Origin of the sequence: Pseudomonas oryzihabitans, assembly GCF_007665395.1 — a bacterium.
GTDB lineage: Bacteria > Pseudomonadota > Gammaproteobacteria > Pseudomonadales > Pseudomonadaceae > Chryseomonas > Chryseomonas psychrotolerans_C.
Map to the genome: position 1 here is coordinate 1 of NZ_VDND01000017.1, position 56,939 is coordinate 56,939.

The window sequence follows — 56,939 nt, forward strand, 5'->3', positions numbered from 1 at the left end:
GTGTTGGTCGCGCTTCCAGAATTCCGGGAATGCCCCGGATGAACAACCTACTGAGAGATCACACCTAGCCCACCTTCCGGCTTAAGCGCTTTTGCTCCTGCACCAGGGTCTCGAGCTGCTCCGGATCGATCATCTCCTCGAGCAGAGCGTCGACCTGGTGTAGCAGCTCGCGGGCCTGATGAGTCCCCGGCTCGTCGAGGGCCATGGTTTCCAGCGTCTGCTGCTGGACGCGTGCGGCGCTGGCCAGCAGGCGCAGCGCTAGCAGGGTCGGAATGTCGTACATACGGCTGCCTCAGAATTCACAGCAGAAGATAGTGGCATAGTCGTTTTCGCCGATGGCGATGTTGGGCGTGGTCGCCCACCGCTGCCTACTGCCGCCCGTGTCCCAGCCCACCTTGGTACCGACGGGGCAGGCGTAGGTCGTCACGTCGTTGGTGGAGTAACCGGGAATGGTATAGGCGTGGCAGGTAGGCGTCTTGCCGGCCTGGCGCTTCCACAGTCCGCTCTGGCAGGACAGCAAGGCACCACCACCGTCGCGGCTGACCAAGCCATTGGTGGCGCACCCCGCGTTTTCCGTTGCCGAGCCGATCAGCTGGATGTACTCACCGACATAGGTCCTGCCATCGGAGAAGAGGCTGTTCCCGCGCATTTGGCCGGACGTATACACGTTCTTGCCGGCGTAGGCCCGTACCCAGTCGCTGTCGGTCATGTGCCAGCCGCCGCCCCATTTCTCGCTGTACCAGCCAGTGTCTCCGCGAGTCCTGAACCAACCCTCGGTGTACGTCTCCCCAGACATGCTGGCGGTAACGCCCTGGACGTTGCCCCGGGCGTACATCGAGCCGGTGGTGGTATCGCCAGAGACCGCAACGTTGCCGCCGACCGTGGCGGTGCCGTTCATGGTGGCATTGCCCTGCAGGTAGAGAGAGCCTGCCCGGACATCGCCGCCCGCATTGACGGTGCCGTTCAGGGTGGCATTGCCGTTGAGGTAGATCGATCCGGCATGCACGTCGCCGCCGGCATTGACCGTGCCATTGAGATTCACGTTGCCGGTGGCATTGATGGTCGCGGCATTGTTGATGTCATTGCCGCCCATGTTGAGGGCGGTGTTCATCCGGTTCAGCTCGGGCTTGCCGGCCACGGCATTGCGGTAGAGATAGTCGTTGGCCAGGGTGCCGTCCTGCAGGAAGAGCGCGCTGGCGGTGTGACCCGCACCAGGGCTGACCCCGTAATTGCTCAGGGTCAACGACCAGCCGCCGCGCACGCCCTGGATGATGCCAGTATTGGCCACCGGCACGAAGCCGCCCGGAGCGCCGAGGTTCTCGGCGATCTCGCGGGTGCCCATCTCATCGATGGCCTGGCCACCGGTGGTGAGCACGATGGATTCGAGCTGGTTGGTCGCCACCCGCCGTGCCAGCACCACAAAGGTCTGGCCGAAGGCATTGGCGTCCGTGAACCCCGCGGGAAGGTAGTTGGTGTTGCGCAGCATCGCCGGGGTGATCTGCGCCGGCGTCGTGGTGCCGGCCGCGGCGTAGACGGTGGCGAAGTTGTCCTTGAGGTACTTGGCAGCGGCGTCGGCAACCTGCTTTTGCTGGTCGGCTGCGATCTGATAATTCTGCGAGTCCATCTGATTGGCCACCAGGACCGCGGTACCGGTCATTACGGCAGCGAAGACGATCAGGCCAAAGAGCATGTCCAGGGCGATGAAGCCCCGCTGTGAGGCATAGCCGCGTGAGGTATTCATCCCCAGAGGTCTCGTTTGAGTTGGTTGTCGATGTCCTGGTCGAGCTGCGCGATGTGCCCTGCTCGAATCTTCTCGCGGATGCTGGGCCCGTCTTCGCCGGTGACCAGAAGGCTGCGCACCTTGAGGATGCGGCGGTCATTGCGGGTTTCCAGCGTCTGAGCCACCACCGCTACCAGCCCCTGAGCCAGGATCTCGCGAGCGTTCTTGATCTCATTGCTGGCCAGAGCCAGCACCCGCTCAAGCGCCTGGGTGGGGTTGCCGGCATGGAAGGTGGTGGCGACGAAGACGCCATTGATGGCGGCGCGTACCGCTTGAACAGCGGTTGGGATGTCACGAATCTCGCCGATGAGAATCATGTCGGCGCCGGTGCGCAAGGCGCGCAGCAGGGCCTCCTCGTAGCCACCCGTGCGGCGGGACACCGCAGCGCCCCTCGCCATGCAGACCGTTGAGGTTCGTCTCGGCCGGATCTTCGATGGCCAGCGCTGTACCGCCGCAGGCCTGTAGGCGTGCGGCGATCAGCGAGGCGGCGCTGCTGGTCTTGCCGGTACCCATCTCGCCGCAGAAGATGACTAGGCCGCGCACCTGGTCACTGAGCATGGCGTTGGCCAGCGCCTCCGGAAAGCCCAGCATGTGGAAGGGCCGAATCTGGGCATTGGATTTGCGGATGATGAAGACGTCTTCCGAAAAGGCATCCTTGATCTGCGTCACCCGCAGCACGATACCGTCCTGGACCAGCGAGAATTCCGGATCGCCGAACTCAATCGACTTGGCTTGGCACTGCTCGCGCAGCGCCTGCAGCTCAGTGCCCCAGGCAGCCGGCGCGGATTCCCGCCGGCTACCGGAACCGTCGAGGCCCTTCACGTCCGAGAAGTCCGGGCCCAGGAAGAGGTCGACGAAATTGGCTTGCGTGATCAGGCTCATGCGGACTCAGTAGACCGTCCAGGTCACGACGTTGCTGTCCTTGCTGCAGCCGCTGGTAGCGGTGCCGGGATCCACTTCGCCGGTGACCGCGGTTCCGCCGTTGATGGCGGTAGTGACCTTGGTGCCGCGGCTGATCTTGGTGGCCAGGGTGACGCAGGCATCCTGAGGCAGCGCGTTTTCGGTGATGGTGAAGGTCATACCGCTCGACACCACGGTGACCGAGCCACCCCAGGCGTTGTACAGGTTGCTGCCATTGACGCTCATGTTGGGCAGGCCCTTGCTGGCCACCAGCTGCGAGACGAGGCTGGTGCCGGACGTCCCGTAGCCGCTACTGGCCTTGAGCTTGCGGGTATTGGCGATGAGAGTGCCGATGTTGGACTGCTCGTTGGTCACGTCCTGGGAGCCCATGAGGCTGCCGCCGTTGTAGATGATGTAGCCCAGGGCGACGACGGCGATGATCAGGACAAACATCATTTCCAGGCTGAAGACGCCGCGCTGGCGGTGTCGTGGCGGCAGACGAAAGGGCGTGGTTTCTGCAGCGTGGTGCGACGTATCAACGTCGAGGGTCACCGGGGAGAGAGTGGGGCTGATGCAGGGTTTGCTCATGACGGTTCCTTGGGTAGTGGATCTAGTGGTGAAGGCTGGCAACGTTGCTCTGCAGGCTGAAGGCGCCGCTGACCACCAGGAGCATCAAGAGCCCCATGGCGATGGTCGAGAAGGTGAGGAACGCCTTGGTGTAGCGCTCCACCTGCTTGAGCGTCTGCTCGATCCAGCGGTTGCTGAAGCGGTGGATGGCTTCGGAGAAGCCCTTGCGGGTCGCCAGCACGCAGAGGAACTGGACGGCGGTCTTATCGGGAAACTCGTGCCCAGCTAAGCGCAGGGCCTCACCGAAGTTCTTGCCCTGATTGACGCCGTAGACGGCCGCGATCAACCGCTCGCGCAGCCAGGGGTTAGCGCCGCGCTGTAGCGACTGCAAGGCCTCGATCTGGTTAATGTTGGCCTTGAGCATCACCGAGATGTTGAGCAGGAAGGTGGAGCCGTGGAGGGCTTTGTAGATCGACCAAGGCGGCAGGCGATCGAGCCTGACGCGCAGTGGTCCGGTCAGGTAGGGCAGCGACCCCATGGCCAGCACGATGACGCTCAGCACCACGATTAGGGTCAGCAGGCCCCAGTTGTTGACGTAGCTGGAGACCTGGTAGAGCAGGTAGGGGATGCCGGTCCAGCCTTCGGGGTTGGAGACCCGGGTCATGGCCGGGACCATGCGCGAGGCGATGACGTGCAGCAGATAGGCCATCATGGCCCAGAGCATGATGGGGTAGACGGTCACGGACAGGATCAGAGACAAGATCCGACCGCGGGCCTCGATCATCTGCACGCAGTCCAAGAAAGCCTGTACCAAGGCGCCCGAACGTTCGCCGGCGGCGATGATTGCGGTCTCCTGGTAGGGCATCCAACGCTGACAGGCATCGCCCAGCGACTTGCCGTTTCGCACAGATTGACTGATGCCAGCGGTGGCCAGTGCGGTCGGGTCCCGCCGTTTTTTGCCGCCATCGCTGAAGATTGCGCGTAACTCTTCCAGGGCATCGTCGATGCCGACGCCGTTCTCGAGGAGCGCGCAGAGGCTCTCGTAGAACTGGATGCGCTCCTTGCTACCGAACTGCTTGGCGTACCAGGCATCGGCAAAGGTCGTCCAACTGTCCAGAAGCCGACTAAGCATTGGGCTGCTCCAGGATGAAAAGCTCAAGGTCCAGCGGCCCGATGATGGTCTCGGCCATCCGGGGGTCGATGAGTCCAGCAGCGACCTTGCCAATGGTGTGCTGGATCTTGGTGATCCCGCCCATGTCCCTGACCCAGTAGGTTTTCGCCGCGCTGGCTCCTTGTTCGCGGAAGATCTGCATGAAGCGATGGTTGGGGATCAGCACCTCGGCGACGACCGTTCGCGAGGAGACACCCATGTTTCGGCAATGCGCGCACCCCGGACCCTGCAGCCTGACCTTCGTGATATCCATGACCCGTTCCAACCGCTCGACGAGGGCCGGGTTCAGCTGCTCGCGTTGGCTGGATAGGGGCTGGGCGCAATGCGTGCATAGCACTGGCAGTAGTGACTGGTTGATGAGGCCCGACATGAGCGCGGGGTCTGTCACCAGGCTCGGGTCGGCGCCCATGTCGATGAGCCGCTGCAGGCTCGCTACCGCGTTGTTGGTGTGCAGGGTCGAGAAGACCAGGTGACCGGTCATGCCGCCGCGAAACGCCGCCTGGGCCGTGGCTAGGTCACGCACCTCGCCGTACATGAGGATGTCCGGATCCAGACGCATGGTGTTGGTGATGGCGCCGTCCCACGTCTCGGCATGCCCGAGCGGCGACTGGTTGGCCATGATGGGATATTCGGGCGGATCCTCGACCGAAAGGATGTGGCGGGTGCCCTCGGTCTCGCTGTGCAGCTGATTCAGCGTGACCTGCAGGGTCTTCGACTTGCCAGAGCCGGTGGGCCCGGTGATGAGGATGACGCCGTACGGCAATCTGCGCAGCCGATCGAGCAGGGCGATCTGTTCGGCGAGAAACCCCAGTTCACTCAGGGATTGCTTGGATTTCTCGTCATAGAGCAGCCGCAGAACCATGAGCGGTCCTTCAACCAATGGCCGTGACGCCACCCGCGCGCCGAAGAGGCCGAGCTGAGCCACGAACGCATGCTTGACCCGGGCGTCCTGGCTGATCTCCGGCTGATAATGCTCTTCGGCCACGTCGCACATGGAGTTGTACAGCGCCGAGCAGAGTTCGCGGCCCATACGGCTCTGGATCTGGCCGTATTCGGTCAGCAGTCCATGGATGCGAAAGAGGATGTGTGTGATCTCGCGGCCGACCACGAAGTGCACGTCCGACGCGCCACGGCTGTGAGCTTCGCCAAGCAGACGGATGACTTCCTGCTGGCGAGAGGTACTGTCGAGACCACTGGTGCTGGTGCTGCGGGTCGTATCGACCTGATACAGCGCCTGGATCTCGCTCAGGGTGCTGGGCACCACGCGGTAGTCCAGATCCGCACGATCCAGCTCACCCATGAAGGCCATGACGAAGGGGTCGCGCAGATGCTGACCTGACACCAACAACTGAGCATGATCGGTAGGGCGTATGCCTTCCACCAGAGCCAGGAGCTGACGCAGTTCCGGCTTCACCGAGCCCCACTGGGCGCCTTCGGCAGTGAGGACGCGACGTGGCTGGAGCGGAAGTAGCTCGTTTACCAGCTCCCCCGCCAACCGTTGGCTAATAGCCTTGACGTCACCTTCCGGCTCATCCGAAGTGGACTCAATGTGATTGCTCGAACTCATCAAGATGACCTCAGGGTTGGTTTGCGGTAGGGGCAGAGCCCGGAAGGGCAATGGGGGTTGGAGCGGGTACCGGCACCGGTGCTACCGGATTCATCGGCGTGACGGTCACGGGCAGTACCGGGGCTTGGCTGGTAGCTACCGAAGCCACCGGAAAGCTCGGGGCGCGATTGGAGAACCCCAGCGGATAACGTTTGCTGCCGCGGCTCAGCACGACGCTGTCCAGGCTCAAGCTGGCCACGCGATAGCCGCCGGGCAGGTCGGTGGATGCGAGAGAGGCATCGATCTCGAACCCACCGGTGTAGAGCAGCGTCGCGCGAAGGGCTTTGCCGGACCCGTAGATCAGCTTGACCACGGGCAACTGGTCTACCGTGCCAGCATGCTCAACGCTGCCGCCCACCGCGCTGCTGGACATCGCGACAGGCTGTGGAAGGTAATTGGGCTGGGGCGGCACCTTGGCTTGAGTGCCGCCATCGTTAAGCTCTCGCAGCGCCTTGGCGCGTTCGCCCTGGGCCTTGTAGAGGATGGTTTCGCTCTGCACCCGGGAGAGCTCGCCAACGGTGATGCCATCTGGATCACCTGATTTGGAGGTATCGGCCCAGGCCGGGACGGCCAGCGTCAGCATCAGGGCGCCGATCATGGCGAAGGAAAGGTCATTTGACATAGAGGTCACCGGTCACCGACCAGGCCAGCTGATCGCTCTGCAGAAGGGTCTTGATCTCGCGCAGTCGCAGGCCTTGGTGGGGCACGTCCTTGAGGACGATGTCCGGCGGCAGCGCGGTGTTGAATGTCAGCTCGAAGTGCTTGAAGTCCGGCGGCGGCGGAGCGGGGGGCGCCGGCTGGCCAGGCATGGCCTGAGGTGTCGGAATGACCACCGGGACTTCTTTGATGGTCGGTGCCAGGCCTTGGCCATGCAGCCAGGAGGTCAGATCGGCCAGCGCCGGCGTGGCCTGCAGCAGCTCATCGTCGCCCGCTAAGGGTGGCTCGAAGGTGAGCTTGAGGGCGGCGCCATTGCCTTCATCGAAGAAGGCCGGCTCATCAGCGAAGTGACCACGCGTGGCCGCGACAAAGGCCGACGCCGTGCTGTTGCCGTCGCGCTTGTAATTGGTCGACAAGAGCACCCCGTCGCACTGGGCCGAGGTGAAGAGCCAACCGGCAATGGATAGTGGGAGCCGGTCGATAGCGCCGTTGCAGGTCAGGAGAAAGTCCGGCACACCCGGCCGCTTCGCCCAAGAATGCTCCAGGGCCTGAATGGTCTGTTGCTCCTTGGAGCGTTCGTTGATCGCTTGTAGCTCGGCCTGGCGCGCGGCCTCGGCCGCGACGGCGGCAAGTCGCTTCTGCTCGCGCTTGTGCGCCTCCCACTGGCTATAGCCGATGACGCCGGCCGCCACGACAAGTCCAATGACTCCCACGCGGATCCACTCGCCCTTGCTCATCCCGAAGGCAAGGGGCTTGAGGGCGTAGTCCCGTTTCAGGTTGCCCGGCTGTAGCAACTCGTCGATGTCGAGCGGCTTGCCACCTAAGCTGAACTCTGTTGGCAGATAGGTCTCATCGAAGGTCAGGGCGCGGCTTTCGAGCTGGGCGACCTTGCGCTGGATTTCGGTCTGCGAGCCCACCAGGTCGTAGCCCGGGATGACGGCGCCGTCGATCACTGCGACCAGTGCATAGCGAGGCTCATCGCCAGGCACCTGCCAAGCGGCCAGCCAGGATTGGCCCAACTGTCCGGCCAGCGCCGCAGCCAGCGAGTACATACCCTTCATGGCGCCGGCGCTGCGAGCGACGAAACCGGCCTGGATGACATTGGGCGTGCGGCGGATGGCGACGATGTCCATCTTGTGCAGGCGGCCGTACTCCCGGGCTTCCTTCATGTACCCGGTCAGACTGCCTAGCGGATGCCATTGCAGGCCCGACACGAAGCTCTTGCCGTGGTAGGTCAGGATCTGGGCGGTTTGCGCCGGCGCGACCGGTGGGGTAGTGGCGAGGGCCATGTCGTCAACCCGTCACGATCGGCGTGATCAGCACCACCAGGACGCTGTGCCCGGAGGTCCGGGTACGGCTACCGCCGAGGCCAAAGAAGCTGGGATCACCGACCCCGGTCTTCGTCGCGTTCTCGTTGAGCTCTTCGAAACCGGACAAGATCAGGGTTTGGCCACTGCGTAGCTTGACCTTGGGCGACAGCGACTTGGCGTCATAGTCGGGTAGCTGAACGCTGGAGCCGTTGCTCGTGAAGGTCTGGAAGGACGGCTTGCTGCTCATGTTGATCGATACCATGAGCAGCATCTCGTCGTGATCGAGCACGCGCGGCAGCAGCGTCATGTTGAAACCGCTGGTGATGGTGCCGGGAGTCAGCGAAGTGCTCGATCCCACCGAGGCGGTGGTGGTCGTCGAGCTGGATGCGAGGTAACCCTGGACGTTGCCGATCTGCAGCGGTGCCGGCTGCAGGTTCAGGGTGGTGACCGAGGGCGACCTGACGTTGGAAACGCGTCCTTGTTCGGCTAGCGCCTGGACGATGGCGTTGGAGCCCGCCCAGGCGGAGTTGGCGGTGTCGACGATGCCGACGGAAGCCGAGGTGGCGCTGGTGCTGATGCCGGAGACGGTATTGGAAAGCGACAGGCCCCACTTGGTATTCAGGGACTTGTAGACCGCCGCCCAGTTGAGGCCGAGCTGGTCCGTGTCGGTCAGCGTGACCTCGAAGACCTTGACGTTGAACAGCACCTGCTGGGTGATAGCGCGGTTGGTGGTGTTGAGGTAGGCCTCGATCCGCGAGATCACCTCAGGGCGGTCCGTGACGGTCAGGGTCCCGGTGGAGGGGGCCAGATACATACGTCCGGCCGGGGCGACGCTGAGCATCGCCTTCACGTTGTTCTGGATGTCCTGCAGGATCGAGGACTCCAGGGTGACCGTGGTGCTCTGGTTGCTACCCGAGTCGCCCGAGACGCCGGAACTGGTGCTCGATCCGCCCGAGTTACTGCCGCTGGTGCCGGCGGCGGTGGCCATCCCGGATTTCACGGTGCTGGCGATGACCTGCTTGTCGCCAAAGGACCAGACATCGAAGACCCGCGTCTCGAAATAGCTGATCCGCACGGCGCGCTCGACGGGCGAATAGCGCCACCCCAGACCTAGGCGCGCCGTCACCTCATCGAGCAGGCCGGAGGCCTTGCCGCTGTATTTGAGGCCGCTGACCTGGCTCCCGCTGCCCAGGCTGGTGAAGTCGGACGCGCGATACCCGGAACCAGTAGAGCTTGCCGCGGCGCCCATCGTCGCCGGGTTGGTGATGACGCCTGCAGGCAGCAGGCCTGCCAGGCTATCCGGGCTGGGGTTGCCGATCGGCGCCGGTGCGGTGCTGGTGGGTTGTGCGCTGGGCGCGGCGGCATTGGGGTTCAGTGCATCGGGCGAGACCAGCACGGCGATACCGCACTGGCTGGTGATGTACTGGGCAATCTCGGTAATGCCGACGCTGCCGGACGGGCGATAGCTGAGTTCGCAATCCAGGGCCGAGGGCATGCCACGTTTGGCCACCACCGGTTGCGTGGAGACCCAGGGCTTGTCGCTGAATACGACGGTCTCGCGCTTGGGCTGTTGCTGCTGATTACGCAGCCGGGCCGCGTATTGGCTAGCCATGGCGGCGTCGTTCTCAGCGCGCTGGGCCGATTCGTCCACCCGCTGCACCGAGCAGCTGGCGAGCAGGAGCGCCGCAGCCAGGGCGCTCAGGCGAAGGGGACGGGTCATGACTTCTTCCTCTCGGAAACATGAACGATGCGCTGGCTGGAGTTGCCATCGACGATGAAGGAGCGGCGAGCGCCGTCGTAGAGCGGGAAAACCTGGGCAACGGCTTCGGCGAAGGTGCCGCGGAAGTGCAGGGCGGCCTCGATGGGGTAGTCCAGGTCATCGGGCTCCCAGACCACCTGCCAGCCTGCGCGCTTGGCCCATGCCTCGACGGACTGCCGCAGGGTGCTTCCGATGGGCGCATCCCAGGTTTGCGTCATAGCCGAAGCCGGTTCGGTTAGGCGAACCGAAGGCAGGGAATAGGCGCTCGCGGCAGCGGCTGCCGCTGTAGTTGACGGCTTGGCGCTGGGGACGGCGTCGGAAGAAGCTGACTTGGCAGGAGCCGAAGCCGCTACAGCAGCAGGTTTGGCAGAGGTGCCCTTCGCCAGGGAAGCATTTGGAGATTGCCCGACATGCAATGACTTCCCAGGCGCGTTGACCGGCGCGGATGTCAGCGCCGCGCCGGCGGGCAGGGGTGTGACTGCCGGTGTGGCGGCTACGTTCGCGGTTGGCTTGGCCGGATCGGGGTGCGATTCCAGCGGCTTGGCAGCAGGTACAGGGACAATGGTCACCCCCGAATTGTTGGCAGTAGATACAGGCTTGGCGGCAGCCGTGATCGGGGTAGCCACGGGCGCAGCGGCGTAGCGCTGGCCCTCCGGCAGCTGATAGCCCGGGCGGAGCACGAAGCACACCGACCGCATGACTTCGTCGACCTTCACCTGCCAGGCGGGGCCGGCCAGCACCTGCAGGGTATTGCGCAGACTCATGGGCCCGAGCTTGTACTGTGCAGCCGGAAGCGGCCGGGTGAAGAGGATGTTGACGTGCCCTTGCTCAGGGCCACACAGGCTGTAACCGGAGCGGTTGACCACGTACTGCATGGCGTCGCGAACCGTCGGCTTCATGTTGGCCGGGATATTCACGTCGATGATCTGGGCCATCAGGTCCCGCTGCTCGGTCTCGGGCGCGGTGTTGACCAGGGTGTAGCGGCCGTACCGGACCTGAGGCTCTGACACAGCACCCTTCGGATAGAGATCGGGCTGTAGCAGCTCCGGATTGCGCGAGCTGTCGGGGCCGGGTGCGCTGGGCGTAGGCTCCTGCTGGGCACAGCCTGCCAGTGCAATGGCGAAGGCGAGCGGCGAGAGGGTGTTGAGCTTCCAGATCATGTGCGGTGAGGCCCCATTTCGTAGTGGGGCTCACGGTGCCAGTCACCTACCTGGAAAGCAGGAGATAACCGTATCTGGAGCGAAAGAGGTTAGCCGCAGGCAAAAAAAATCCCCCGCTCCAAGCGGGGGATAACTCAGTTCGAAGCCACCAGAATTGCAAATCTGGAGGGGGTGGTCTGGCGCACCCACAACGAATGACCTACCGATGTGAGGGTAGTTCAGCTACGAGGCAGCTGTTCACGGACCAACTGCAGCAGCATCCCAATATACCTGGCATCACGCAGTCGTCGAGCATCAATCTGCAGGGTGACGGTCACAACCGAGTGCTTCTGCATGACGCTCAACGCAGCGCCTCCATCGAGGCAGATTGCACTCATTAGGCAATTGCACTCAGGAAACTCATGCTGTAGTCGTGAAAGAAACCACTCGACGTTGCGTGCGTCATTCAAGGGCATAGCTCTCTGGCGAGTCGCTCCTGGGCTTGGTTGATCGCATCAGGCTCGATCAGGTCCTGGGCGATCCGCCGCTTATCTTGCAGCATCTGCCACAGCTGCAAGTCGATGCTGTTCTCAACTAAGAGGATTTTCATCACCACCATCCGGCGCTGGCCGTTGCGATAGGCCCGATCCTCGGCCTGGTCCTGCAGGCCGGGCGTCCAGGGTAGGCCCAGGAAGAACACGTAGTTGGCAGCGGTCAGGTTGTTGCCGGTGCCCGCGGCGGACGTCGTGCCGATGAAGACGCGGCAGTCGGGCTCCTCCTGGAAACGATCGATTGCCTTCTGCCGCTTCGTGAGGCTGTCAGTGCCCACCAGGGTCACGCATCCAAGTCCTGCAGCCTCGCACAGCTGCTGCAGCGTGGTGACCGTCTCCTTGTACTCGCAAAAGAGGATCACCTTGTCCTCGGGATCCAGCTCGCCGAGCAGCTCCATCACCACCGGCACCTTCACGCGCTCCAGGAGCTGGCGAAGCCGACCCAACCGCGCGAATACCGGCTGATCGGCATTACGGATGCCGTTGTATTCGGTCTGCTGCGCCTGATCGAGCACCACCGGCACGGTCTGCCGCTGCTTGCCCTTGAGGTCGGGCAGCACGTCCTTGCGCCGGCGTAGCATCCAGTCGCCGATCTCGGCACGCAGCCCCTGGCGAAATTCGGAGCTGCCGGCGAAGCGCTCGCAGAAGTCCTTGAGCGGCAGCTGCCCGATGGGATGGCCCGACAGGCGCAGCAGGGTATGGAGCTCCGACTCCCGGTTGAGTACCGGCGTCCCGGTCAGCAGGTAGCGATTGGGCACCTTGGCGGCGATGTCGAAGCCGTTTCGCGTCCAGGCGGCCGTGGGCTCCTTCAACCGGTGCGCCTCATCGATGATCATCACCGCGAACTGATCGGCGATCGCCACGAAGTCGCCCAGGCGCTCGTAATTGACGATCACCCACTGGGCATCCGCCTGATAGCGCTGCCGGGCGATACGCGCGTCTGGGTAGACCGCCTGGATTTCCCGCTCCCAATTGATGACCAGGCTGGCCAGCACCACCACCAGGATCTGGTGGCCTGCGGATTGGATACCGGCGGCGATCACCGCCTGGCGACTCTTGCCCAACCCCATGTCATCGGCCAGCAGCGCGCTGGTGCGCTGCAGCAGGTGGCGGATTCCGGCAGGCTGGTGGGACATCAGCGAATACGGCTTGAGCTCGGCTTCAATTGCCTGCAGCGTCCAGCTGGTCTTGGCGATGTCGGGCACCGCGGCCAGGTAGACGTCTGCCGCACTGTCCTCGTCGGCTGAGGAGGCGCTTCGCTCCTGGGGCGGTCCTCCAATCGACATCGCGGTGACGTCACGGGCGGCGCTGACCGAGCCATCCGACAGCAGCTCCTGGAGCACGTCGAGCATCTCGAACTGCTCCTCGAGCAGCCCTAGCTCTAGGATGAGGTTGCTGCGCAGCAGCTCGGCCGAAGCTGGCACCCGCCAGGCGCGACTGGTGGAGAGGAAGAGGCCGTGCATGCGTTTGGCCACGGCGACGCAGCCTGGGTGATAGTCACCGGAGAGCACTACGCCGCCACCGGACAGCGGCGCGATCCGCAGACGCATCCCCCAGATGAAGAGGTCCCGCCGAGCATCGGCCTGGGCGTCAGAGATCTTGCGGCTAAAGGCCGACCAATCCAGGACGATCCGACCATCGGCCAGTTCGCCCAGCTGGTGAAAGAGCACCTCCAGGTCCTCCAGCAGCCGCCGCTGGGGCAGCCGCCAATACCCGGACAACGGATGCTCGCCGCGGCGAATGAAGGAGCCGCCCCGGCTCGTCAGCAGGCGATTGGCCCCTTCGAGGTAGGGCATCTTCAGGCCGAAGTCGTACCCATCGAATACGGCGCGCTGCAGCAGCTGGAGCGGGCCTGAGGCGTTGCGTAGTGATGGCCTAGCCACCGTTCACACCCCGAGCGAACATCGCGTAGACCTGCGGGAAACTGAAGGAAGGTCTAGGGTCGCGATGGACAGGTATTCGGGTAAAGACGAAACCCTATCCAGGCCCGCATAGGTTGAGGCAGATCTTTTCGCGGTCTCAAACGCCGCAGCGTTGTAATTCAGCCGATCATTAGCGCTATCAAACGCTGGTGTTCACTGAGGTACCACTGGTGCTCGAACCAGATTCGCTGAGGGCTTGGCTGTAGGCAGCATAGGCACTGGCCAGCGCGGCGCTCGCGGAGGCTACCCGCGCCTGCGCGGCCTGCTGCTCGGTCTGTTTGGCTTGTTGTTCCTGCTCGCTGTCACTACCGCTACCTTGGCTGGACTTGCTCAATGCCTGCTGGGCTTCCTGCAACTCCTTAGACGCTTGTTCTATTGCCTGCTTAAGTTTTTCCAACGTGCTGTCGGACGAAGAGCTGCCGCTTGAGCTTCCGCCCGGGGGGCCCCCTGCGGGTGTGGCACTGCCGCCAGCCCCTTGAGTTGTCGACGTATCGCTAGCTGCCGAGGTGTCCGCAGTCGTGGCGCTGGTGTTACTTGTGTCGCTGGCAGTCGAGTTGGTCGTAGTAATGGCGTTGCTGAAAGTGACGCCGCTTAATGATGAGATGCTGGACATGGAAGTTTTTCCGCTATGGAAGTACAGGAGGTAGCGGCTTCCATTACGAAAAGTTGAGTAGCATTTGGTATCATTATGGATACTATCCGTTTCCATTTGAGGCGTATCTGGCGTGAGTAACGACCGTTATGCGCGCCTGCGTTAGGTCAGTATGCGATGCACTACGGCTTATGCCGGTTTGCTTTTGCAGTAGATCCATACGCTTTAGATTGGTGGAAAAAGAGATGGACGCCTCTAGCAGCTTCACGTCGAGGCGCGACCTTACAGAAAGGATGCTAAATCGCGGGCAAAAAAGACCCAGCAGCGCCGGGCCAAAGCTGGGTTTAGCCTGAGGAGGAGATAATCGTAAGGTACTGCCGCCGGACCAGTCGCAGCGAACACCATGCCGCCCTCGGTCAGGGGCGCGATCTGCGGGCACATGCCCCAAGCGAAGAGATCTCCGGGTATCGGCAATCTCGATAATAAAGCCAGACCAGTCCTACGCGGATAGGGAACCGACCAGCTCGCACAATTAGTTGGTGGCACAGCATGTCCAGGTCCTTCAGCATCCGTCGTTGAGTCAGCCGCCACCAGCCGACCAGCAGATGCTTTCTCGGCGAATGTAGGAGCGCACGAGACCTGTCGGCGGAGGTTCATACCCTCGGGTAGGGCACCTTCAGACTGAAGTTGTGGCCGCGTTCTGCAGCAGTTCAGGCGTACCCGAGGTGATGGGCAATCTGTGCTGACTCATACTTGAGCAGCGCAGAGTTCTCTTTACAACGGAGCTAAGCCATAACGGGTCCGGTACATCGCTATTCTCTTCTCTGAAGAAGAGCGTGACTCTGCGTGTTCGGCCAGGGTACCGCCGCTCTTTACCATAACCTTACTACGAAAGATTTCCAGGTGCTCATGCGAGCTTGAATCGCCTAACCAACACCTCGAGTTCACCCGCCATAGCGGATAGCTCGTCGCTAGCTGTTACTGTTCTACAATTGCCGTCACTGCTCTTGATTGAGAGGTCGCGAATACTCAGCAAGTTACGGTCAACCTCTCGCGCTACATAGGCTTGCTCTTCAGAAGCCGTTGCAATTTGAAGGTTACGCTCTTCAATGAGTCTTACGGCTTCGAGAATGTCGTTCAGCGCCTGCCCTGCAGCTTGAGCAATAGCGTACGTCTCGTGAGCCTGGGTCGTACTGGCTTTCATCGCGTGAACGGCATGGGCAGATCCCTGCTGAATGCCCGAGATCATGTTTTCGATCTCGCGAGTGGAGGACTGAGTACGATGTGCCAATGCACGGACCTCATCGGCAACCACTGCAAACCCGCGACCTTGCTCACCTGCGCGGGCTGCCTCGATAGCCGCATTCAGGGCGAGCAGGTTGGTTTGCTCGGCAATTGCACCAATGACCCCAAGAACCTTGGCGATGTCCTGAGCTTGTCCGGCTAGGCTCTCGACTTGAGAGGATGTGGTCTGGACTTGGTCAGTGAGACGCTGCATCGCGTGCAGCGTCTCACTGACCCTTTCATTTCCTGATACGGCGGCGGTACTCGACTCTTTAGCAGACTGAGATGTAGAGGTTGCATTGCGCGCTACCTCTTCGACTGCCGCACTCATTTGCGTTACGGCCGTGGCGGCTTGATCAATTTCCGCGTTTTGGCTGGATAAGGTCTGACTAGCCTCATCGGTTACATTTTTCATCGCGTGCGCAGCTCCACTAAGCCGAGCGGATGAGTCCGAGATACTGTTCAGAGTATCCTTGAGATTGTCTTGCATTTGACCTAGAGCGCGCATAAGACCAGCTGCTTCATCGACACCTGTGCGATTGATATTGCTGGTGAGAGCCCCCTGGGCGATGGCGTTGGCCACAACGAGTGAGGCGCCAATTGGGTGAGCAACGCTACGAGTCAAACGCCAAGCGAGTAAGAGCGTACTGACGACTGCCAGTAGCACGATGAGGACCATAATGCGAACGCTATGTTGATAGATTTTCAGCGCATTTTGACCCGCCTGCTTGGCCCCCGCGGCGTTCATCTCTCGTAGGTTAGTCAGCTGCTCCTGATACGTTTCGGCCAGTTTCTTTTGCTCACCATTCGCCAGCAAGACGGCTTGTGCACGATCAGATTTGATCACGGCGACAATCCGATCCAGCCCATCCAGGTAAGCCTTCATTTGCTGTGCAGCCTGCTCAAATCCTGTACGTTCAGTGTCGTCAGAAATTAAATGGTCACGATAGAACGTGGTACGTGCGTTCATGACCTCGCGGTTGTGTTGAATCTGGCTGATGGCGACATTTGCGGCAGTCGCGTCATCGGTCGCTAGGAGACGAATGCTTTCGAGGCGTGTGTGCAGCAGTGCGATTTGGATGTCATCAGCCGTTTGGACGCTCGCTAGCCAGTCGGTTTCCATCGTCTGTTCAGTCAAACGCAAAGCCTTCAACTGCATGAAGGCGAAAGCACCTAAAAGTATTACAAAAAAAGTGACTGCTCCAAAGCAGATGGCGATGCGGGGGGCTATACGTAGCAGACGTAGGTTCATTCCGAGCTCCATGAGGTCTGCGACGGTGACCTCCAAGCCAATTCATCTGCAATTTTTTGTAATTCTTTAGCGCAGTGTCATCTCGACGCCGCTGAATCACAGAACGTCCTACCTCGGTTAGCAGATTGAAGAGATCGAACGCTGTTTTGGCCGGACCCAAGAGGTCGCATCGAGACCCAGATGGATGACCCGCCAAATCTAGTTTGTGTCCCGGAGTGCGACCGGTATGCAGCGGCGAGCCTACGTTAGGGGTGTTGTAACGCTTTCAGTGGCGTCACGCTGAGGCGCGACGCGTAAAGGGATGCCAAATCGCGGACAAAAAAAGACCCGGCAGTGCCGGGCCCAAACCGTGATTAGCCTGATGAGGAGATAACCAAAAAGTCCGACCGCAGGACCCTCAGGTCTCGACCGATCTCGCGACCGGCTGAACTGATAGTATCAATTCTCATTCGCAAGTCAACGCTGTTTGCGAAGTATTCTCACCGATCAGGTTTTTTGCGCTGCGGTGACCATGGGTGCTGCAGGATCACGCTGAGTGAGTGCAGCTATCCGAAAGCTTCCCGCAGGGGCGCGAAATTTTCCAGGAGTCCTAATAGGGGATGTTGTCGTCGAAGTCGTCCCCGGTGGGGACCGGAGCGCGAGCTGGTGCCGAGCCGTTCGAGACCGGTCGCGCCTGACTCTGCCCCGTGCCCTGTCCCAGGGTGATGGATTCGATCCGCTGCGGCAGGAACGCGATCCGGTTGGCCTGGACCTTCATCGCCGCTTGCTCCTCGCCGTTGCCGTCCTTCCAGGTATCCAGGACCGCACGCCCTTCGATCAGCACCCGCATACCTTTCTGGTACAGCCGGCTGTAGCTCTCTGCATCACGATGCCAGAGCTCGACATTGGCCCAGAAACCGCCGCGATCCTCGTAGGAGCCATCCTGCAAGCGGATGCTGTTATCGAAATAGACGTTCAGTCGGAGCAGGTGCCGCGGATCCTGGTTGTCTTTCTGAAAGCGCTTGTACTCGGGTGCGGAGCCGATGTTGCCTTCCCATACTACTGCTGTGCCCATGTCAGGCCTCCTGTTGGGATGCGGCGTCTTCGCCGCGGGATTGGATGATCTGTTGCAGCCGTTCGGTGTAAACGACCGTGGCCTGGGCCATCTTGTCGGCGCACTCGGCGGCCTGCCGGCCGATGGCATGGACCAGGCTGATTTGCATGTTCAAAGCGATGCGCTGCAGCTCCATGGCGTACAAATCCTGGAGCAGTGTTTCGGTGACCAGGTCGTGGCGGCACAGGTCCGCCCAGAGCCCCACACCCATCTTCCGGGTCCCACTCTGCTGCCAACGCAAGAAAACTGGGCCAGCCGAGGTGTGTTGGTGGGTCATCCGGATCGGCATGAGCGTGAAGGGGAAACGCTGGGCCTGGGCGAGGATCCGCTCCTGGGCCAGGGTGTTCAGGTCAGCCTCAAGGGAACGGCACTGCTCGGCCAACTGGTCCAGCTCCCCCTTACCCTTAAAGGGTTTTAAAAGCCCTTTGTAGAAGGGAGCGTGTTGCAGGTTCGCGAAGGCATCCTGTTGCAGGGGCTGGAAGGCTGCCTGTTGCAGGTTTGCTGTTTTCGAGCCCTGAGTGGACTGTTGCAGTGCCATCGTGATCAGGCCTCACTCATCTCGGGGGCGCTGTGCAAGCTGCTGGCGGCGCCCAAATGCTCATCCTCATCGGCGCTGTCGCCATCGAAGCCGTCATCGCCACTACTGGAGGCGGCTGGCGTATCGCCTGGACGTTGGATGGCCGGGGCGAACTTGCTGCGCCGGGTTCCCTCGAGCACGTCCTTGGGCATTTCCAGGAAGCCGTACATCTCCTTGGCGTTGGTCGCCCGGGCGTTGTTGGCGGCGATGTCGTCGCGCGACGCACCGCTGTAGCCCTTGTAGCGTTGGCCCACGCCATAGAGACGGCGCAGCACGGCGGCGCCTTCGTCCAGCCAACCCTCCTTGGAGCCGTTGTCGATCAGGCCGATGTGCGCGGCCAGGAGAATGCGGCGCACCAGCTCGTCATAGCGGGTCAGCAGGTACACGCCTTTGAAGGCCAGCGGCGAGTTCAGGTACAGCGGCAGCTTGAGCGGTTGGATCGACAGATTGGTCCCCACGTCGAGCTGCTTGGGCAGCATGGCCATGACCCGGTCCAGACGTTCGTCTATGGCAGTCAGCTGCTGCTCCGACTCCTCGATCTTGTCCTCGATGATGATGAGGAAGAGATCGGAGTAGGGATCGTCCTTGGCGGCACTGGCAGAGATGCGATTGATGATGTTGGAGAAGCCGGACAAGCCGATCATCCCGGGCTTGTTGTCGGAGCGCTGCCGGCCGAACCAGAGGCGGGAAGCATGGTGGGTATGCAAGGTGAGATTGACGCTTGATCTGAGCGAGCCGAGATTGAGCTGGAAGGTATCAGCCATGAGAAGGATTCCTTGGGTTGTGAGATGACGCTCGGGCAGGGTGCCGAGACTGGCGCTGGGGGGCAGCTGATAACCGTATTTGGATGTGCGGAGGTTGCAGGCCTACGTATCTCGTAGGCCTGATAACAGCGTCATAGCGGAGCGTGTTTGAGATGCAGGTGATGCCCGGGGCATCAGCCTGGGGCTTCAAACAAAAGGTAATGCCTAGGGCATCCGTTTGGGCTTCGAAGGCGCAGGTGATTCCCCGGGAATAACACGTGGTGCCATGGTGGTGAGTGATTCCCCGGGAATCACCTGCGGTGTCATGGTGATGGGTGATTCCCCGGGAATCACGTGGGGTGCCATGGAGGTGAGCGATTCCCCGAGAATCACGTGGGGTGCCATGGAGGTGAGCGATTCCCCGAGAATCACGTGGGGTGCCATGGAGGTGAGCGATTCCCCGGGAATCACGTGGGGTGCCATGGTGGTGAGTGATTCCCCGGGAATCACGTGGGGTGTCATGGTGATGGGTGATTCCCCGGGAATCACGTGGGGTGCCATGGTGGTGAGTGATTCCCCGGGAATCACCTGCGGTGTCATGGTGATGGGTGATTCCCCGGGAATCACGTGGGGTGTCATGGTGGTGAGTGATTCCCCGGGAATCACTCATGTCGTCGTACAGGAGTCGCACTATCTGGGTGTCGGGATAAGCACTCATTCGCTCCGCCCCCGGCCCATCGATATCTTGATGCTTCGAAGAACTTCATTCCCGGTTTGAGCATTACTGACTGCCCTTGGCTGTACAGCAGCCGGCTCAAATCGCGGAATTGCAGGTAACGAAGGAGGCCGGGGTGGCATAACTGGAGCAACTGATTGGACTACAGCAGGCTGCCAATCAGCATTGAAGTCACCGGTCTGGGCCTTCTGGATAAGCTTCATCAGGTAGGCAAGGGGCTTGGCTACCCCACCCGAGGCACACCGCGCGCCCCATTGCTTGATCAGCGGTTGCCGAAGGTCAGGGCTAACTGCCGCGATGGCCTGTTGGGCTCGCTGCTGCTGCTGGGACGTCATCCGCTGGTAGGCACTGGGCCATGCGAGTCCTGTGTCCTGCTCCTCGCGCAGTACAGAGCTTTTAGATACATCAGTATTTGTATTTGTATTCGTATACGTACTAGATGAGTTCGGATTCCGAACTGAGGCTGAAACCCGCTGATTTACACTGAGTTCGGATTCCGAACTGAGGGGCGGGAGCTGATCAACCTGGCTTTTTTGGCTGAGTTCGGAATCCGAACTCAGGTGATTCATGGGCGGCAAGACCGGAGTTCGGAATCCGAACTCAGCCGGAGGGATCGCAGCACGGGCAGGATCCTCGAGTCCCTGGGCGCGGAAACGCTCTCTGAACACTTCAACCCGGGTGGGCAGCTCCTGGGTCTCGCTGACCAGCATCTCGTCGAAGGTGAGACCTGCAATCTCACGGACGGAGCTGTTTGAGTGCTCGAGGCCGTTGGCCACGAGGGGTAGGAAATCGTGATCGAGGTGGATGGCCTCGGAATAGTCCACCGGCTCGTCGTGCAGGATGTAGATGTTGCCTTGGACCTGGCCGGTGATCGCATCACGGACGCGGCGGCCGAGGCTCAACCAGCGGGTCAGGCGCAGCACGGTCAAGGCCTTGGCCACGGTCTCGCGTGAAGCGGGACGGCCTGGATTGTTGCCTAGATAGGGTCTCAATTGATCATAGGTCGGGAAGGCGGTGACGCCATCGCCGTTCATGAGCAGCCGAAACACCTGCCAGGTATTGCGCTCCAGGGGGGACAGACGATCATCGAGCAGCAGCCGGCGCGGGACGGTCTCGTGAGGGTTACCGCTAAATACGATACCGGCGAATTCCTTGGGTAGGTCTTCGCCGGTTTTCTGCCTGTAGTCGCGCTGGGCTTGAACATGGACGTTCAGGTGTGACGCTGCAACGTCCAGGGCGCGACCGAGTAGATGGGATACGCGTGGAGCAGGGGTCTTCACCTGTTGTCGCCTTCTGCCGAGTCCAGCTCAATCAAGTCCATCTGCCCAAGGGCAGTCGATTGATCCTGTTCTTGCGCCTCGGAACGGGCATCGCCCGCGGCTTGTTCTTCGGTGGAATAGCGGTCCCGTCTTCTGCGGGCATCGGATATTAATCGAAGGGGGGCTCGGGCGATCTTGGGCGGATAGAGGCCCTCATTGAGCCAGGTCTGTACGAGATTCCAGATCAGGCCGAGGGTAATCTGGTCGTGCTTGTGCTTGATGGACTCGAAGGGACCGTTGAGCTCTTCGGTGATGAGCATGCAGATGTCGAGCAGCGCGATCGCGTCCTTGTGGTCGACCTCATGGGTACTCATCAGGTCCAGGAAGCGATACCAGACCTGGTCGGTATCATTGAGTCCCGCCACTCGGCCTGGGCGGCCGGGGACGTTGAGCAACTGACGTACGACATTGATCTCGCTGGGCGCCATGCCAAAGAAGTCTTTGATCATCCCGTTGGTGGCGCCCAGCTGGATGGCCCGATGTACTAGGCGGGTTTCCCGCTCATCGCGTTCGCAGTTCTCCAGGAGCTTCTTGACCATGTCGAGGTCGATCTGGATCTTGCACCAGCGCGCCGGGGCGTTTTTCAGAATGCTATGAGCCTGTGGCTGACGCAGCAGATTCAAGACTTCGACGTCCAGGCCTATATCCAGGCAGCGCTGGACCTGGCCATTGCGCAGGTGATGGAGGATCTGGTCCATCAGCGCCTGGTTCAGGGGGTTGTACTTCGTGGACATATGCGACTTCCTAATGCAGGTCCAGAAGGTGACCGGGCTACTGCCCGGCCTCGAGTTCGATCAGCCGACGAGCGAGACGGATCACCCGAAACAGCTTCACCAGGGCGGCATCGGTCATACGGCCTTCGGTGCTGGCTGGCTTGCTATCGAAGAGGGGATCGCCAAGAAGCAACTGGCCCAGGTTCAAGGTAAATGTCGCGTTCTCTTCCGCGATGCTTGCCGTAAGTGCCTCGGCGTTTTCTGGGTCCCGCGACACCACGTAGCTGTACATGCCCGTCAAGGACTGCAGGAATTGCCAGGATGTCGTCCCGCGTGCGGTCAGCACTGACTGAGGGGTAGAAAGCGTGAAACCGAGTGCGAAATCGGTGGGCTTGAGCAGCTCACCAGGAACGTCGCACAGCTGGGCGATTTCGAGGACGAGCGTTCTCAGGACCTTGCGCAGTTCGTCCGGGGTATCACTGCTGCGCTCGATGTACCAGACGTCCGAGATGGGATACAGACCCCCGGCCTGAACGGGAATGGCACGCAGGGCATCGCTGTTGAAGTCAGGTAGCGTTTCGCCGTGCTCGGCCGCAATGCGTCGCTGAACATCCCGTACCTTCTGACCGATGCCATCGGGCGTTACGATGTGGCCGTTCAGGCGAGCGGCACGTTCTTCTTCGGTCAGCTGTTCGGGATCCGGCGGCGTGTGTTGTAGAGCAGTCGAGTCGACCGCTCCGGTACCGCCGACGCGCTCAGGTAGTGGCGGTGGTGTGGCAGGGGAGGCGCGTTGCTGCTTCTGCTTGGCTGGCGTACCAGGCTGCTGTTCCAGCGTGGCATTGTTGCCCTGGGCAAGGGGCGCGTTGCCGGAGGCGGGAATTTGAGGGATCTGCCCGTCGGCCACCTGTACCCCAACCAGCTGCGAGCGGCGGCTACTGTCTTGGTGGTCAAGAATCGCCTTGAGCACTTCCTCATAACTGATATTCAACGCTCTGCGGATCTGGCCGATCAGCTCGTCTTGAATGGAATCGAAAACGAAATTATCGGTAGGGCCGTCGAAGCCGTTGAGCACTTCCTGATAGAGGATCTCGAAGTCAGCCTCTTGACCATTGAAGCCGATCCAGGCCTTAAGCGCGGCGCTACGCAAATTGAGTAGCTTCTCAATCTGAGGCTTACCTAATCCCGAATAGAGTAATCCTGGAATCGCGGGCACCAGGGTACGGATTGTCTCCTGCATTTTGCTGATATGGGACTGGGATATACGGTATCCATCCTCAGCTAGCTTCCTCACAAGCTCCCTCTGAGAGATCTCTCGGCCCGCTTCTTGGGCATAGAGCTCACGCGCAGCATCAATGCTGACGGCGCGCTCGATAAACATCAGGTTGCCGCGCAGATCATTCTCGGCCAGGTGCCCGGTCAGGGAGACAATCTCGCCGCGGTCAGACCAGGGACGGAATAGGCAATGGATGCGGAAGTAACGCTCGTCCCTGGTTTCCTTCCAGAGTTCATTGAGGATGGCCAGGCGGGTATTGCCACCCGTGCGGATGATGTAGTGATCCTCACCGGGCCGCCGGGTCACAGGCGGTGGCTGGTCCAGCCCACGTGCTTGGATGGATGCCTTGATCTCATCGTGCAACGGGTTTCGCGTGGTACGAGGGTTGTGGTTGTACGGCGCCAATTCGTCCAGCGTAAGGACCATGGGCGTCTCCTTGATCGGATCCGCCAGTCGGGCGACTGGTGTGTTGGATCCCGGAAAACCACCGGCTAACAGGCGCTGAGAAACCGCTTCGTTGCTGGGCTTGCTCATGCGTGGATCTCCTGAACAGGACGGCCAGCCGATCGGCTGGAGTCATCGTTGGCCGCAAGCAACTGATCGATAACGCGCTGCAGACGGGAAACCTCGTCCTCCAGCTCGAGCGTGCGCCCCATACGGATGATGATTTCGGCATTCATCGAGCGATGAGCCTGCTTGGCCGCCTCGGCGATCTGGGGGCGAAGACCTTTGGGAAAACGGACGACGAACTTCTCATCCTCGTGGGCCGCTTTGCGGACTGCGGGCTTGCGCTTGGTTGCGGTAGTCATAGGGTCTGATCCAATTCGTTCATAGGCTGGGCGCGGCGCAGCTGGGCGCGGGCATTGAGGCCGGCGCGGTGATCGCTGGGCGTGAAAGACGTGAAAATGGGGCAGTAGCCGACTTTCAAGAACTTGACGTGGCCGCCCTTGGTGCGGGTGACGATCCAACCCTCGTCCAAGGCGAACGCCACCAGGTCCTGCAGGTTCTTGTTGGCACCACGTAGCGCATGGGCGGGCGTCGTCATGAGCGGCTACCCCCTTTCACGTACCCGACTTTGAAAGGCAGGCGATGCGCCCGGGCAAGGGCATGGCAACGCTCCAGGGGCTGCTGTAGGCGCCTGGACGCTGTGCGCAGGGTGTCCCCGAGCAAGGCTCGGGCTCGAAGGAGCCGCACCAGGTCCTCATCGGAAACTTCGGTTGCCGGCTTCGCTTCGGCGAGCTGGCGCAGCTCCTCGCGCTGCGCGCTGATGACGAAGCTTGGCCCGCCAGCGGCGCGCTCGGTCGGCTTCACTTCGACGACTTGGCCACCCTTGGCCAGGAAGTCGTTCAGCGCTGCATCCAGCCTCTGCCGGTCACGTTCGCGATCGGTATGAGAAGGGAGATCGTGTTCAGGGGTGTGATGGGAGAGCATGTCATTGGCCTCCCGCCCGTTGCTGGAGCTGGTTGCCCGATTCGATGGCGACGATCTCGGCCAGACCATCGTCCTTGAACAGCAAGTCCAGAGTTTTTATCAGCCCTGCCGCGTCATTGCGGGAGCCGGCGACGCGGAATACCACTGTGGTTTCGTGGTAAGGGCCAGGCTCGGGTTGCTCTACAGGCTCCAGGGGCTCTACATCGAACGAATGGCATACGCTGCAGACGAGGAGCTCATCTGGGGTGAGGGAGCGACGGCAGAAGTGATGGCCGCAGTGGCGGCACTGGTGAGTAACCCCAGACAACATAGCTTGCGGGCTCATCGAGCAGCTCCTTGCCGGCTCCCGCCGGCGAACGATCGAGGGGAAGGGCAGGGAAGAGGGGTGTGCTTCATCGGTAGCGGGCGCGGGGGCGTCGGTCAGGAGGTTCATGCGTTCATCTCCTGCCAGGCCTGTGCGCTCAGGTTCTCGAAGCGCGTCTGCTTGGCGATGAAGGCGGCGCGGACCGTGCCGACTTCGCCGTTGCGGTGTTTGCCAACGATCAGCTCAGCGATGCCCTTGAACTCGGTATCCGGGTGGTAGTACTCGTCGCGGTACAGGAACATGATCACGTCCGCGTCTTGCTCGATGGCTCCGGACTCACGCAGATCGGCAAGGCCAGGCCGCTTGTTCGGCCGGGACTCGAGTCCTCGGTTGAGCTGGGATAGGGCAATAACCGGGCACTTCATCTCTTTGGCGAGCGCCTTGAGCGAGCGAGAGATCTCGGCGATTTCGTTGGCACGGTTCTCCTGGCCTTCGCAGCGCATTAGCTGCAGGTAGTCGACCAAGATCAGGGCGGGCGGGCCGAAACGCCGCGCGGCGCGACGGGCTCTGGCGCGCAGCATCGTGGGGGACAGGCCAGCCTGGTCGTCGATGACCAGGCGGTCGCCAAAGCCGTTGATGGTGTTGACGGCCATGGTCAGCTTCGGCCAGTCCTCATCCTCCAACTGCCCAAGCTTGAGCTTCGTGGCATCAATGTGGCCGATGATCGCCACTAGCCTCAGCATCAGCTGTTCAGCCGGCATCTCCAGGCTGTAAACCTGTACCGATTTGCCCAGCGCATGGTGGAGCGCTTTGGTGATGCAATTGAGCAAGAAGGCGGTCTTGCCCATGGCTGGCCGGGCACCGACGATGATCAGGTCGGTGTCCTGCCATCCCGAGGTGAGGGTATCGAGGTCGGTAAGACCTGAAGGAACGCCCGTCACCGGCGTAGGGTTGTTGAAGCGTTCGTCGATGGTGTCGATCAGCTTGCTCAACGTTGCCGTGACGTTGCAGAACTCGGCGCCCTTGCGGTCTTGGCCGAGCGCGAACAGCCGCTGCTCTGTCTGCTCCTGTACTTCGGCGGCATTGGCACCTGGTGCTGACGCCTCGCGGCTGCTGGCAAAGCCCAGCAGGATCAGCCGGCGCAGATGTGCGCGCTGGGCGACGATCTCCGCGTAGGCGACGATGTTGGCCACCGAGGGGGTGTCCTTGGCCAAGGTCCCCAGATAAGCAAGGCCACCCACCTCGTCGACGTCGGGCATCACCTCGGCAAGGGTCACGACATCGAAGGGCCGCGACTGCGAGGCGAGCAGAGCGATACGCCGAAAGATGAGCTGGTGGTGCCGAAAGAAGAAGTCTTCCTCCAGGAGTACGTCAGCGATCAGGTCCCAGGTGCTGTTGTCGAGCATCAGTCCGCCCAGGACGGACTGCTCGGCTTCTTGTGAGTGAGGCGGGACCAAGCCGGCTGCTACGTGCTCAGCGTCTGAGACATGCACGGAGTGATCGTGGGCGGAGGCTTCCAGGAGCTGAAGGACGCTCATGGCTGACCTCCCAGCGCAAACTGGCTGCGGCGCTGGCCAACGCCGCGGTGGAGCTGTGCTTGAGTTCCCAGCTCGTAGCCTTGGTAGCGCGCCCGCACGTCGTGGCCTTTGGCCTCCAGGTGCTCAAGCTCTACGGTGGTCAGGTCCGGATGGTGAACGGCAAGGTAGGCGTCGATGACGCGCTGGGTCTCATCTGGTTTGCCCTTGGCAAACTGGTGGACCTTGACGCTGACCGCTTCGATCCAGCCTTCGGCGAAGACCTGGCCACGACGGCGTTTGGTGGCCAGCTTGCAGCGAGTTTGGCTGCGGACGAAGACCTTGCGCGCGGCCAGTAGCTGCTGGTGGAGCGCGGAATAGGCGTAGCTGGCCATCTCTGGCCCGACACCGATACCGACGAACTTGAAGGCCCAGCCCAGGCGCTGATCGCGATAGGCCAGAGGATCGCAATCGAATGCCTGGGCACACACCAGTGCGAGCTGGTGAAGCCAATGGGCGGGCGCTTTGCGTGTGCCGGTGGCAACGACTGCTTCGCTGGCCAGCACTGCCTGGACGTCAGCGTCCATGAGGTTGTGCTGCTGCATGAGCTTGCGTGCTTGACGCAGCGCGATCTCAGCTTCGTTCGGCGCGGCGCCGGCGTCCTTGGCCAGGGCGAAACATTTGGCGACGCGCTCTAGGATCTTCTGCTTGGTAGCGTCCATCAGGCAGCCCCTCCTTGCGAAGGGGCCGCTGCCGGTGGCGGATTAGACACCAGTGCGACTTCCTGAAGCGCCTCTGTCCAGACCTTGAGGGTCTCCTGCGCGCTCGGCTTCGAAAGCTGCGCCTCCCGTACCTCAGCGACTCGCTTCTGTAGGGACTCCAGCCGCTGGGAGGGAGACTGGTCCACGAAAACAAGGTGATATTCGACTGAGGATTTCAGATCAGCGATAAGGCTGGTCACCTGGTCCAGACGCCATTTTTTCGTGGTAGCCCAGCTTGGAGCTGGAGACCGCATCATGTCGCGAAGGGAACCATCTTGTTTCAGGAACCAGCCATCAATGACCGGCCTGGTGGCGATATAAAGCTTCAGCACTTCGATCTGCTGCTCGACTGTCGTGGTCGGCAGCTGGAAGTGCTTGGTTACCAGTTGCTTCGCTTGTCGCTCTCGCTGCTCGCGAAGCTTGGCGGCAGCCTTCTCCTCGCGTGCCTTGCGCTCCTTTGCGTGCTCGACGTTGTACTTCACGGAGTCCAGCAGGGCGGCAGCGTTGCTCAGCAGCTCGCGCTGCTCATGGGAGAGCTGCTCGCCCAGGCGACCTAATAGCGTGCCGTACTGGGTCAGTGCCCGAAGCTCGCGGGCCGCGCTGGAGAGCCCAGTCTGCACCTTGCGGAAATCCTGCGCGGCGTAGAATTTTCCCTGCTCCAGTACCACGTCTGCAGTGATGCCTGTGGCCTGGGTCAGATCATGCTTTTGGGAAGCGGCCATCTCACTTGCCCTCTCTCACTAGGGCATGCACAACCGACTCATTCATGGCCGTGAAGCGATCAGCCCACTCAGGGAAGAGTTCGATGGCGAGGTTGCGGATGACCTGCAGGGCAGCGGGTGCCTGGCGGTTGCTGGGCTGCCTGTACTCCAGACGGTGTGCAGGGATCCCATGCGTGGCCGACTCGCAATAGACAACTGCATCAGGAATGACGGTATCTATGACCTGGATATCGGTATGGCCACGGAAGGTCTCCCGGATCGTCGCATCCAGCTGGCGCGCGTCCGAGGTGAGATCCAGACCGTTCACTACGGCCTTGATCGGCGGTACCGGCAGCCCAAGGCGGGCATATGGTCGGAGTCCGTCCAGCATCTGCAGAGTGCCGCGGTTGAATTCGCGGGCGGACAGCATTTCGGGGGGGAGGGGGGAGACGGCGAGGTCCGAAGCGAGCATCACCATCTCGAGGAGCACGGTGCGGGCGCCCTGCGTATCGATCAGCACCAGGTCGAAGTCGTCCTGGAAGATGTCCTTGAGATGAGCCAGGCGAAGCCGGCCATCAGGCGCCTGCAGTAGGAGGTTGATCAGGTGGTTGTGCGGATCGTTGGAATAGATCAGCGATAGATTCTTGATATTCGTTTTGGAGACGATGCGGTCGAGACGTGTCTCGTTGCTGGCAATCAGCTCGAAGACGCCGCAGGGGGCGGGCTCGACGAGGTCGTAGTAGGACGAGAGCGAAGGCTGGACAGGATCCAGATCGATCAGTAGGGTGCGCAGCCCTGCATCGGCACAAAACGCGCCTAGGTTGGCGGTCTTGGTGGTTTTTCCTGTACCGCCCTTGGTCGAAATCGCAGATGTAGTTTTCAAATTTGCAGCCTCTAATGGGTTCATTAGAGGCCGCTTGTTTTCGCTGAGAGGTGCGTCGCGCCTGGGTGTAGCGGTGGATCAAAAGCAATTGGCTTTTAACCAATTGGTCGTAGGTTCGAATCCCACACGACCCACCATCTTCACCAGGAACCCTCCGCAAGGAGGGTTTTTGCGTTTCTGAGCCTTGGAAACCCAATTGTCCGAGGCGCCCCGCTAGCCCTGCACGGTGTAACGCTCGGCTCCGGAAAGGCAGCGGTCCCCTTGGCAGCCAGGCTCGTCGCGCTATGCCGCTCGCGTGTGTGGTCTGGAGCTCCAGACATCGCCTGAGTAGGTCGCCGACCACGTCAGCCAACGGGCGCAAATATCTCTAGGTCCGACCGCGGTACCGCGTAGCTGGGGATCTACCGTCCAGTCCTGCGAAAGCTATCGCCTCCATTAGCTTTGCTGACTGTTGGGAGCTTTGAAGCCCTCTATGCTGGCACTGAGCGGATGGCGCTTCGAACCCCGATTCTGCCGATAGTGACTGGGTGCCTGTGCCCGGCACCAGCAACTAGCGACAAGTTACAACGAAATAAGTGTTGCGATAATAATTTATGTAGTTCCTGTTAGATTCTGGAATGAGTGTGACAAATGAGCGACAGGCCAACCATGGAACGCCATAGAACAGGGGATTCACCGGCAAGCAGTCAAAGCTATGGCAAGGGGCCGACTGCGGGTGGATCGCCTGATGGCCTGGCAATGGCCGTTCTCCCTATCCATTCACGGGCGTTGTAGCCATGGCTGCCGCGGCGGAGCTTTTCCTGCGTCCGGGTGAATGGTATTTCGGCAGGGAAGAGCTGCGGATCCGTACCATCCTGGGTTCCTGTGTGGCCTTTGTCTTCTGGCATCCGCGGCGGCGCCTGGGTGGCGTGACCCATGCCTTGCTGCCCACGCGCCAGCGAGGTGGCCTCTGCCTCGCCGCCGACGGGCACTACGTCGACGAGTCCCTCCAGCTCATGTTGGGCGCGATTGCGCGCCACGGCGGTGATCTTTCCGGCTACCAGGTTCACGTCTATGGCGGCGGCAACATGTTTCCTCAGATTCTGCGCGAGCGAGTCAGGAGTATCGGTGACGTCAATGTCGACGCGGCGTTGGCGCAGCTGGCCCAACAGGGTCTCCACCCCGTCCGTACTCACGTTCGCGGCGCCGGTCATCGCACCCTGTCCCTGGACCTCACCGACGGTCAGGTACTGGTGCGGCAGGTGGAGCTCGCCCAAGTCACGCCGCAAGAAAAGATGGCCCTATAGCGGCAGCTTCTCAGGTGGGAGGTTGTCGGGGCGCCAGGGCTTGGTGAAACCCAGCCGCTCGCTGCCGTACCTTCCGCCTTCAGCAAGCTGGCGGTCTTCGTGGTAGCCAGGCTCTTCGCCGCTTGCCCTTGCCTTGGTATTGAGCGGGGTGCTCAGCGCGACCTGCAGTAGAGCGCGATACCTTCTTGCAAAGCCCTGTGCATTCCATTCTAGGTGCTTGGCAGTCCGGTGCCGGCCGGCGATAGCCGCATTTGCTTTTTTGGGATCGAGGACTAGGCTCAAGATTGTTTGTTTAATTACAAACATAGGCAGTCCTGTTTTTCCGTCCGTTGCGGAGGTGTCCCCAATGTTCGCACACGAAAAGCTCGGTCTTATGCTGCTATTCGGTACTTTTGGTCTGGCGATTTATCTGCTGGTTCACCACATGATCGTCACGGGATTGTCCGGGAAGAAGTTGGATCAGACAAAATCCCGCGACCAGTCTCACCAGCGGATGTAACTGGAGTCGCCAGGGAAGGTGCCTTGGATGGTCAAGGCCCAGCTGCTTCTTGAGGGAGACGGTCAAGGATCACCGGCAGACGCAGTAGCCTCTCGCGTGGTAGCAGTACCAGAGCAAGCTCGGCCCCTGGGCAGCACCCGGGACGATGACTGGGGGAGGAGGGCAGGCGGCAGCCTGGTGTTGCGAGCCTCCAGGTAGAGGTGCTGGACTTACGTCCTCGCCGAACGCCCGGATGCCCACGTGCAGGCGGCCCTCGATGAAGGCCGCCAGGACAGTTTGGTTGCCGTCGCACATTGCTACCCACGATGGGGTCCGCGTGTCTTAAGCCAGACCCGGACCAGCGCGGCAACCACGGCGATCCGATGTCAAGGCAGCCATTTCAATGCCATTGGTGCCGGTTAGTTGATACCCAAGCCGTCATGACCGATGGGAGAGCCCACCGCCGCTCCTATGGCCTTTGCCGGTTCTGTAGCCACCAGGGTCTACAGTACCTGCGTAGCGATTTCTATTCGTCGATGGCAAGGCGCCTTTCCGGTCGCTCTTGAAAGTAGGGAAAGCCCTTCAGGACCGGAATCGCCTGTTCCGACAGGGTGTGATTCGCTGCCTTCAAAGGATCGGATCGCCAGCCGGACGTCCAGGCCAGGAGCGGCGAGTGGATAAGCAGGCGGCGCTGGCCACGTCCTTTCGTATGACAGAAATACCATCTGTCGTCTGATTCAGATGGCGACCAGGCTCCTGCCCGATAATCTGCGCCACGCCCTTTCCCTCCCTGTGCCTCCTTCATGATTATCCGAACCGACACCTCCGCCAATACCATTATCGCGCTTACCGAAGAGAATGATCGCCTGCGCCGCCAGCTGGATTCCATTGAACGGTACCAGGCGGATTCGGCCTTTCTGCGCAGCATCCTGGCCGCGTCAGCGGACTGCATCAAGGTCCTCGATCTCGAGGGGCGGCTGGCCTACATGAACGAGGGTGGCCAGGCGCTGATGGAGGTCAGCGACTTCAATGAGATCAAGGGATGCCCCTGGCCCAATTTCTGGGAGGGCGAAGGGCATGAGGAGGCGAAGAGGGCGCTGCGGGCAGCGCGTGACGGGCAGATGGGGCGCTTTCAGGGGGATGCCAAGACCTTCCAGGGCACGGCGAAATGGTGGGATGTGCAGGTCACGCCCATCTTCGATGAGGCTGGCCAGCCCCGGCGGATCCTGTCCGTGTCGCGCGATATCACCCAGGCCAAGCTCAACGAGCTGGCGGTGGCTGAGCAGGAGGCGAACTACCGTAACCTCTACAACGCCATCGCCATTGGCTTCTGCGTTGTCGAGGTGCGCTGTGACGACCAGGGCGCACCGGCGGACTATCGCTTTCTCCAGGTCAACAAGGCATTCGGCGAGATCACCGGCCTGACCGATATCACCGGGCACTGGATGGGTGACCTCGCGCCCGATCAGGAGTCTACGTGGGCCGAGCGGTACGCCGAGATGGTGGCCACCGGTAAGGCCGTGCATTTCGAGCATCGGGCCAGGTCGCTCAACGACCGGCACTTTGACCTCTATGCCTATCCGTTGGGGCCGCAGGCGCCCCACCAGGTTGCCGTGCTGTTTTCCGATATCACCGCACGGAAACACCGGGACGCTCAGCGTGCCGCGCTGATCGAGCTGAGTACTCGGTTACATGACTTCGACAGTGCCGCCGATATCGCCTATCTAGCGGCGGAGATCACCGGTCGTACCCTGGGGGTGAGCCGAGTCGGCTATGGGGTCATCCAGCCGGGTGGACAGACGCTGATCATCGAGCGCGATTGGACGGCGCCGGGGATTCCCTCCGGCGCCGGTTTGCATTTTCTGAACAGCTACGGCGAGGCCTTGACCGGGCTCGACGAGGGCAAGGCGATCGTGGTCAGCGATATCGCCGTTGACCCCCGCACCCAGCGCGGCGCTGCGGCCTTTGCTGAGGCAGCCGTGGCGGCACTGGTCAACACACCGCTCTTCGACGAGGGCCGGTTGGAGGCCGTCTTGTTCGTCAACAGTGATCGGCCACGTGTCTGGTCTGAGGACGAGCTGAACTTCATCTCAGATGTGGCAAAGCTCGCCCAGGGGACCCTGGAAAGACGGCGATCAAAGCGGAAACTCCGTCAGCTCGCAACGTCGCTGGAGGGGCAGGTGGCCGAGCGGGCCCGCGACCGTGACCGCCTCTGGCGGCTCTCGGGCGACCTCATGTTGGTCGCCGACTCTCAGGGTGGCATCGTCAGGTCAAATCCGGCCTGGACCGAGATCCTGGGCTGGTTGCCGGAAGAGCTGATCGGCATGAATCTGTTCGACCTCATTCACCCGGAAGACTTGGCTCATACCCAGCAAGGTGCGAGCGATATCAATCATCGCAGTGCCCGACTGACGCACTTTGAAAATCGTTATCGCTGCAAGAATGGCGATTACCGGTGGATTTCATGGACAGCGCAAGCTGCGGATGGATTCATCGTCGGGGTCGGTCGCGATATCACCGATGACAAGGAACAGGCGCTGGCCTTGGCTACTGCTGAAGACGCCTTGCGGCAGAGTCAGAAGATGGAAGCGGTGGGCCAGCTCACCGGCGGTCTGGCGCACGATTTCAACAACCTGCTGGCAGCCATCAATGGCGCCATGGAGCTGCTCAGAATGCGGCTCAACCAGGGGCGGCTGAAAGATCTGGATCGCTACATCGGCGCGGCCCTGGGCGCCTCCAGCAAGGCGGCTGCCTTGACGCATCGGTTGCTGGCCTTCTCGCGCCGGCAGGCGCTCGATCCGCGGTCGACGGACGTCAACGCGCTGATAGCCGATATGACCGACCTGATCAGCCGAACGGTGGGTCCGCAGAACGAGATCGTGGTCATCGCCGAGCCAGAGCTCTGGCGTGCGCGGATCGATCCGCCCCAGCTGGAGAACGTGCTGCTCAACCTCTGCATCAACGCGCGGGATGCCATGCCGGATGGCGGACGGATCACCATTCAGACCGCCAACCACCATTTTGAAGACCCCGCCGCCGAGAATCTGGACCTGGAGCCCGGTGACTATCTGTCGCTCTGCGTGATCGACACTGGATCCGGTATCCCGCCCGAGCATCTGGCCCGAATCTTCGACCCCTTCTTCACGACCAAGCCGATCGGAGAGGGCACCGGTCTGGGCCTGTCGATGATCTATGGCTTCGCCAAGCAGTCGGGTGGGTTGGTGAGGGTCGAGTCCACTTCAGATGAAGGCACCACCCTGTGTCTGTACATGCCACGCTGCAATGAGCATGACCTGGCGAGCGACTGCATCAGTGAGGCCTCCACGGCCGAGATGAAAGGCCGTGGGGAGGTTGTGCTCGTCGTAGAGGATGAGCCCGTCCTGCGGATGCTGGCTACTGAGATGCTGGGAGACATGGGCTATACCACGCTCGAAGCGTCCGAGAGTTCTGGCGGGCTGGAAATCCTGGAGTCAGATGTGCGTATCGATCTGCTAATTACCGATGTGGGGCTGCCGGGTCGTATGAACGGTCGACAACTGGCCGCCATCGGTCGAGAGGCTCGGCCTGGGCTGAAGGTGCTCTTCATCACCGGTTACGCCGATAGCGCCTTCCAGGACGAGGGGCAGCTTGCGGCGGATATGGAAGTGCTGGCTAAGCCTTTTTCGGTGGATGCCTTTGCTGCCCGGATCGACAAGCTCCTGGGCAACTGAAGCTTACCGAGACCTCAGTTACTCAACGTAACGCTTGGGTTATTGCGGTCTCTAGTGCTGCTGGCATCCAGGGCTTCTGGAGATAGACCACATTGGGTGGTAGATCGGCCTTGATCTCATAGCCATAACCGGTGGTAATGATGATGGGCAAGGTTGGCCAGCGGCTGGCCAGCAGTTGCGCGAGGTCTGCACCGGTCAGCTGTCCAGGTACCAAGTGGTCCGTGATCAAGAGATCGGGTTGCCCGGAGCCTAATAGGGCAACCAACGCGTCGTCTGCATTTGGAAAGGCCATGCACTCTGCGCCGCGGTCCTGAAGCACGTCTTCCAGGATCCGACCCAGCAGAGGGTCGTCTTCTACTACGGCCACGCGGAAAGAATTCAAGTTGAGCACGTGGGCGATACCTCTCAATTGAGGCAGCCACTCTAACAGGCTTGGCTTGTTGTCGTGGATGAATAAGTTGACTAAATGGCCAGGTGGGAAAGCCAGTTTAGGAGCCAGATGGGAGCTGGGCCTTGACCGCCTCTTCGATCTGCTGAAAGGACCAGGGCTTGGCCAGGAACCGAGTGTTGGCGGGCAGTTGATGGGTCTGGGAACCGGAGAAACCCGAGGTCAGCAATACCGGAAGCGCAGGCCAGCGCAGCGCGATGATGTTGGCCAACTGATGGCCGTTTAATCGGCCAGGCATGAGGATGTCAGAGACGACCATGGCCAGCTCCGGGGCATGGTTTTCGAGGTACTCAAGACCGTCATCAGCCCGATCGCACTCGATGGCCACAGCCCCCAAGTCGGTGAGGATTTCGTAAATGAGTTGGCGAACCAGAGGTTCGTCCTCAACGACGAGAATGTGCGGGTGCAGGTTGGTCATGTCGCCTGGTTCTAAAGAGCATTGTGAGATCTTACGTCTTGGAGCTAAGTCTTAGGCTTGAGTTTTCGCCGATAGACGAATGGTTAGGAATCAAGTACCTGCCGCACTTTGAGCGCCAGGTCGCGCAGGGTGAAGGGCTTGGGTAGCAGGAAGACGCCGCGGTCCAGGGTGCCGTTGCGGACGATGGCGTTACGGGTATAGCCAGTCGTATACAGGACCTTCATGAGCGGCTGGTTAAGGGCAAGCTGGTCGGCTAGCTGGCGACCAGTCATCCCGGGCATGACGATGTCGGTGAACACGAGATCGACTTCGGGGTGAAGTGCCAGCAGGCTCAGCGCCGTCTCTGCGCCATCCGCGTCGAGTGCTCGATAGCCCAGCTCGATCAAGGATTCGACGGTGAGCAGCCGGACACGGGGATCGTCTTCGACGACGATGATCAATTCGTTATCCTGAGCCCGAGGTATTTCGTCGAAAGGCACCTGGAGGCGCTCGACAGGCTTGGCTTCGCCCAGATAGCGCGGGAGGTAGATCTTGACCGTGGTGCCGTGGCCAACCTCGCTGTAGAGCTTGAGATGCCCATGGGACTGGGCAACGAAACCATAGACCTGGGACAGGCCCAGGCCAGTGCCGCGGCCGACCGGCTTGGTGGTGAAGTAGGGCTCGAAGACGCGCTCCAGCGTCTGGGCATCAATGCCTGTCCCGGTGTCGGAAACCGCTACCATCACATATTCGCCCACTTGCACGCCTTCTTCGCTGGCGTAGTGGTCATCCAGATAGACATTGCCGGTTTCAACGGTGATGGCACCGCCATCCTCCATGGCATCCCGGGCGTTGACACAGAGATTGACCACGGCTTGTTCCAGGCTGTTGATATCCACCTGCGTCAGCCACAGCCCGCCGTGGCGGACGATTTCGAGCTGATAGCTGCTGCCCAGCGTGCGTTGGAGCAGGGCGGAGAGACCGCTCACCAACCGATTGAGATCGACGACCTCCGGTACGAGCGGCTGCTGGCGAGAGAAGGCGAGAAGCCGGTGAGTGAGCTCCGCCGCGCGAACGGTACCTTCGAGGGCCAGATCGGCGTAGCGCTGAACGTTTTGATCGCCGCGCCTTTGCTTGGCCATCAGCATGTTCAGGCCACCCATGATGACGGTGAGCATGTTGTTGAAGTCGTGGGCGATGCCGCCAGTGAGCTGGCCTACCGCTTCCATCTTCTGCAGCTGGCGAACCTTGTCTTCAGCCGCGCTCCGCTCTTGACGTTCGTTACTCAGGTCCTGGTGCGATTGAGAAAGCGCGGCGTCCTGGCTGGCTGAAAGGGTGCGGAGGTTGGCTGCGTCCTGCTCCAAGGTGCTGGATCGTATCTGCAGGGCATCCACATCGGTACAGGTGGAAAACCAGCGGACGACCTCGCCCTTGGCATTGCGAATCGGTAAGGCTCGACAGAGACACCAATGGTCGGTACCGCTCTGGCTGCGCATCTTGAAGGTTGCTTCCCATTCGCCTTGAGAAGCGAGAGCGTGGGTACGCTCGGCAGTGATTTGCTCGCGGGTGCTTTCGTCGATCAGGCTATGCCAGCCGTTGTTGCTGAGCTGCTCGGCGGACAGGCCGGAGAAGGCCTCCCAGCGAGGATTGAAGTAGAGGTCGTTGCCGTTGAGATCGGATATCCAAACGAGCTGAGGAATATTTTCGGCCAGTTGCTGAAACTGCTGCGCGAGCTGTTCGGTATGGCGTTGCTGTCGCGCTTCCGCTTCTACGCGCTCCGTCAGGTCGCGGATGATCTTGATCACGCCCGAGAACTGACCATCGTCCCAGATCGGCATCATGACGCCGCTGGCCCAGAACTGCTGACCGTCGGCGCGCAGGTGCCAGCGATCATCATCAGCGCGGCCCTGGCTGATGGCTTGGCCCATCTCTCGTTCAGGTACGCCCATCTCACAATCTTCAGCGGTGAAGATACGGTGCAAAGATTGGCCGAGCATTTCTTCGCGGGTCCAGCCGAGGATCTGATGAGCGCCTTCGCTCCATTCGGTGACCTTGCCCGTTGAATCCCCTACCACGATGGCGTAATCGAGAGCGCTGTCGAACACCAGCTGGTTGTAACTCTGCTTGCGGTCCAGTTGCCGGCGCAGGCTGGCGACCTCTTGGCGAAGGGCGCCGATGCTGTCCAGGTCGTGTTCTGAAGCCAAAGGAAAAGTCTCGCGCAATAAGGGTTCGTCAGACAACCAAGGTTACGAGGGTGCAGGCAGGCGGGATAGCGGCTCAGGTCTTGAAATAGAGCTATTCAGGTGCCGTTCGTCGCTTCGCTATCGGTGCAGCGCGAGATGCCAAATGACTCTTGGAGGACGGTCCATTTGAAGAATTTGGGCGGCTGAAAGCGGGGGTAGCGCTATTGGGCTGGCGGTGGCCGCTACGCCTGCCCAGAAGCCATGGATTAGGATCAAAGCGTCAGCCTGTCCCCCACGATTTTCACCGCATTATCTCGGGATGCCATGAGCGAACCCTGGCACCGTCATCTCGTCGTCGATCTTGATGACCTGACCTTCGGCGAGCCTCTACAAGACTCGGCGGTCAAGACGCTTCACTGTCGGGTAGTAGCTATCACCCGATAGCCAAGTGTTCTTCACGAGCCGCTGAGTCAGGGCCGGGCTTCATCGCGCCGCTGTACCCTCGAGCTCCATTCTCAAAGAAGTCCACATCGCGCACTGACCGAACTCGGCGATAAGTCCTTTGAAAGACAGCTGGTGCAAAGGGAAGCGGACAGCCAAGCGCTCATAGTTTTCTGGGGCTGCTGTCGCGCTGTGGAAAGACAGGAAAAACGTTCCTGCGTCAGGTTGTTCCAGCAAAGTATCGGTATTGGGGCTTAGAAAGGTATGGTTGAATATCAGATCAGCATGGCCGATGTATATTTTCGAAGGCATGGTACGAGTACCTAGGGTGAGCAGCGGTAGGGTCCAACGAAAGGCCGCTTCAGATGAGTGTAGACGTGTTTGCCAAAAATACGAATCAAACGAAGATTTTTCCACTGAGACAATGGAGTTGGCTCTTGGTTTGAACGCTTGCCCGACTATGAGTATACCTGATTGATTGCAAGGATTAATTCCTGAATCGCAGTGCGAGTTAAGCTACTGCCTCTGGTCGGAAATCTGTGCTTTCAGTTGGAAGTGCACTAACCGCGACGGGGGATTAAGGTCCATGGATTAGGCAAATCCGCCTTATCGGAGAGCTCTATGAGTAGGGGCGCTTCGTCCGTGAGCTGTATCCTGTTTTCTATCGTGGCCGGTACCTTTGCCTTGATTGGAGTTGCTGTGGTGTTCTTTGACTGGTGGTGATATTTCGCATGGAGATAGGGTCGATTTAAGTTTGCATCAAGCGTTGTGTGATGGTTGCGTCGGTTAGTTTGGAATTCATTATCTTTTTTTTCTAAGCACATTCATTGTTTGTAGGGTGGTGCCTTGCAGATGGCGCATTTTTATATGGTTGCGGCTAGTAGTCTCGCTGTTTTTTGGGGCTAGTGGAGCTGTCAATCTGATTGACGATCCATCGGTCCGCCCTTCCAGCACACTACGGATGGAGCGAGGGCTAGGAGAGGCAGTCAAAAATTCATGCCTATTACTGTTTCTAAAATCCGTCTGGACCTCGATACATATCAAGATTTTAACGCGCCTGATAGTTTCACGGTCCTTGCCAGCCAAGATCAGACGCTCATCGAATGGAGATTCATTGAAATGCTGACCGGGTCTGGCGGAGAGCCGGTTAAGCCGAAAGCAGCATGCTAGAGGGAAATGCGGACTTGGAAGACAGCTGAGTCATCACTATTGGCGATTTACTCGGCGTCAATTCCATTCCTCGGAGGCCGATCAGGCCTCAGGAGCCTTTGGAGCTCCAGGCGGGTGAGGGCCCGAAGTTCGAGCGGTGTGATATGGGACAATCTTTCGGATATCCAGCTACACCAAGGGGTAGCCAATGTTCGAGACTCAAGTATGTGTACAGCCAAGACCCGAGCTCTTTTTCTGTGGCCTAGGAGCTCAAGTTGTAACTGTTCATATTGGCGCAGCGTTTTTTCGACGTCTTTCATTCAGACCCTGGGTTGGTTGTCTGATTGATTAGACAGGCTGTGCTGGGTTTTGCTGTGGCAGTTCGTCGCCAAGGCTGAAATAGTCCTGCTAGAGCACCATGCCCAAGGCATCAGAGTGGCTGGCCCAGCCCCCGAGATTGATTTTAATCTAGGTTCAGCAAAAAGAGGAATGCGCTTTGTACCGCCGCTTGGTTTCGCCGCTGCTGAATGACACACAAACCGAGCATGTCCTTCAGCGCGTGCGAGCGTCCTTGTCCACGGCACTCTTCAATTTGGCGGAGGAGACAGTCAATGTCGTCTTGCGCTTTTGCGTGGCGCTCCATGAGGTACAGGCCATGCCGACGATTTTCTGCATTCATTCTGTACCTCCATAGCAGACATCACGCTCTTGTAGCCCAGGCAATAAAGGCCGCCCAGTCGTCGCCTCGACGTGCATGCCTCGCTTTAGCGTTGTATAGCCTAGCAGTGAGACAGCCAGCGCTGAACTTTTCGCCATCCGACTGTAAGGAAGCTAACCATGAAGGGTCTGGGTAAGGTATTGGCTTCGCTCGATCCGCCGGTAAAGCACCTTGCCGAGTGGCGAAGCGAAGGTTTGATGCTGACGCTGATAGATCCTGGAGTACCGGCAAAGGTGACGCGCTTGATTTCAAAGGCAATGCTAAGCCATGCGGGAAGTTTGAACCTGATCATCCTCCATGCCGTTAACGAATTGCGGTTGAGGGGATCTCATGTCCCGCTGGATTCGGATATGGTCCTGCTACCCTTGTCATAACTGCGCAGACACGGTCGAGGCATTAATGCGGTGGCACCGGAGGGAGGGTAAGGATTAACTCTTATACCTTGGAATCGTCAATTGATACTCGGAGCTCTTATCTCTTATAGCCGTTCGGATCAAGATTCTCGAGAAAGAGACTGGGGTCCGATGCAGCTTTGAAAAAGCTGTTGCCGGTAAGAGTACCCGCGAGCCTGGCCAGACCCTGTCGGTAGATCATATCGATCACGAGCAACAATCCGTTGGTCTGTCCGGTGGACGATACGTCCAAGTCTCGAATCGCGGCGATATAGGCGCCTGCCCGATGGAAGTGTATCTCCAGTGCCTGCAAGTCTCGTGCATCTTCTAGATCGGCAATATAGCGCGCTAGAGCGGCTGAAAGCTGCGCTCGTTGATGACTGGAGAGCGGCATGGCACTTTTCCAAGCGATATGGACTTCAAATAATATAGCCGGCTGTTTGGCCGCTGCGCTACTTCGGAGCTTTGCTCTTCGACGTGCAACCCAATCGATCTCTAGACGCTCGATTGGGTAGAGTTGTAGGGTGCTTAGCGCAGGGACGCTGATCAGTGTAAGGGGGCAGGCCCTGTGTTCTTCACCTTAGTAACGGCCTTGCATAACAGGATGCCACTCGAACGCAGCCAACGAGATTACTTTCTCGCGACCGATCTCGACGGCACTCTTTTCGGAAAGAGCGGGATCAGCCCAATTCCCACATGGCCTCCAGAGGCTGAGCCAGGCGCCGGTGGTCGTGGATGTCGACTAACCCATTGCCCGATGCGGCGGCGATGTGTGCGAAGGCAGCTGTCTGATACGGCAAGGGAAGCTGAACCGCCCTTGTCAGAATGGCCTGCTCGATCAATCGCGCGAGCCGGCTGGTCGTGTCTCGAATGCCGCGGTAAAGAAGGTAGGCCTGGCGGCACACTCCCAACAACGCCTATTTCTTGAGGCGCGTCTGGTCCTCATCGGAGAGAGCATGGACTCCAGCCAAAGTGCCCCCGTTACCAGGGTGTTTCACCACATCTGACCGGAAACGCCAGCCCGGCCGGGCCAGCAGCAGGTTGGTCGAATGGCTCCATCACTCTTTCGCCGAATTGAAGTGACTTTCCACCGCGCGGAAGGTGAGCAGCAGCAGGCCGGCGATGCCGAGCGTGATGGGAGCCCCTACCGCGCTGGCGAGCAGGCCGGCGAGCAGGCCACCCACGGCCTCGAAGCCGAAGCGCATGGCGATGTACAGGGCGATCACGCGGCCGCGCAGCGCCGCTGGGGCGTCGCTCTGCAGCAGCATGTTGGTGCTGACGTTGTTGGCCGTGATACCAAAGCCCAGCAAGGCCAGCAGCACGAGGGCGAAGGGTAGCGGCAGCTTGAACGCCAGCAGGCACAGGGCCAGGGCGCAGCACAACTCGGCGATGAAGATCACGCGCTTCAGGCGGTGCAAGACACCGATCAGCGCGAGCATGATCGTCGCGACGAAGGCGCCGGCGCCCGCGGCGCCCCACAGCCAACCCAGCATTCGGGCGTCACCGAGGTAGAGCGTCTTGGCCAGCACCGGCAGCAGCACGCTGTAGTTGGAGGCCAGCAGGTTGACCGCTATCACCCCCAGCATCAGCCGCCGGACCGAGACGGTGCGGAACACGTAGCCCAGGCCTTCGCGAAACATCTCGCTGGTCGAGCCGCTGGCCTTGTCGCTCGCGCTACCCTGCACCTTGGCCAGACCCAGCAACAGGGTCGCGAAGGCAATCGCGGTGATCAGGAAGCAGATCGCCTCGCTGCTGGCGGCGATCAGCGCACCGGCCAAGGGTGGGCCGATGAAGCGGGCGGCATTGATCAGCATGGCATTGAGCGCTAGGGCGTTGGGCAGGTCCTGGGCATCGGCCACGAAGCTACCGATCAGCGCCTGGCGGAGTGGGGTCTCCAGGGCGTTCAGCAAGCCCAGGAGCAAGGCCATGGCGATCAGGATCGGCGCGTCGATCCAGCCCTGCCAGCTCAGGAGCGCGAGCAGGAGTGACTGCATGGCCAACAGCGATTGCGCGGCGATCAGACAGCGACGCTTGTCACGGCGGTCGATCCAGGCGCCGGCGATAGGGCCCACGAGCAACTGGGGGGCGAGCGTCAGGAAGGTGATGACGCCCAGCAAGGTGGCGGAGGCGGTGACGTGATAGGCCATCCAGGAAAGGGCGACCTGCTGAATCCACTTGCCCAGCGTCGATACGCCCTGGCACGTGAAATAGATCTGGAAGTCGCGATGGGCGAGGGCGCGCACCGCGGCAGGCCAGCGTGAAGGCGTCGTCGATTTTGCCAAGGAGTCTGTCTCTGGTTTATTTCGGCAGCGCTCGGCTTTTCGTTCGAGCGTTGTAGGAATTCGGTAATGATTTAGAATGGCATTCCGTTTTTTTATTTACAACGCCGAGTTCGGTCGAGCACGACCCTGAACGTGTTGGTTGAAGACTCCCGCAACGCCAGGCGATGAGGCTGGCAGCCGAGCAGGCCGGTCTCCGCCAGCGACCCGAGCTGCCCGGTGGATATGTCCACCGGGCAGCTCGGGCTCCAGCAGCCGGCGGGTATCTGGTTGAGTGAAGACAAGGTGGTCGGAGTACGTCGCTGCGCGGGAGCAGCCGGGAAGGGGTTCGCTGACGGTGACCTTAAGGCCCAGGTGGCGGTTTTGCGCAGGACGGCCGTGACGTTATTCGTCCGGGTGTCTGCGTCGGCAAGTAGCGGGCTACCCATTCCCCAGCGTGATCGTCCTACCAGTCGCCACGTTCCGGTGCAGGAACGAGGAGGGCCGTCTCGGCCACCAGCTGCGCGGCGAGTTCATTGAGCTCGTTGACCGCCTTGATTACCGCGCGGGCGTCGGGGTCGATACCCTCGAGATCGACCAGCCGAGCAGCGTTTGCCTGCAGCTGACGATGCAGTGCCAGCAGGCCCTCGCGGACATCGTTTGGATTGTCACCGGACACGGGCAGACTCGATTATTGAGAGAGGTGGCATAACGCCACTATGATCCACCTGATTGATTGTTGCAATAATCGATGTTCCAGCACTGGGCTCGTCCGACCGGTGGCTATTAGCTCGAAACGCAGGGGCGAACTTCGATCTCATAGTAATACCACCCCTATACTGAGCGCTGTCTATCCCTTTGGCTTGGCTTTGTCTCCGCCCGCGTCCAGTAGCCGGGGAGCCTGGCCGAGAAGAAGGGTGCCCGGGATCCAGCCAAGCGGGCTTACCCGCACCCGCTGCGCTGAGGCAGGTAGTAGGCGCCAGCTACTCTCCACCTGAACGGTTGCACTGGCCAGGCACCCAGGAGGGGGATCGCGATAGCCCAGGCCTGAGCAACGAGCCCCGGCGCTATGAAGCTTGGCGCTGCACGGCAATGCACTTGATCTCTACCAGTAGCCCGGGACGAGCCAGTTCGGCGACGCCGAGGCAGGTCCAGGCGCAGGTGCTGCGGGGAAAGACGCTGTCCTTCACTCGCCGGAACAGGGGTAGGTGGCGCTGCAGGTCGACGTGGTAGGTCGTCATCTCCACCACGTCGTCGAAGCCGCAGCCACCCGCCGCCAGGACCCGTCGAAGGTTCTCCCAGGCGGCGAGGAACTGTTGCTCGGGATCGTGGATGACCTCCAGGTCGGGTGTGCGCCCCACCTGGCCTGCGCAATAGAGGGTCTTTCCTACCTTGACCGCGGGAACGTACCCCGCACGCTCGACCAGCGAATTCATGCCGGGCGGGATGATCAACTGACGGTCCGTCATGGGCTTCGTGTCCAGAGGCTAAAGAACCTACGTTAGCACCGGAGACGCCATCGACGCCTGGCAGGCCGGCATCGAATGACGGTGCTGCGCTGCCACGACCTACGCCTGGCCGGTATGGGCCGCTGCCGCGCGGGCTACCCGTCGGATCAGGCGCTCAGCAGTGCCCGCACATGAGTTCGCCAGGCCTTGTGGGCCAGTCGGCCCTTGAGCAGGTCGACGTCGAGGTCCAGCAGGCACGAGGTGCCGGGGTTGTCCCAGTCGTGCTGGAAGGCCGAGCGCGAGCGCAGCTGCTGGATCTGCGCCAGCACGACCTGTTCTTCCTCGGCCGTGCGGCAAGGGTCGATCCAGTCGATGCTGCGGGTCAGCCGATTCACCTTGCCAGCCATGACCAAATGGCCGCGGCGATCGGAAACGGCGATCCGCTTCGGGCAGAAACTGAGCACCGTGGGTGCCGTGGGATAGCGCTCCTGCCGTATCGCTGCCAGGGCGATGGGCAGGATGTCCTCGAGCAGGCCGCACTGGCCGAGCTGGACATGGCCATCGAGGTGACGGGTGCCTCGCCCGGCGTCTTCCGACACCTCCATCGACCCGTGCAGGCGGATGGTGAATTGTCGCTCGAAGAGGTCCTGGCGCAGCGACGTGCCGGGTGCGTAGGGGTTGCTGACGAAGGGCTGGCCTTCGAAGTGTTGAATGATCAGATCCATGATGCCTCCAACGTCCTGGCGTTCATCATGCCTTGGGGGGATTAGGAGTTCCTTAAGACTAGACAGCCGCCTTGTCGGCCGCCAGTGAAGGTCATCTCTCGTACGTGAAAGCGGGTAGCTCGCCGCCTTGGCTCTCGGAAGGTTGGCGGGCGATCCGCGGACGTAGGCCTCCTCCCTCCCGCTCTCCGGGCCCGGGTACTGAGGGGGCAGGGGGCCCGCCCCGAGGCTGGCTTGGCAGGTGCGCGGAACCGCGGGCCAGAGACGGTGGCGTGGATTTTCGTGGACGTTGGCGCGGATGATTGAGCAATCGCTGGAAAAGCGGGTCTACAGCGGCGAACGGGCAGTGAAGCCGTGCAGTATCAAGGCCGAAGGCAGGATGTCATGACGATCCATCTCGATTTGATTTTGCGGATTCTCGCCGCTGGCGATTTCGGCGCCTTCCTGTTCGTCGCCTTCGCCGATAGGTGGCTGGCAACACGTGCGAGTGATGCCGGCTAGCCTTTTTTAGGGTTTAATGGCGATTTGCCATTACCTGGGTACCCGGCGCCTTACCTATCCCGCCAAGTGCTCCTGCTGCCGTGTGACTCGGTCGGGCGTGCCTATGGGCTTCGTTGCTCGCACCCTGTTCATAAGCGTCACGCCAGGCTCTACCATTCTCCAGTTTTATCAACGATTACCGGTACTTATGACCGCTTCACGAAGACCGTCGCGCACAACGGCTCGTACGGCCAACCCGGATTCGCTCCGCGCCGCCCATGAGCAGATCACCCGTAACAATGGCACCCTGGCCGACATCGCCAATCTCATCGAGATGGAAGGCAAGGCCAACGTCTCGCGACGGCAACCGGTACCGCCCGCGAACCCAACGGCCAAAGCCGGTTCCGCTGCCGGCAAATCCCCTCAGCAGGCCCCGGTATCGGCAAGCCGTGGCCCAGTCCGGGCCCAGCGCCTGTTCGGGCTGCCGGTTCTGGCGATACTGGGCTGCGCCTTGATCCTGGGCACGGCGGTGGGGATACCCCTCGGCGTCCTCACCTACGGCACCGAGCTCTATTCGGCGGTCATGGACGGCCTGGCGATCTTCTGATGCGGGTCATGGCCGGCGTTAGGCGCTAGCCGATTCGCCGCGCGCCACCGCGGTTCCGCCAGTCCCCGGGCAGAGGGCGCGCCTGACAGCAGGCGCGCCTCTTTCAGTCCTCGATGGTCGCCAGGAGCGTACCGGCCGGATGATAGCCGCCCGCTTGCTGGGCGATCACCAGGCGGCCCGCGCAGGGCGCGGTCACCTGGGTTTCCATCTTCATCGCCTCCATCACGGCGACGACCTGGCCGGCCGCTACGGTCTCGCCCTCCGCGACGACCCAGGCATGCAGGTTGCCCGCGACGGCGGCGACCACCGCATTGGCCTGGAGCTCGGGGCTGCCTTCGTCCGCCTTGGCAAGCCCTTCGCCCGGCGCTGCCATCGCCAGGCCGCGTAGCAGGGCGCTGGGCAGGCCGAGGGCATGGCGGCGGCCATCGATCTCGACGAAGGTGCGTAGCACGCCGTCGTCCGCCGGCTCGTTGCGTGGCGCCAGGGCGATCTGCTCGGCGAATACCGTCTCGATCCAGCGGGTGTGTACCGCGAAGGCTCCGCCGGTGAAGTCGGCGTGGGCCATCACCGCCTGGTGGAAGGGCAGCACCGTGGCCACGCCTTCTATGCTGAACTCGGCCAGGGCACGGCGGGCGCGGGCGATGGCCTGCTCGCGGGTGGCGCCGGTGACGATCAGCTTGGCGACCATGGAGTCGAAGTTGGGCGCCACCTGGGAGCCGGCCGCCACGCCGCTGTCCAGGCGGATGCCAGGACCGCTGGGCGCGCGGAAGGCGGTGATGGGGCCCGGGGTGGGCAGGAAGCCGCGACCCGGATCCTCGGCGTTGATGCGGAATTCGAAGCTGTGTCCGCGCGGTGCCGGTACCTCGCTGAAGGACAGCGGCAGGCCGTCGGCGATGCGCAGCTGCTCTACCACCAGATCCAGACCGCTGGTTTCCTCGGTGACCGGGTGCTCCACCTGCAAGCGGGTGTTGACCTCCAGGAAGGACAGGGTGCTGTCCTGGCTCAGCAGGAATTCCACGGTGCCGGCGCCGACGTAGCCGGCAGCAGCGCAGATGTCGCGGGCGGAGGCGTGGATGCGCTGGCGCAAGGTGTCGTCCAGGAAGGGCGCGGGCGCCTCTTCCACCAGTTTCTGATTGCGCCGCTGCAGCGAGCAATCGCGGGTGCCCACCACCTCGACCCGGCCATGGCGGTCGGCCAGGACCTGGGCTTCGATGTGCCGCGGGCGGTCGAGGAAGCGCTCGACGAAGCATTCGCCGCGGCCGAAGGCGGCCGTGGCCTCGCGGACCGCCGATTCGTACAGCTCGGCCACCTCGTCCAGGCGCCAGGCCACCTTGAGGCCGCGGCCGCCGCCGCCGAAGGCCGCCTTGATGGCGATCGGCAGCCCGTGCGCCTCGGCGAAGGCCAGCACCTCGGCGGCGCCGTTCACCGGGTCTTCGGTACCGGCCACCAGAGGGGCACCGACGCCCAGGGCGATGCGCCGGGCCTGTACCTTATCGCCCAGCGCATCGATGGTGTCCGGGTCCGGGCCGATCCAGGTCAGGCCGGCCGCCTGCACCGCCCGGGCGAAGTCGGCGCGCTCGGAGAGGAAGCCGTAGCCCGGGTGGACGGCATCGGCACCGGCGCGGCGGGCCACGTCCAGCAGCTTGGCGATGTCCAGGTAGGTTTCGGCCGGGCGCTGGCCGTTCAGGCCATAGGCTTCGTCGGCCAGGTGCACGTGGAGGGCGTCGAAGTCGGCGTCGGCGTAGACGGCCACCGAGGCCACGCCGTAGTCACGGCAGGCGCGGACGATGCGGACGGCGATCTCGCCGCGGTTGGCGATCAGGACTTTTTTCATGGGGTGTTCTCGGCAGCGGGAGAAGCGCTGGGGCGCAGTTCGGCGAAGGGGCCCAGCGGATTGAAGCGGATACGGGCGCCGACCGGGATCTGTCCGGCCAGGTCCAGGTGGTGGCTGGCGACGGCGCCGATCACCGGATAGCCGCCGGTGAGCGGATGGTCGGCGAGGAACAGCACCGGCTGGCCGTTGGGCGGCACCTGGATGGCGCCCAGGGCGGTGCCTTCGCTGGGCAGCTCGCCGGCCACCTGGCGCTCCAGGGGCGTCTCGCCGGCCAGGCGGATGCCGACCCGGTCGGACTGGGGCGTGACGCGCCAGCTCTGCCCGGCCAGGGTCTCCAGGGCGGCGGCGGTGAACCAGTCGCTGCGCGGGCCGAGGACCACGTCGAGCACCACCTCCTGGTCGGCGCTGGGCAGCGTCACGGGCGGGCTTTCGCTACAGGACACGGCTGCGCCGCCGACGCTGGGATAGCAGCCCAGGCGGTCGCCAGCGGCCAGGGGCGCCGGGCCGACGTTGGCCAGGGTATCGCGCGCCAGGCTACCCAGTACCGGCGCCACGGCGAAGCCGCCGCGCAGTGCCAGGTAACTGCGCAAGCCCGTGGGCGGACTGCCCAGGCTGAGGCGGTCGCCGTCTTCCAAGAGGAAGGGCTGGTACGGCGCGGGTTGCAGGCGGCGACCGGCGCGGGTGAGCACCTCAAGCGGCGCCGGAGCGCCGGTGACGGCGACCAGGGCCTGGCCGTGGCAGACGCAGCTGAAGCCGCCCAGCAGGATTTCCAGGCAGCCGCTGTCGGGGGCATTGCCCACCGCGCGATTGGCCGCGCGCAGGGCGCCGCGATCCAGGGCGCCGGAAGCGGAGACGCCCTGGCCGGTCTGGCCCGGGCGGCCGAGATCCTGCAGCAGGGTACGCAGGCCGGGGCTGACGATGTCCAGATACTCCGCGGTGATCGGCGCGGCAGGTGCCGCGACCGGCGCCTCGGGCAGGCCGCCTGCCGGCAGCGGGCCGGCGTCGCGGAAGCGCACCCGGTAGCCGGGACGGAGCAGGGCCGGCTCCGGGCGCGTCAGATCCCAGAGGTGCAGGGGCGTTACCCCCAGCAGTTGCCAACCGCCGGGGCTGGCCTGGGGATAGACGGCGGCGAAACCGCCGGCGATGGCCACCGAGCCGGCCGGTACCCGGGTACGCGGCGAGCTGCGCCGCGGCACCTGGAAGCCGGGCCCGCCGCTCAGATAGCCGAAGCCCGGGGCAAAGCCGCAGAAGGCCACCTGGTAGTCGCTGCCGGTATGGCGACGGATCACCTCGGCCACGCTCAGGCCGAGCAACTGGGCGACGTCGTCCAGGTCCTCGCCGTTGTAATGCACCGGGATCTCGACCAACTTGCCGGCCTCCCGGGCGCCGCCGCCGAGGGGCAGGGCGGCGAGATGGTCGACCAGGTCGGCGGCTTTCAGGGCGCTGGGGCGAAACTGGATGAGCAGGGTGCGGGCCGCCGGGACGATCTCCTCGATCCCGGGGAGCGGCCTGGCCTGCAGGGCATCGAACAGGGCCAGGGTCTCGTCAAGATCGGCCAGCTCCACCAGCAGCGCATCCAGGTTGACGGGCAGAAAACGCAAGGGCTTCTCCTAGACGTGATAGGTGCGATCGGGCACGTCGGTGATGAACATGTGGCCGGGCGCATGGGTGATGGCGAAGGGCACCTTGGAGGCCATGACCGCCGCCTGGGGGGTGACGCCGCAGCCCCAGAACACCGGGATCTCACCCGGCTCGACGCGCACGGCATCGCCGAAGTCCGGCCGCGCCAGGTCGGCGATGCCCAGCCGCGCCGGCTCGCCGATATGCACCGGGGCGCCATGCACCGCCGGATAGCGGGCGGTGATGGTGGCCGCCTCGGCGACCCGCTCGGCGGGGATGGGACGCATGGACACCACCATCTCGCCATGCAGGCGGCCGGCCGGACGGCAGGCGCGATTGGTGCGGTACATGGGCACGTTGCAGCCATCGGTGATGTGGCGGATCTCGATGCCGGCTTCCAGCAGGCCGGTCTCGAAGGTGAAGCTGCAGCCGATCAGGAAGGTCACCAGGTCTGCGTGCTCGGCCCAGGCGGCGCGGCCGTCGGCCACTTCTTCCGCCAGCACCCCGTCGCGCCAGACGCGATACAGCGGCAGGTCGGTGCGCAGGTCGGCGCCCTCGGCCAAAGGCGTGGCATAGCTGCCGGCGTCGGTGACGTCCAGCACCGGGCAGGCCTGGGGATTGCGCTGGGCATAGAGCAGGAAGTCGTAGGCCCAGTCGCGCGGCAGGGCGATGAGATTGGCCTGGGTCATGCCGGGGGCGACGCCGGCGCTGGGGGCGACCAGGCCGTCGCGGTAACGGGCACGGGCCTCACGGGCGGCGGCGATGGCGGCATCCTGGGCGGCTTTGAGCGGATTCATGGGTGGACCTCCGTGAAGGCGCGGGGGGTGACCCCGGCGAGTTCGAGATGGCGACGCAGGGCTCGGGCCATGTCCACCGCGCCGGGGCTGTCGCCGTGCACGCAGATGGAGTCGGCCTCGATGGGTGTCAGGCTGCCGTCGATGGCTTCCACCACGCCGTCCTGCACCAGGCGCAGCATGCGCTGGGCGACGAGTTCGGCATCGTGCAGCACGGCGCCGGGGAGGCGCCGCGAGACCAGGGCGCCCTCGGGCGTATAGGCGCGATCGGCGAAAGCCTCGGCGACGCAGGTCAGGCCGGCTTCCCGGGCCCAGCCGAGCAGCGGCGAACCGGCCAGGCAGACCAGCACCAGGCCTTCGTCCAGCTGGCGCAGGGCGGCGATCACCGCCTGCGCCTGGCGCTGGTCCTGGGCGATGGTGTTGTACAGGGCACCGTGCGGCTTGACGTAGGTCACCCGCGTCCCGGCGGCGCGCGCCAGGGCTTGCAGGGCGCCGATCTGGTAGAGCACATCGGCGGTCAGCTCGTCGCTGGCGATGTCCAGGTTGCGGCGGCCGAAGCCCACCAGGTCAGGGTAGGCGACATGGGCACCCACGGCGACCCCCTTGGCGGCGGCCGCCTGCAGGGTGCGCAGGATCCCTGCCGGATCACCGGCGTGGAAGCCACAGGCGACGTTGGCGCTGGTGACGAGGTCGAGCATGGCGGCATCGTCGCCCATCCGCCACTGACCGAAGCTTTCGCCCAGGTCGCTGTTCAGATCGATGGTCGGCATAGGGTTCTCCCGAAATCAGGCGGCGTTGAGCAGGGCGAAGATGGGGCCGGCGGACTTGACCGCCATGTACCACGACAGCAGGCAAGTAAGGGCGCCGAGCACCAGCAGCCAGCGCGGGTAGTGGTAGCCCTCCATGAGGTCGGAGCGGCGCCAGCCCACGTACATGAACAGGGTCAGGCCGAGCGGCAGGATCAGGCCGTTGAAGCCACCGGCGAACACCAGCAGGGCCGCTGGCGGCTTGCCGATCGACAGGTAGATGGCCAGGGCGATCAGCACGAAGACCACGGTGCAGAGGTTGCGCGCCCGTTCGGTGATGTGCTTCGAGAACACGGTGATGAAGGTCATGGAGGTGTAGGCGGCACCGATGATGCTGCTGATGCCGGCGGCCCAGAGGATCAGGCCGAACACCCGCAGGCCGTATTCGCCGAGACTGGCGTCGAAGGCCTGGGCCGCCGGATTGGCGGCCTGGCCGGAGATGTCGATCACCACCCCGCTGGCGACCACTCCGAAGATGGCCAGGAACAGCACGTAGCGGGCGATGCCGGTGACCAGGATGCCACTCAGCGCGGCCTTGGACACGGCGTCGAGGTTTTCCACCCCGACGGTGCCACGGTCCAGCAGGCGGTGGGCGCCGGCATAGGTGATGTAGCCGCCCACCGTACCCCCGACGATGGTGGTGATGGAGGCGAAATCCAGCACGTCCGGGAAGATCGTCTGGCGCAGGGCCTCGCCGACGGGCGGGTGGGAGGCGAAGCAGGCGATCACGATCAGCGCCACCTTGAACACCCCGAGCACCACCATGATGCGGTCCATGGCCACCCCGGCGCGGTGCGACAGGAAGATGCCGATCGCCACCAGGGCGCTGAGGGCGCCACCCCAGGCCGGATCCAGGCCGAGCAGGGCGTTCAGGCCCAGGCCGGCGCCAGCGATGTTGCCCAGGCTGAACACTAGGCCACCGGAGATCACCAGCACCGCCAGCAGGTAGCCGCTGCCGGGCACGGCCGCGTTGGCGATGTCGGAGGCGCGCATGCGGGTCAGGGCGACGATGCGCCAGACGTTCAGCTGTACCACGAAGTCGATGAGGATGGAGGCGAGGATGCCGAAGGCGAAGGCAGCGCCCAGCTTGGCCGTGAAGGTGGCGGTCTGGGTCAGGAAGCCTGGGCCGATGGCCGAGGTCGCCATCAGGAAGATGGCGGCGATCAATGACGAGCGGCGGTCCTTGGTGAAAGCACTGGCGGTCTGGGTCACGGGGGACATCCCTGAACTGAGGAATCAGGCCTCCAGCAAGGCAACCTCCATGCCATGAACCAGGAAAACGGGATAAATCGTTGATTGAAGATGTATTTATTGTTCAACAATATTGGTTGTTTGGTCAGGCAAAATGCACCGGGATGTTACCTAAGTGCCCAAGGGTGCTACCCGATGGTGCACAGTTCCCATCGCTTGCGTACGGCGGCCCCCTCAGACACCATCAGCGTGGCCCTACCCCTATCGGAGCGATCCTGTGACCACTGCGCTGCCTGACCAACCCCGGCCCCTGGGGGAGACGGTCACCGACGAAATCCGCCGCAAACTGGTGGCCGGTGAACTCAAGCCGGGCCAGCGGCTTTCCGAGGCGGCGCTGGCGGAAAGCCTGCAGATCTCGCGCAATACCCTGCGGGAAGCCTTCCGGGTGCTGACCCAGGAGGGGCTGCTCCGGCACGAACCCAATCGTGGCGTCTTCGTCTCCGTCCCCGACATGGCCACCATCGTCGACATCTACCGGGTCCGGCGGCTGATCGAGTGTCAGGCCCTGGCCCAGGCCTATCCACGCCATCCCGGCGCCCTGCGGATGCGCGAGGCGGTGAATGCGGCCCAGCACGCCCGCGACGCCCAGGATTGGGTGGCGGTCGGCACGGCGAACATGGCCTTCCACGCGGCCATCGTCGAATTGGCCGACAGTCCGCGCCTGTCGGCCTTCTACGGGCAGCTGTCCGCGGAGCTCAGACTCGCCTTCGGGCTGCTCAAGGACCCCGAGTTCCTGCACGGGCCCTACCTGGAAATGAACGCCACCATCATCAAGCTGCTGGAAGAAGGCCAGCCCGCTGCGGCCTGCGCCGCCCTGGAAAGCTACCTGGTCCAGTCCGAACGTACCCTGCTGGCGGCCTATGGCAGGTTGAATGCCAAGCGGTAGCGTTCGGCTCACTCATCGTCTGGGACGCTGCAGGCGATTTGCCGAGCAGAGGGCGAACGACCCCGGCAGATCATGGCTTGTCGGCATTGCCGCCTTGGCTTGCTCAGCGAAATTTCAGTGGGTAATAGCAAAGAAACTTGGCTGCCAACCACCACAGCGCGGGATCGGTCAGGGCGCCACTTGCCTGCAGCCACGCCCAACGCAGACGCCACGGGGCCTTCACCTTGCGCAGGAACTTCAGCCAGAAGCGTGTGCCACGCTGCTCCTGCAGGGTGATCGATAAGTCATCGGCACCCGGCGCAACGCAGGCTACTACCTCTTTGCGCAGGCTCTGGTAGTCGAGCGCGGCTCTCATCCACTGCGCGTCGAAATGGCCTTCGGAAAAGTGGCGCAGGCCGACGTCATAGATCACGGCGACGTCATAGCGCCGGCTCACGCGCAGGGCGAAGTCGATGTCGTAGAAGTGGAACGGTGGCAAGGCTTCGTTGAAGGGGAGTTCCAGCGCCACGCTACGGCGCGTGCAGATCCAGACGCCATCCAGGGTACAGACCGGTTGGCGTGGGCGCTCATCGTCCGCCGGACGCAGATGGAACAAGTTGTCCGTCCCATCGCGGTGGCGCTGATGAAGGTGCATGCAATTCGTCTCGGCTCTGCCTGCGGTCATCCAGCCGGAGGGCCCGCGACTCTTGAAGCGTGCCCCAGCGACGCCGATCGCCCCCAATTGGTCATCGTCCTGGAAGTGGTCGATCACCCGCAGTCCCCAGTCCGTTTCCACGAACTCCACATCTTCATGCATGAAACAGACGAGGTCGTGTCGTGCCCGTTGTGCGCCCTCGTTGTAGACGGCGCAGAGTCCGCGATTGGCCTGGCGGTTGTCGAGGGCGATCAGCTGGTAGGGGACGCCGATCGTGGCTTCGATGTTGCGGGTGACGGCTTCGAGCAGCTCGGGCTTCACCGAGCAGATGACGATGGAGATCATGGCGCTACTTCCTGGAGGGCCGGTAAGGTGTGAGCAGGCGGCGTATACGGTGCAAGGTGGTGCCATTCATGCGCTGCAGCGGAATGAGGCGTAGCATGCGCAGCGCTTCGAGCTTGTCATGGCGTACGGCGTACTTCAGCGCCTTGTTGACGACCGAGGTATGCCCTTGCGGATAGGCGGGGTGATCTTGATAGGGCGCGATGGCCAGCAGATCCGCCTCCAGCAGCACTCGGTAGCGCCGCGAGAGATTGCCCGCGTGGCGGCGGTAGCGGGTTACCCGTTCGGGCAGGATGGCGATGGGCTGGCCCAAGGCGGCGATCTTCAGCGTCATCTGGAAGTCTTGGACCCGAATCGCCGGATCATAGCCACCCACCTGCTCGAGTACGGCTTTGCGGTAGAGCGCCACCGGCGCACCGAGGACGCATGTCTCGCGTAAGACTTCAGCGAAGCTCAGCCAACGGATGCTGGTGGCGTGCTCGTCCTTGAGCCAATTGCCTTCGCTATCCATGAAGCTGACCAGCGCGCCGACGCAAGGCGTTTCGGGATGCCTTTCCAGGAAGGCCGCACGAATCCTCAAGGACTGCGGCAGCATCAGGTCGTCCAGATCGGGGGTGGCTATGTAAGTGCCCCGGGCATATGCCAGTCCGGTATTCAGGGCTGCGCTGACGCCGGCGTTGGGCTGGCTGAGCAGCAGGAACTCGTAGCGCGCTTGCAGTTCTTGCAAGCGCTGCAGGCTATCGTCGGTCGATCCATCATCGACAACGATGACGTCGAAGCGCGGATAATCCTGGGCGAAGATGCTGGCCAAGCCTTCCTCGAGGTAGCGGCCGGCATTGAAGCAAGGAACGACCACCGAGATGAGGGGCGGTGGCGCGAAGGCATCATCCGTTGATGCGTGCGGGAGGGGTAGAGCCTGCATGGTGAGATGTCCGTTCTTCACATCGAAAAATGTAGACTGCTTCTCATTCTAGGGTGGCTGAAAATGCGGTGCTAGACCCGTTCAGTGGCGATTTTGCCAAACGGTGCAACGTGGTGAGGTCGGGTCAGCTACTGTCCCTGCGGGACCGGCTTGTTTGGGGAAGAACCGCTGCACCCTGGAAAGGACGCTTCACCCGCCACGCCAAAGTCCTCAGCGCGATACATCGCAGGAGCAGGGCCGAGAGCCTGTAACCAGACCCCGGGATGGCGCTGCGGGCAGACGGCCAAGCCGGCGGATAAGGGCGCCAGTCTGTCGCTACGCTACCTCTGGCGACCCGTTTTCGTCGGCTCATCGGCGCGGAGGGCCTGTCTACTTCTACCGGCCATGGCTTTTTGCTATCAATAGATAGTGCAATTCGCATATCGACCAGAGCCATCACCGCGCTCGCCGGGAAGGAAAATGGATCTGTCCCCCTACAGCGTCCGCGTACATGTCACCCAGTTGCAGTTGGGCATGTATGTCTGCGAGCTGGATCGTCCCTGGGAAGGCACTCCGTTTCTGTTCCAGGGCTTTCCCATCCAGAACGCCCACGAGATCCGTACCCTGCAGCAGACCTGCGAGTTCGTCTGGGTCGACCGGCGCCAGAGCAGGGCGGCGGACCTGACCGCCGCGATTACCGCCCCCAGCGCCCAGACCAAGACCTATGCCATCGATTACCGTCAGGCCGTCCAGGTCGCGGAGCCGGTGTGGCGCGAAGCCCGCGACGTGTCGATCCGGATGCTCGATGCCGTCAGATTCGGTAAGGAACTCAATGTCGGCGAGGTGCGAAGGGCCGTCGGCGAGTGCGTCGAGAGCGTCTTGCAGCACCCGGCGGCGAGCCTCTGGCTGGCCCGCATCAAGGATCGCGACGAATACACCGCGGAGCATTGCCTGCGCGTTTCCCTCTATGCCATCGCCCTGGGCAAGGAACTGGGGATGTTGCCACTGGAGCTGGAAGAGCTCGGTGTCTGCGGCATGCTGCACGATGTGGGCAAGCTCAAGGTACCGGACGAGATCCTCAACAAGCCGGGGCGCTTGACCGAGGAAGAATTCCTCATCATGCAATCCCACACGACCTTCGGTTACCAGTTGCTGATGGGCAACAGCGAGGTGCCTCCGGCGGCGGTCGATGTGGCCCATTCCCACCACGAGCGCATGGACGGGCGGGGCTACCCCCGCAAATTGCCGGCCCAGCGGATCCCCTTCAAGGCCAAGATCATCGCCGTGGTGGACGCCTATGACGCCATCACCAGCGACCGCGCCTACAGCGAGGGGCGTTCGAGTCTCGAGGCATTGCGCATCCTCTTCGAAGCCAAGGGCACGCAATTCGACGAGGCGGTCGTCCTGGCCTTCATCCAGCTGATCGGCATCTATCCCCCCGGCGAGATCGTCGAACTCAGTACCGGCGAGGTGGGGATCATCATCGGCGTCGAGGCGAACAGCAAACTCAAGCCGCGCGTGCTGGTCGTGCTGGACGCCAAGCAGCAGCCGCGGCCGGAGCGGGTCATCGACCTGGCACTCGATCCCCTCGATGGTCTCGGCCAGCCGATCCGCGTCCGCAGCGTGAAGCCTTCCGGCGCCTACGGCATCGACATCGACCGGTACCGCAGCAAGGGGCTGGCCGTACCGGCTTGAGCTGCACCGCGTTCGGCCCTCGCGAGCGACTTGCCAGGTCGCTGTCCGGCTGACCGCTCTTCTGCCACGCCCGCCCTCACGACGGTCGCCCCACGCCTGATCGCCCGCTCACGATGGCTGTGCGCGGGAAGGTCAAGATCGGCAGTTGCAGGCGAGTCATCTTCGCGCCGGCCCTCAAGTTTGGGAAAAATAGGCCGACATATGACAACTGGTAATAATCATTATCGGAATGTCATTAAGGATGGACGCCATGTTCGCACGCTTGAGCATTTCGCAACGAATCCATGCCGGCTTCGCGGCCATGGTCGTCATCATCGGCGCCCTGATAGCGATCAGCTATCTCGGTTTCGCCCGGATGCAGGAGTCCACCCGCTGGAACGTCCATACCTACGACGTGCTGCGTGAGCTGGACACCACCCTGCAACAACTGGTCGACATGGAAACCGGTATGCGTGGCTACGTCATCACCGGTCGCGACGCTTTCCTCGAACCGCTCAAGAGCGGCGCCCTGAACTTCGGGGTCCATGTCCAGCGCCTCGCCGACCTCACCGCCGACAACCCGGAGCAGCAGCAGCGCATCGCCGAGCTGCGCAAGTTGCAGACCGCCTGGGACCAGGAGGACCTCCAGCCGCTGCTGGCCCAGCGCCGCGCCCAGGGGGAGGGCGTACCGGATATCGCCCTGGTGACGCGGATCGGCGAAGCCCGCGACAAGGCCAAGATGGATGGCATGCGCACCCTCATCGCGCGCATGGCCGACAGCGAAAGTAACCTCCTGGCCAAGCGGACCCAGGCCCTGGAAGCCGCCAATGGGCAGCTGTTGCTGATTCTCTTCGGCGGTGGCCTGGTGGCGGCCGTGCTGGCGCTGGTGACCTCCCTGTCACTGGGCCGCGGCACCCGCAGCCGCCTGCAACTGGCCATCGA

Annotated in this window: 52 protein-coding genes and 2 pseudogenes (1 of these 54 running past the window's edge); 8 read left to right on the forward strand and 46 right to left on the reverse strand. The window is 62.3% G+C overall.

The genetic code is table 11. The features are described from left to right. Positions 1-64 precede the first annotated feature (64 nt). The 28 genes and pseudogenes from FSV73_RS24230 to FSV73_RS24360 form a co-directional block, all read right to left on the reverse strand. Entirely contained in the window at positions 65-283 is a 219-nt protein-coding gene (locus FSV73_RS24230) for a hypothetical protein (protein ID WP_027597843.1), read from the reverse strand. Between the two features lie 9 nt (positions 284-292). Further along, positions 293-1,741, reverse strand: a complete 1,449-nt coding sequence (gene pilV, locus FSV73_RS24235) for a shufflon system plasmid conjugative transfer pilus tip adhesin PilV (RefSeq protein ID WP_145012766.1) — start codon at positions 1,739-1,741, stop codon at positions 293-295. Further along, a pseudogene (locus FSV73_RS24240) lies at positions 1,738-2,662 on the reverse strand (ATPase, T2SS/T4P/T4SS family). Before FSV73_RS24240 ends, pilV begins: the two are co-directional and overlap by 4 nt. A gap of 6 nt (positions 2,663-2,668) precedes the next feature. Beyond that, positions 2,669-3,136 carry a type 4 pilus major pilin gene (locus FSV73_RS24245; RefSeq protein ID WP_186309337.1) on the reverse strand — a complete coding sequence of 156 codons (468 nt, stop codon included), beginning with the start codon at positions 3,134-3,136 and terminating at the stop codon, positions 2,669-2,671. 154 nt (positions 3,137-3,290) lie between these two features. After that, positions 3,291-4,379 (reverse strand): type II secretion system F family protein, encoded by a 1,089-nt coding sequence (locus tag FSV73_RS24250; RefSeq protein WP_145012772.1) that lies wholly within the window; start codon positions 4,377-4,379, stop codon positions 3,291-3,293. Next, a complete protein-coding gene (locus tag FSV73_RS24255) occupies positions 4,372-5,985 on the reverse strand; it encodes a GspE/PulE family protein (RefSeq protein ID WP_186309332.1) in 1,614 nt (537 codons plus the stop codon). Before FSV73_RS24255 ends, FSV73_RS24250 begins: the two co-directional genes overlap by 8 nt. 10 nt (positions 5,986-5,995) lie before the next feature. Then, positions 5,996-6,646 carry a type IV pilus biogenesis protein PilP gene (gene pilP / locus FSV73_RS24260; protein ID WP_260856158.1) on the reverse strand — a complete coding sequence of 217 codons (651 nt, stop codon included), beginning with the start codon at positions 6,644-6,646 and terminating at the stop codon, positions 5,996-5,998. Then, the gene (gene pilO2 / locus FSV73_RS24265; protein ID WP_145012775.1) at positions 6,636-7,970 is read right to left on the reverse strand and encodes a type 4b pilus protein PilO2; all 1,335 of its coding nucleotides are present in this window, start codon (positions 7,968-7,970) and stop codon (positions 6,636-6,638) included. The genes pilP and pilO2 overlap by 11 nt, the downstream gene beginning before the upstream one ends. A 4-nt stretch (positions 7,971-7,974) precedes the next feature. Then, on the reverse strand, positions 7,975-9,711 hold the full coding sequence (locus FSV73_RS24270; protein ID WP_145012779.1) for a PilN family type IVB pilus formation outer membrane protein: 1,737 nt from the start codon (positions 9,709-9,711) through the stop codon (positions 7,975-7,977). Further along, complete coding sequence (locus FSV73_RS24275) at positions 9,708-10,910, reverse strand: TcpQ domain-containing protein (protein ID WP_145012782.1); 1,203 nt, start codon at positions 10,908-10,910, stop codon at positions 9,708-9,710. The genes FSV73_RS24270 and FSV73_RS24275 overlap by 4 nt, the downstream gene beginning before the upstream one ends. A gap of 445 nt (positions 10,911-11,355) precedes the next feature. Continuing rightward, a complete protein-coding gene (locus FSV73_RS24280) occupies positions 11,356-13,323 on the reverse strand; it encodes a DEAD/DEAH box helicase (protein ID WP_260856159.1) in 1,968 nt (655 codons plus the stop codon). Positions 13,324-13,501: 178 nt separating this feature from the next. Beyond that, a complete protein-coding gene (locus FSV73_RS24285; RefSeq protein WP_145012785.1) occupies positions 13,502-13,975 on the reverse strand; it encodes a hypothetical protein in 474 nt (157 codons plus the stop codon). Between the two features lie 886 nt (positions 13,976-14,861). After that, positions 14,862-15,746, reverse strand: coding sequence for a methyl-accepting chemotaxis protein (locus tag FSV73_RS26315; RefSeq protein WP_437179314.1), 885 nt, complete (start codon positions 15,744-15,746; stop codon positions 14,862-14,864). Beyond that, positions 15,720-16,502 (reverse strand): annotated as a pseudogene (locus FSV73_RS26320) (MCP four helix bundle domain-containing protein); the annotation flags it as partial. The gene FSV73_RS26315 and the pseudogene FSV73_RS26320, both read right to left, overlap by 27 nt. A 577-nt stretch (positions 16,503-17,079) precedes the next feature. Beyond that, a complete protein-coding gene (locus tag FSV73_RS24295; RefSeq protein ID WP_145012791.1) occupies positions 17,080-17,544 on the reverse strand; it encodes a single-stranded DNA-binding protein in 465 nt (154 codons plus the stop codon). Between the two features lies 1 nt (position 17,545). Beyond that, a complete protein-coding gene (locus FSV73_RS24300; RefSeq protein ID WP_145012794.1) occupies positions 17,546-18,121 on the reverse strand; it encodes a DUF3158 family protein in 576 nt (191 codons plus the stop codon). A gap of 5 nt (positions 18,122-18,126) precedes the next feature. Next, entirely contained in the window at positions 18,127-18,924 is a 798-nt protein-coding gene (locus FSV73_RS24305; RefSeq protein WP_145012797.1) for a PFL_4669 family integrating conjugative element protein, read from the reverse strand. A gap of 693 nt (positions 18,925-19,617) precedes the next feature. Then, on the reverse strand, positions 19,618-20,919 hold the full coding sequence (locus FSV73_RS24310) for an STY4528 family pathogenicity island replication protein (RefSeq protein ID WP_145012800.1): 1,302 nt from the start codon (positions 20,917-20,919) through the stop codon (positions 19,618-19,620). Further along, complete coding sequence (locus FSV73_RS24315) at positions 20,916-21,656, reverse strand: STY4526/YPO1902 family pathogenicity island replication protein (protein WP_186309333.1); 741 nt, start codon at positions 21,654-21,656, stop codon at positions 20,916-20,918. Before FSV73_RS24315 ends, FSV73_RS24310 begins: the two co-directional genes overlap by 4 nt. 73 nt (positions 21,657-21,729) lie before the next feature. Continuing rightward, the gene (locus tag FSV73_RS24320; RefSeq protein ID WP_145012806.1) at positions 21,730-23,478 is read right to left on the reverse strand and encodes a ParB family protein; all 1,749 of its coding nucleotides are present in this window, start codon (positions 23,476-23,478) and stop codon (positions 21,730-21,732) included. After that, entirely contained in the window at positions 23,475-23,753 is a 279-nt protein-coding gene (locus FSV73_RS25950; protein ID WP_145012809.1) for an Arc family DNA-binding protein, read from the reverse strand. The genes FSV73_RS24320 and FSV73_RS25950 overlap by 4 nt, the downstream gene beginning before the upstream one ends. Next, complete coding sequence (locus FSV73_RS24330) at positions 23,750-23,989, reverse strand: hypothetical protein (RefSeq protein ID WP_145012811.1); 240 nt, start codon at positions 23,987-23,989, stop codon at positions 23,750-23,752. The genes FSV73_RS25950 and FSV73_RS24330 overlap by 4 nt, the downstream gene beginning before the upstream one ends. Continuing rightward, positions 23,986-24,375, reverse strand: a complete 390-nt coding sequence (locus FSV73_RS24335; protein ID WP_145012813.1) for a hypothetical protein — start codon at positions 24,373-24,375, stop codon at positions 23,986-23,988. The genes FSV73_RS24330 and FSV73_RS24335 overlap by 4 nt, the downstream gene beginning before the upstream one ends. Position 24,376: 1 nt before the next feature. Then, positions 24,377-24,808, reverse strand: coding sequence for a hypothetical protein (locus tag FSV73_RS24340; RefSeq protein WP_145012815.1), 432 nt, complete (start codon positions 24,806-24,808; stop codon positions 24,377-24,379). Next, complete coding sequence (gene dnaB, locus FSV73_RS24345; RefSeq protein WP_145012817.1) at positions 24,805-26,217, reverse strand: replicative DNA helicase; 1,413 nt, start codon at positions 26,215-26,217, stop codon at positions 24,805-24,807. The genes FSV73_RS24340 and dnaB overlap by 4 nt, the downstream gene beginning before the upstream one ends. Further along, positions 26,214-26,915: a DUF2786 domain-containing protein gene (locus FSV73_RS24350; RefSeq protein ID WP_145012819.1), complete on the reverse strand. Its 702-nt coding sequence runs from the start codon at positions 26,913-26,915 to the stop codon at positions 26,214-26,216. Before FSV73_RS24350 ends, dnaB begins: the two co-directional genes overlap by 4 nt. Then, complete coding sequence (locus FSV73_RS24355) at positions 26,915-27,676, reverse strand: hypothetical protein (protein WP_145012821.1); 762 nt, start codon at positions 27,674-27,676, stop codon at positions 26,915-26,917. Before FSV73_RS24355 ends, FSV73_RS24350 begins: the two co-directional genes overlap by 1 nt. 1 nt (position 27,677) lies before the next feature. Further along, a complete protein-coding gene (locus FSV73_RS24360; protein ID WP_437179313.1) occupies positions 27,678-28,562 on the reverse strand; it encodes a ParA family protein in 885 nt (294 codons plus the stop codon). 752 nt (positions 28,563-29,314) lie between these two features. Here FSV73_RS24360 and FSV73_RS24365 point away from each other — a divergent pair. Next, positions 29,315-29,824 carry a chemotaxis protein CheD gene (locus FSV73_RS24365; protein WP_145012824.1) on the forward strand — a complete coding sequence of 170 codons (510 nt, stop codon included), beginning with the start codon at positions 29,315-29,317 and terminating at the stop codon, positions 29,822-29,824. On the opposite strand, the gene FSV73_RS24370 is transcribed toward FSV73_RS24365, so the two are convergent. Continuing rightward, complete coding sequence (locus tag FSV73_RS24370; protein ID WP_145012826.1) at positions 29,819-30,130, reverse strand: hypothetical protein; 312 nt, start codon at positions 30,128-30,130, stop codon at positions 29,819-29,821. The genes FSV73_RS24365 and FSV73_RS24370 overlap by 6 nt on opposite strands. A gap of 40 nt (positions 30,131-30,170) precedes the next feature. Here FSV73_RS24370 and FSV73_RS25680 point away from each other — a divergent pair, with 40 nt between their 5' ends. Together FSV73_RS25680 and FSV73_RS24375 are read left to right on the forward strand one after the other, a co-directional pair. After that, positions 30,171-30,323 carry a hypothetical protein gene (locus tag FSV73_RS25680; protein WP_186309334.1) on the forward strand — a complete coding sequence of 51 codons (153 nt, stop codon included), beginning with the start codon at positions 30,171-30,173 and terminating at the stop codon, positions 30,321-30,323. A gap of 782 nt (positions 30,324-31,105) precedes the next feature. Then, on the forward strand, positions 31,106-34,012 hold the full coding sequence (locus FSV73_RS24375) for a PAS domain S-box protein (RefSeq protein WP_145012828.1): 2,907 nt from the start codon (positions 31,106-31,108) through the stop codon (positions 34,010-34,012). A 22-nt stretch (positions 34,013-34,034) separates the two neighbouring features. Here the strand turns inward: FSV73_RS24375 and FSV73_RS24380 are convergent, their stop codons facing one another. The 5 genes from FSV73_RS24380 to FSV73_RS24400 form a co-directional block, all read right to left on the reverse strand. Next, on the reverse strand, positions 34,035-34,403 hold the full coding sequence (locus FSV73_RS24380) for a response regulator (protein WP_145012830.1): 369 nt from the start codon (positions 34,401-34,403) through the stop codon (positions 34,035-34,037). Between the two features lie 97 nt (positions 34,404-34,500). Beyond that, on the reverse strand, positions 34,501-34,878 hold the full coding sequence (locus tag FSV73_RS24385) for a response regulator (protein ID WP_145012832.1): 378 nt from the start codon (positions 34,876-34,878) through the stop codon (positions 34,501-34,503). An 83-nt stretch (positions 34,879-34,961) separates the two neighbouring features. Then, the gene (locus FSV73_RS24390) at positions 34,962-37,097 is read right to left on the reverse strand and encodes a hybrid sensor histidine kinase/response regulator (protein WP_145012834.1); all 2,136 of its coding nucleotides are present in this window, start codon (positions 37,095-37,097) and stop codon (positions 34,962-34,964) included. Between the two features lie 426 nt (positions 37,098-37,523). After that, positions 37,524-37,793, reverse strand: a complete 270-nt coding sequence (locus tag FSV73_RS24395) for a hypothetical protein (RefSeq protein ID WP_145012836.1) — start codon at positions 37,791-37,793, stop codon at positions 37,524-37,526. Between the two features lie 1,300 nt (positions 37,794-39,093). Next, positions 39,094-39,309 (reverse strand): hypothetical protein, encoded by a 216-nt coding sequence (locus FSV73_RS24400; protein ID WP_145012838.1) that lies wholly within the window; start codon positions 39,307-39,309, stop codon positions 39,094-39,096. Positions 39,310-39,467: 158 nt separating this feature from the next. Here FSV73_RS24400 and FSV73_RS24405 point away from each other — a divergent pair, with 158 nt between their 5' ends. Further along, on the forward strand, positions 39,468-39,722 hold the full coding sequence (locus tag FSV73_RS24405; protein ID WP_145012840.1) for a hypothetical protein: 255 nt from the start codon (positions 39,468-39,470) through the stop codon (positions 39,720-39,722). Positions 39,723-39,819: 97 nt separating this feature from the next. Here FSV73_RS24405 and FSV73_RS24410 read toward each other — a convergent pair whose 3' ends face one another. From FSV73_RS24410 to FSV73_RS24430, 5 genes are all read right to left on the reverse strand, one after another. Continuing rightward, positions 39,820-40,134 carry a hypothetical protein gene (locus FSV73_RS24410; protein ID WP_145012842.1) on the reverse strand — a complete coding sequence of 105 codons (315 nt, stop codon included), beginning with the start codon at positions 40,132-40,134 and terminating at the stop codon, positions 39,820-39,822. A gap of 664 nt (positions 40,135-40,798) precedes the next feature. Continuing rightward, positions 40,799-42,022: an MFS transporter gene (locus FSV73_RS24415; protein ID WP_260856160.1), complete on the reverse strand. Its 1,224-nt coding sequence runs from the start codon at positions 42,020-42,022 to the stop codon at positions 40,799-40,801. 442 nt (positions 42,023-42,464) lie between these two features. Next, complete coding sequence (locus FSV73_RS24420) at positions 42,465-42,677, reverse strand: hypothetical protein (protein WP_145012844.1); 213 nt, start codon at positions 42,675-42,677, stop codon at positions 42,465-42,467. Positions 42,678-43,065: 388 nt separating this feature from the next. Then, positions 43,066-43,467, reverse strand: coding sequence for a RidA family protein (locus tag FSV73_RS24425; RefSeq protein ID WP_145012846.1), 402 nt, complete (start codon positions 43,465-43,467; stop codon positions 43,066-43,068). A gap of 146 nt (positions 43,468-43,613) precedes the next feature. Beyond that, positions 43,614-44,171, reverse strand: coding sequence for a hypothetical protein (locus tag FSV73_RS24430; protein WP_145012848.1), 558 nt, complete (start codon positions 44,169-44,171; stop codon positions 43,614-43,616). Between the two features lie 685 nt (positions 44,172-44,856). Between FSV73_RS24430 and FSV73_RS24435 the strand changes: the two genes are divergently transcribed. After that, a complete protein-coding gene (locus FSV73_RS24435) occupies positions 44,857-45,255 on the forward strand; it encodes a hypothetical protein (RefSeq protein WP_145012850.1) in 399 nt (132 codons plus the stop codon). 103 nt (positions 45,256-45,358) lie between these two features. Here FSV73_RS24435 and FSV73_RS24440 read toward each other — a convergent pair whose 3' ends face one another. From FSV73_RS24440 to FSV73_RS24460, 5 genes are read right to left on the reverse strand one after another with little or no spacing between them, the layout of a single operon-like run. After that, complete coding sequence (locus FSV73_RS24440) at positions 45,359-47,089, reverse strand: acetyl/propionyl/methylcrotonyl-CoA carboxylase subunit alpha (protein WP_145012852.1); 1,731 nt, start codon at positions 47,087-47,089, stop codon at positions 45,359-45,361. Further along, positions 47,086-48,690 carry a 5-oxoprolinase/urea amidolyase family protein gene (locus FSV73_RS24445; protein WP_145012854.1) on the reverse strand — a complete coding sequence of 535 codons (1,605 nt, stop codon included), beginning with the start codon at positions 48,688-48,690 and terminating at the stop codon, positions 47,086-47,088. The genes FSV73_RS24440 and FSV73_RS24445 overlap by 4 nt, the downstream gene beginning before the upstream one ends. Before the next feature lie 9 nt (positions 48,691-48,699). Then, positions 48,700-49,506 (reverse strand): putative hydro-lyase, encoded by an 807-nt coding sequence (locus tag FSV73_RS24450; RefSeq protein ID WP_058779384.1) that lies wholly within the window; start codon positions 49,504-49,506, stop codon positions 48,700-48,702. Then, a complete protein-coding gene (locus FSV73_RS24455; protein ID WP_145012856.1) occupies positions 49,503-50,273 on the reverse strand; it encodes a LamB/YcsF family protein in 771 nt (256 codons plus the stop codon). Before FSV73_RS24455 ends, FSV73_RS24450 begins: the two co-directional genes overlap by 4 nt. 15 nt (positions 50,274-50,288) lie before the next feature. Beyond that, positions 50,289-51,530, reverse strand: a complete 1,242-nt coding sequence (locus tag FSV73_RS24460) for an NRAMP family divalent metal transporter (RefSeq protein WP_186309335.1) — start codon at positions 51,528-51,530, stop codon at positions 50,289-50,291. 247 nt (positions 51,531-51,777) lie between these two features. On the opposite strand from FSV73_RS24460, the gene FSV73_RS24465 reads away from it, so the two are divergent. Continuing rightward, positions 51,778-52,446, forward strand: a complete 669-nt coding sequence (locus FSV73_RS24465) for a GntR family transcriptional regulator (protein WP_145012860.1) — start codon at positions 51,778-51,780, stop codon at positions 52,444-52,446. Positions 52,447-52,549: 103 nt separating this feature from the next. Here the strand turns inward: FSV73_RS24465 and FSV73_RS24470 are convergent, their stop codons facing one another. Both FSV73_RS24470 and FSV73_RS24475 read right to left on the reverse strand, forming a co-directional pair. Next, positions 52,550-53,425 carry a glycosyltransferase gene (locus FSV73_RS24470; protein ID WP_186309336.1) on the reverse strand — a complete coding sequence of 292 codons (876 nt, stop codon included), beginning with the start codon at positions 53,423-53,425 and terminating at the stop codon, positions 52,550-52,552. Positions 53,426-53,429: 4 nt separating this feature from the next. Then, positions 53,430-54,344: a glycosyltransferase family 2 protein gene (locus FSV73_RS24475; RefSeq protein ID WP_145012864.1), complete on the reverse strand. Its 915-nt coding sequence runs from the start codon at positions 54,342-54,344 to the stop codon at positions 53,430-53,432. A 459-nt stretch (positions 54,345-54,803) separates the two neighbouring features. On the opposite strand from FSV73_RS24475, the gene FSV73_RS24480 reads away from it, so the two are divergent. Together FSV73_RS24480 and FSV73_RS24485 are read left to right on the forward strand one after the other, a co-directional pair. After that, entirely contained in the window at positions 54,804-56,018 is a 1,215-nt protein-coding gene (locus FSV73_RS24480) for an HD-GYP domain-containing protein (protein ID WP_145012866.1), read from the forward strand. Between the two features lie 250 nt (positions 56,019-56,268). Further along, positions 56,269-56,939 carry the 5' portion of a methyl-accepting chemotaxis protein gene (locus FSV73_RS24485; RefSeq protein ID WP_145012868.1) on the forward strand. Its footprint extends 949 nt past the window's final position, so only the first 671 of its 1,620 coding nucleotides appear in the window; its start codon is at positions 56,269-56,271; its stop codon lies off the right edge, out of view.

Excerpts from the sequence above, each read along its gene's own strand:
- FSV73_RS24360 (WP_437179313.1), bottom strand. The coding sequence starts at position 28,562 with ATGAACCCATTAGAGGCTGCAAATTTGAAAACTACATCTGCGATTTCG.
- FSV73_RS24455 (WP_145012856.1), bottom strand. The coding sequence starts at position 50,273 with ATGCCGACCATCGATCTGAACAGCGACCTGGGCGAAAGCTTCGGTCAG.
- FSV73_RS24295 (WP_145012791.1), bottom strand. The coding sequence starts at position 17,544 with ATGGGCACAGCAGTAGTATGGGAAGGCAACATCGGCTCCGCACCCGAG.
- FSV73_RS24355 (WP_145012821.1), bottom strand. The coding sequence starts at position 27,676 with ATGGCCGCTTCCCAAAAGCATGATCTGACCCAGGCCACAGGCATCACT.
- FSV73_RS25680 (WP_186309334.1), top strand. The coding sequence starts at position 30,171 with ATGTTCGCACACGAAAAGCTCGGTCTTATGCTGCTATTCGGTACTTTT.
- FSV73_RS24340 (WP_145012815.1), bottom strand. The coding sequence starts at position 24,808 with ATGAACCTCCTGACCGACGCCCCCGCGCCCGCTACCGATGAAGCACAC.
- pilP (WP_260856158.1), bottom strand. The coding sequence starts at position 6,646 with ATGTCAAATGACCTTTCCTTCGCCATGATCGGCGCCCTGATGCTGACG.
- FSV73_RS24460 (WP_186309335.1), bottom strand. The coding sequence starts at position 51,530 with ATGTCCCCCGTGACCCAGACCGCCAGTGCTTTCACCAAGGACCGCCGC.
- FSV73_RS24480 (WP_145012866.1), top strand. The coding sequence starts at position 54,804 with ATGGATCTGTCCCCCTACAGCGTCCGCGTACATGTCACCCAGTTGCAG.
- FSV73_RS24410 (WP_145012842.1), bottom strand. The coding sequence starts at position 40,134 with ATGCCGCTCTCCAGTCATCAACGAGCGCAGCTTTCAGCCGCTCTAGCG.
- FSV73_RS24475 (WP_145012864.1), bottom strand. The coding sequence starts at position 54,344 with ATGCAGGCTCTACCCCTCCCGCACGCATCAACGGATGATGCCTTCGCG.
- FSV73_RS24275 (WP_145012782.1), bottom strand. The coding sequence starts at position 10,910 with ATGATCTGGAAGCTCAACACCCTCTCGCCGCTCGCCTTCGCCATTGCA.
- FSV73_RS24430 (WP_145012848.1), bottom strand. The coding sequence starts at position 44,171 with ATGGATCTGATCATTCAACACTTCGAAGGCCAGCCCTTCGTCAGCAAC.
- FSV73_RS24470 (WP_186309336.1), bottom strand. The coding sequence starts at position 53,425 with ATGATCTCCATCGTCATCTGCTCGGTGAAGCCCGAGCTGCTCGAAGCC.
- FSV73_RS24450 (WP_058779384.1), bottom strand. The coding sequence starts at position 49,506 with ATGAATCCGCTCAAAGCCGCCCAGGATGCCGCCATCGCCGCCGCCCGT.
- FSV73_RS24245 (WP_186309337.1), bottom strand. The coding sequence starts at position 3,136 with ATGATGTTTGTCCTGATCATCGCCGTCGTCGCCCTGGGCTACATCATC.
- FSV73_RS24330 (WP_145012811.1), bottom strand. The coding sequence starts at position 23,989 with ATGACGACGCCCGCCCATGCGCTACGTGGTGCCAACAAGAACCTGCAG.
- FSV73_RS24315 (WP_186309333.1), bottom strand. The coding sequence starts at position 21,656 with ATGGACCAGATCCTCCATCACCTGCGCAATGGCCAGGTCCAGCGCTGC.
- FSV73_RS24375 (WP_145012828.1), top strand. The coding sequence starts at position 31,106 with ATGATTATCCGAACCGACACCTCCGCCAATACCATTATCGCGCTTACC.
- FSV73_RS24440 (WP_145012852.1), bottom strand. The coding sequence starts at position 47,089 with ATGAAAAAAGTCCTGATCGCCAACCGCGGCGAGATCGCCGTCCGCATC.
- FSV73_RS24285 (WP_145012785.1), bottom strand. The coding sequence starts at position 13,975 with ATGTCCAGCATCTCATCATTAAGCGGCGTCACTTTCAGCAACGCCATT.
- FSV73_RS24400 (WP_145012838.1), bottom strand. The coding sequence starts at position 39,309 with ATGAATGCAGAAAATCGTCGGCATGGCCTGTACCTCATGGAGCGCCAC.
- FSV73_RS24425 (WP_145012846.1), bottom strand. The coding sequence starts at position 43,467 with ATGACGGACCGTCAGTTGATCATCCCGCCCGGCATGAATTCGCTGGTC.
- FSV73_RS26315 (WP_437179314.1), bottom strand. The coding sequence starts at position 15,746 with ATGCGCGCTCTAGGTCAAATGCAAGACAATCTCAAGGATACTCTGAAC.
- FSV73_RS25950 (WP_145012809.1), bottom strand. The coding sequence starts at position 23,753 with ATGACTACCGCAACCAAGCGCAAGCCCGCAGTCCGCAAAGCGGCCCAC.
- FSV73_RS24270 (WP_145012779.1), bottom strand. The coding sequence starts at position 9,711 with ATGACCCGTCCCCTTCGCCTGAGCGCCCTGGCTGCGGCGCTCCTGCTC.
- FSV73_RS24370 (WP_145012826.1), bottom strand. The coding sequence starts at position 30,130 with ATGTTTGTAATTAAACAAACAATCTTGAGCCTAGTCCTCGATCCCAAA.
- FSV73_RS24435 (WP_145012850.1), top strand. The coding sequence starts at position 44,857 with ATGACCGCTTCACGAAGACCGTCGCGCACAACGGCTCGTACGGCCAAC.
- FSV73_RS24395 (WP_145012836.1), bottom strand. The coding sequence starts at position 37,793 with ATGCCTTCGAAAATATACATCGGCCATGCTGATCTGATATTCAACCAT.
- FSV73_RS24335 (WP_145012813.1), bottom strand. The coding sequence starts at position 24,375 with ATGCTCTCCCATCACACCCCTGAACACGATCTCCCTTCTCATACCGAT.
- FSV73_RS24230 (WP_027597843.1), bottom strand. The coding sequence starts at position 283 with ATGTACGACATTCCGACCCTGCTAGCGCTGCGCCTGCTGGCCAGCGCC.
- FSV73_RS24300 (WP_145012794.1), bottom strand. The coding sequence starts at position 18,121 with ATGGCACTGCAACAGTCCACTCAGGGCTCGAAAACAGCAAACCTGCAA.
- FSV73_RS24305 (WP_145012797.1), bottom strand. The coding sequence starts at position 18,924 with ATGGCTGATACCTTCCAGCTCAATCTCGGCTCGCTCAGATCAAGCGTC.
- FSV73_RS24255 (WP_186309332.1), bottom strand. The coding sequence starts at position 5,985 with ATGAGTTCGAGCAATCACATTGAGTCCACTTCGGATGAGCCGGAAGGT.
- FSV73_RS24250 (WP_145012772.1), bottom strand. The coding sequence starts at position 4,379 with ATGCTTAGTCGGCTTCTGGACAGTTGGACGACCTTTGCCGATGCCTGG.
- FSV73_RS24405 (WP_145012840.1), top strand. The coding sequence starts at position 39,468 with ATGAAGGGTCTGGGTAAGGTATTGGCTTCGCTCGATCCGCCGGTAAAG.
- pilV (WP_145012766.1), bottom strand. The coding sequence starts at position 1,741 with ATGAATACCTCACGCGGCTATGCCTCACAGCGGGGCTTCATCGCCCTG.
- FSV73_RS24320 (WP_145012806.1), bottom strand. The coding sequence starts at position 23,478 with ATGAGCAAGCCCAGCAACGAAGCGGTTTCTCAGCGCCTGTTAGCCGGT.
- FSV73_RS24365 (WP_145012824.1), top strand. The coding sequence starts at position 29,315 with ATGGCTGCCGCGGCGGAGCTTTTCCTGCGTCCGGGTGAATGGTATTTC.
- FSV73_RS24350 (WP_145012819.1), bottom strand. The coding sequence starts at position 26,915 with ATGGACGCTACCAAGCAGAAGATCCTAGAGCGCGTCGCCAAATGTTTC.
- dnaB (WP_145012817.1), bottom strand. The coding sequence starts at position 26,217 with ATGAGCGTCCTTCAGCTCCTGGAAGCCTCCGCCCACGATCACTCCGTG.
- FSV73_RS24385 (WP_145012832.1), bottom strand. The coding sequence starts at position 34,878 with ATGACCAACCTGCACCCGCACATTCTCGTCGTTGAGGACGAACCTCTG.
- pilO2 (WP_145012775.1), bottom strand. The coding sequence starts at position 7,970 with ATGGCCCTCGCCACTACCCCACCGGTCGCGCCGGCGCAAACCGCCCAG.